Annotated in this window: 54 protein-coding genes (2 of these 54 only partly in view); 46 read left to right on the forward strand and 8 right to left on the reverse strand. The window is 48.4% G+C overall.

What is annotated here, in order from left to right:
- From ACE3MZ_RS08575 to ACE3MZ_RS08600, 6 genes are all read left to right on the forward strand, one after another.
- Positions 1 to 624 carry the end of a S9 family peptidase gene (locus tag ACE3MZ_RS08575; protein ID WP_411346023.1) on the forward strand. Its footprint begins 1,848 nt before the window's first position, so 624 of the gene's 2,472 nt are visible here — the last part of the coding sequence; its start codon lies off the left edge, out of view; it ends in the stop codon at positions 622 to 624.
- A gap of 344 nt (positions 625 to 968) precedes the next feature.
- Positions 969 to 1,274 (forward strand): antibiotic biosynthesis monooxygenase family protein, encoded by a 306-nt coding sequence (locus ACE3MZ_RS08580; RefSeq protein WP_411346024.1) that lies wholly within the window; start codon positions 969 to 971, stop codon positions 1,272 to 1,274.
- 27 nt (positions 1,275 to 1,301) lie between these two features.
- A complete protein-coding gene (locus ACE3MZ_RS08585) occupies positions 1,302 to 2,381 on the forward strand; it encodes a B12-binding domain-containing protein (protein ID WP_411346025.1) in 1,080 nt (359 codons plus the stop codon).
- Between the two features lie 31 nt (positions 2,382 to 2,412).
- A complete protein-coding gene (locus tag ACE3MZ_RS08590; RefSeq protein WP_411346026.1) occupies positions 2,413 to 4,167 on the forward strand; it encodes an ATP-binding protein in 1,755 nt (584 codons plus the stop codon).
- A 243-nt stretch (positions 4,168 to 4,410) separates the two neighbouring features.
- Positions 4,411 to 5,166, forward strand: coding sequence for a class I SAM-dependent methyltransferase (locus ACE3MZ_RS08595; protein ID WP_411346027.1), 756 nt, complete (start codon positions 4,411 to 4,413; stop codon positions 5,164 to 5,166).
- A gap of 37 nt (positions 5,167 to 5,203) precedes the next feature.
- On the forward strand, positions 5,204 to 5,647 hold the full coding sequence (locus tag ACE3MZ_RS08600) for a GNAT family N-acetyltransferase (protein ID WP_411346028.1): 444 nt from the start codon (positions 5,204 to 5,206) through the stop codon (positions 5,645 to 5,647).
- Positions 5,648 to 5,801: 154 nt separating this feature from the next.
- On the opposite strand, the gene ACE3MZ_RS08605 is transcribed toward ACE3MZ_RS08600, so the two are convergent.
- Positions 5,802 to 7,067 carry an MFS transporter gene (locus ACE3MZ_RS08605; RefSeq protein ID WP_411346029.1) on the reverse strand — a complete coding sequence of 422 codons (1,266 nt, stop codon included), beginning with the start codon at positions 7,065 to 7,067 and terminating at the stop codon, positions 5,802 to 5,804.
- Positions 7,068 to 7,340: 273 nt separating this feature from the next.
- Here ACE3MZ_RS08605 and ACE3MZ_RS08610 point away from each other — a divergent pair, with 273 nt between their 5' ends.
- The 15 genes from ACE3MZ_RS08610 to ACE3MZ_RS08680 all read left to right on the forward strand — a co-directional run bounded on the left by ACE3MZ_RS08610 (position 7,341) and on the right by ACE3MZ_RS08680 (position 26,503).
- Positions 7,341 to 8,066, forward strand: coding sequence for a TetR/AcrR family transcriptional regulator (locus tag ACE3MZ_RS08610; RefSeq protein WP_411346030.1), 726 nt, complete (start codon positions 7,341 to 7,343; stop codon positions 8,064 to 8,066).
- A gap of 316 nt (positions 8,067 to 8,382) precedes the next feature.
- The gene (locus tag ACE3MZ_RS08615) at positions 8,383 to 9,975 is read left to right on the forward strand and encodes a PucR family transcriptional regulator (protein WP_411346031.1); all 1,593 of its coding nucleotides are present in this window, start codon (positions 8,383 to 8,385) and stop codon (positions 9,973 to 9,975) included.
- Between the two features lie 363 nt (positions 9,976 to 10,338).
- Positions 10,339 to 10,854, forward strand: coding sequence for a 2-oxo-4-hydroxy-4-carboxy-5-ureidoimidazoline decarboxylase (gene uraD / locus ACE3MZ_RS08620; protein WP_411346032.1), 516 nt, complete (start codon positions 10,339 to 10,341; stop codon positions 10,852 to 10,854).
- Positions 10,851 to 11,201 (forward strand): hydroxyisourate hydrolase, encoded by a 351-nt coding sequence (uraH, locus tag ACE3MZ_RS08625; RefSeq protein ID WP_411346033.1) that lies wholly within the window; start codon positions 10,851 to 10,853, stop codon positions 11,199 to 11,201. The genes uraD and uraH overlap by 4 nt, the downstream gene beginning before the upstream one ends.
- Positions 11,202 to 11,279: 78 nt before the next feature.
- Positions 11,280 to 12,671 (forward strand): allantoinase AllB, encoded by a 1,392-nt coding sequence (gene allB / locus ACE3MZ_RS08630; RefSeq protein WP_411346034.1) that lies wholly within the window; start codon positions 11,280 to 11,282, stop codon positions 12,669 to 12,671.
- Positions 12,664 to 13,914 (forward strand): allantoate deiminase, encoded by a 1,251-nt coding sequence (gene allC, locus ACE3MZ_RS08635; RefSeq protein WP_411346035.1) that lies wholly within the window; start codon positions 12,664 to 12,666, stop codon positions 13,912 to 13,914. Before allB ends, allC begins: the two co-directional genes overlap by 8 nt.
- A 10-nt stretch (positions 13,915 to 13,924) precedes the next feature.
- Entirely contained in the window at positions 13,925 to 15,163 is a 1,239-nt protein-coding gene (locus ACE3MZ_RS08640) for a pyridoxal-phosphate-dependent aminotransferase family protein (protein WP_411346036.1), read from the forward strand.
- Positions 15,163 to 16,752, forward strand: coding sequence for a gamma-glutamyltransferase (ggt, locus tag ACE3MZ_RS08645; protein WP_411346738.1), 1,590 nt, complete (start codon positions 15,163 to 15,165; stop codon positions 16,750 to 16,752). The genes ACE3MZ_RS08640 and ggt overlap by 1 nt, the downstream gene beginning before the upstream one ends.
- A 279-nt stretch (positions 16,753 to 17,031) precedes the next feature.
- Positions 17,032 to 18,357 (forward strand): 5'-deoxyadenosine deaminase, encoded by a 1,326-nt coding sequence (locus ACE3MZ_RS08650; RefSeq protein WP_411346037.1) that lies wholly within the window; start codon positions 17,032 to 17,034, stop codon positions 18,355 to 18,357.
- 38 nt (positions 18,358 to 18,395) lie between these two features.
- Entirely contained in the window at positions 18,396 to 19,535 is a 1,140-nt protein-coding gene (locus tag ACE3MZ_RS08655; protein WP_411346038.1) for an XdhC family protein, read from the forward strand.
- Positions 19,501 to 20,274 carry an NTP transferase domain-containing protein gene (locus ACE3MZ_RS08660; protein ID WP_411346039.1) on the forward strand — a complete coding sequence of 258 codons (774 nt, stop codon included), beginning with the start codon at positions 19,501 to 19,503 and terminating at the stop codon, positions 20,272 to 20,274. The genes ACE3MZ_RS08655 and ACE3MZ_RS08660 overlap by 35 nt, the downstream gene beginning before the upstream one ends.
- A 358-nt stretch (positions 20,275 to 20,632) precedes the next feature.
- Positions 20,633 to 21,817 carry an FAD binding domain-containing protein gene (locus tag ACE3MZ_RS08665; protein WP_411346040.1) on the forward strand — a complete coding sequence of 395 codons (1,185 nt, stop codon included), beginning with the start codon at positions 20,633 to 20,635 and terminating at the stop codon, positions 21,815 to 21,817.
- A gap of 6 nt (positions 21,818 to 21,823) precedes the next feature.
- Positions 21,824 to 24,157 carry a xanthine dehydrogenase subunit D gene (pucD, locus tag ACE3MZ_RS08670; protein ID WP_411346041.1) on the forward strand — a complete coding sequence of 778 codons (2,334 nt, stop codon included), beginning with the start codon at positions 21,824 to 21,826 and terminating at the stop codon, positions 24,155 to 24,157.
- On the forward strand, positions 24,154 to 24,687 hold the full coding sequence (locus tag ACE3MZ_RS08675) for a (2Fe-2S)-binding protein (RefSeq protein ID WP_411346042.1): 534 nt from the start codon (positions 24,154 to 24,156) through the stop codon (positions 24,685 to 24,687). Before pucD ends, ACE3MZ_RS08675 begins: the two co-directional genes overlap by 4 nt.
- A 754-nt stretch (positions 24,688 to 25,441) precedes the next feature.
- A complete protein-coding gene (locus tag ACE3MZ_RS08680; protein ID WP_411346043.1) occupies positions 25,442 to 26,503 on the forward strand; it encodes a phosphotransferase in 1,062 nt (353 codons plus the stop codon).
- 32 nt (positions 26,504 to 26,535) lie between these two features.
- Here the strand turns inward: ACE3MZ_RS08680 and ACE3MZ_RS08685 are convergent, their stop codons facing one another.
- Entirely contained in the window at positions 26,536 to 27,207 is a 672-nt protein-coding gene (locus ACE3MZ_RS08685) for a tetratricopeptide repeat protein (RefSeq protein WP_411346044.1), read from the reverse strand.
- A gap of 297 nt (positions 27,208 to 27,504) precedes the next feature.
- Between ACE3MZ_RS08685 and ACE3MZ_RS08690 the strand changes: the two genes are divergently transcribed.
- The 3 genes from ACE3MZ_RS08690 (at position 27,505) to ACE3MZ_RS08700 (ending at position 31,722) form a co-directional block, all read left to right on the forward strand.
- Positions 27,505 to 29,040, forward strand: coding sequence for a tagaturonate reductase (locus tag ACE3MZ_RS08690; protein WP_411346045.1), 1,536 nt, complete (start codon positions 27,505 to 27,507; stop codon positions 29,038 to 29,040).
- Positions 29,037 to 30,545 carry a UxaA family hydrolase gene (locus tag ACE3MZ_RS08695; RefSeq protein ID WP_411346046.1) on the forward strand — a complete coding sequence of 503 codons (1,509 nt, stop codon included), beginning with the start codon at positions 29,037 to 29,039 and terminating at the stop codon, positions 30,543 to 30,545. Before ACE3MZ_RS08690 ends, ACE3MZ_RS08695 begins: the two co-directional genes overlap by 4 nt.
- 178 nt (positions 30,546 to 30,723) lie before the next feature.
- Positions 30,724 to 31,722 (forward strand): aldo/keto reductase, encoded by a 999-nt coding sequence (locus ACE3MZ_RS08700; RefSeq protein ID WP_411346047.1) that lies wholly within the window; start codon positions 30,724 to 30,726, stop codon positions 31,720 to 31,722.
- 186 nt (positions 31,723 to 31,908) lie between these two features.
- Here ACE3MZ_RS08700 and ACE3MZ_RS08705 read toward each other — a convergent pair whose 3' ends face one another.
- On the reverse strand, positions 31,909 to 33,936 hold the full coding sequence (locus tag ACE3MZ_RS08705; protein WP_411346048.1) for a beta-galactosidase: 2,028 nt from the start codon (positions 33,934 to 33,936) through the stop codon (positions 31,909 to 31,911).
- Between the two features lie 112 nt (positions 33,937 to 34,048).
- On the opposite strand from ACE3MZ_RS08705, the gene ACE3MZ_RS08710 reads away from it, so the two are divergent.
- The 8 genes from ACE3MZ_RS08710 (at position 34,049) to ACE3MZ_RS08745 (ending at position 40,986) form a co-directional block, all read left to right on the forward strand.
- Positions 34,049 to 34,882, forward strand: coding sequence for a helix-turn-helix domain-containing protein (locus ACE3MZ_RS08710; RefSeq protein WP_411346049.1), 834 nt, complete (start codon positions 34,049 to 34,051; stop codon positions 34,880 to 34,882).
- Positions 34,883 to 35,041: 159 nt separating this feature from the next.
- On the forward strand, positions 35,042 to 35,818 hold the full coding sequence (locus ACE3MZ_RS08715; RefSeq protein WP_411346050.1) for an alpha/beta hydrolase: 777 nt from the start codon (positions 35,042 to 35,044) through the stop codon (positions 35,816 to 35,818).
- A gap of 216 nt (positions 35,819 to 36,034) precedes the next feature.
- Positions 36,035 to 36,694, forward strand: a complete 660-nt coding sequence (locus tag ACE3MZ_RS08720; protein WP_411346051.1) for an SGNH/GDSL hydrolase family protein — start codon at positions 36,035 to 36,037, stop codon at positions 36,692 to 36,694.
- Between the two features lie 201 nt (positions 36,695 to 36,895).
- Positions 36,896 to 37,792, forward strand: coding sequence for an SMP-30/gluconolactonase/LRE family protein (locus ACE3MZ_RS08725; protein WP_411346052.1), 897 nt, complete (start codon positions 36,896 to 36,898; stop codon positions 37,790 to 37,792).
- Positions 37,793 to 38,084: 292 nt separating this feature from the next.
- Entirely contained in the window at positions 38,085 to 38,516 is a 432-nt protein-coding gene (locus tag ACE3MZ_RS08730) for an SMI1/KNR4 family protein (RefSeq protein WP_411346053.1), read from the forward strand.
- Between the two features lie 22 nt (positions 38,517 to 38,538).
- Complete coding sequence (locus ACE3MZ_RS08735) at positions 38,539 to 39,207, forward strand: SGNH/GDSL hydrolase family protein (RefSeq protein WP_411346054.1); 669 nt, start codon at positions 38,539 to 38,541, stop codon at positions 39,205 to 39,207.
- A 46-nt stretch (positions 39,208 to 39,253) separates the two neighbouring features.
- Positions 39,254 to 40,450, forward strand: coding sequence for an acyl-CoA dehydrogenase family protein (locus ACE3MZ_RS08740; protein ID WP_411346055.1), 1,197 nt, complete (start codon positions 39,254 to 39,256; stop codon positions 40,448 to 40,450).
- Positions 40,451 to 40,506: 56 nt separating this feature from the next.
- Positions 40,507 to 40,986: a hypothetical protein gene (locus ACE3MZ_RS08745; RefSeq protein ID WP_411346056.1), complete on the forward strand. Its 480-nt coding sequence runs from the start codon at positions 40,507 to 40,509 to the stop codon at positions 40,984 to 40,986.
- 218 nt (positions 40,987 to 41,204) lie between these two features.
- On the opposite strand, the gene ACE3MZ_RS08750 is transcribed toward ACE3MZ_RS08745, so the two are convergent.
- Entirely contained in the window at positions 41,205 to 41,381 is a 177-nt protein-coding gene (locus ACE3MZ_RS08750) for a YjfB family protein (RefSeq protein ID WP_411346057.1), read from the reverse strand.
- Between the two features lie 673 nt (positions 41,382 to 42,054).
- Here ACE3MZ_RS08750 and ACE3MZ_RS08755 point away from each other — a divergent pair.
- Positions 42,055 to 42,483, forward strand: a complete 429-nt coding sequence (locus ACE3MZ_RS08755; RefSeq protein ID WP_411346739.1) for a sporulation protein — start codon at positions 42,055 to 42,057, stop codon at positions 42,481 to 42,483.
- Between the two features lie 113 nt (positions 42,484 to 42,596).
- On the opposite strand, the gene ACE3MZ_RS08760 is transcribed toward ACE3MZ_RS08755, so the two are convergent.
- The gene (locus tag ACE3MZ_RS08760; protein ID WP_411346740.1) at positions 42,597 to 43,040 is read right to left on the reverse strand and encodes a VOC family protein; all 444 of its coding nucleotides are present in this window, start codon (positions 43,038 to 43,040) and stop codon (positions 42,597 to 42,599) included.
- 256 nt (positions 43,041 to 43,296) lie between these two features.
- Here ACE3MZ_RS08760 and ACE3MZ_RS08765 point away from each other — a divergent pair, with 256 nt between their 5' ends.
- Positions 43,297 to 44,241 (forward strand): helix-turn-helix transcriptional regulator, encoded by a 945-nt coding sequence (locus ACE3MZ_RS08765; protein ID WP_411346058.1) that lies wholly within the window; start codon positions 43,297 to 43,299, stop codon positions 44,239 to 44,241.
- Between the two features lie 330 nt (positions 44,242 to 44,571).
- Here the strand turns inward: ACE3MZ_RS08765 and ACE3MZ_RS08770 are convergent, their stop codons facing one another.
- Both ACE3MZ_RS08770 and ACE3MZ_RS08775 read right to left on the reverse strand, forming a co-directional pair.
- Positions 44,572 to 45,774 carry an MFS transporter gene (locus tag ACE3MZ_RS08770; RefSeq protein WP_411346059.1) on the reverse strand — a complete coding sequence of 401 codons (1,203 nt, stop codon included), beginning with the start codon at positions 45,772 to 45,774 and terminating at the stop codon, positions 44,572 to 44,574.
- Between the two features lie 145 nt (positions 45,775 to 45,919).
- A complete protein-coding gene (locus ACE3MZ_RS08775) occupies positions 45,920 to 46,519 on the reverse strand; it encodes a TetR/AcrR family transcriptional regulator (protein WP_411346060.1) in 600 nt (199 codons plus the stop codon).
- A gap of 176 nt (positions 46,520 to 46,695) precedes the next feature.
- Between ACE3MZ_RS08775 and rsmD the strand changes: the two genes are divergently transcribed.
- The 3 genes from rsmD (at position 46,696) to ACE3MZ_RS08790 (ending at position 49,084) form a co-directional block, all read left to right on the forward strand.
- A complete protein-coding gene (gene rsmD, locus ACE3MZ_RS08780) occupies positions 46,696 to 47,289 on the forward strand; it encodes a 16S rRNA (guanine(966)-N(2))-methyltransferase RsmD (protein ID WP_411346061.1) in 594 nt (197 codons plus the stop codon).
- A complete protein-coding gene (gene coaD / locus ACE3MZ_RS08785; protein ID WP_411346062.1) occupies positions 47,279 to 47,788 on the forward strand; it encodes a pantetheine-phosphate adenylyltransferase in 510 nt (169 codons plus the stop codon). Before rsmD ends, coaD begins: the two co-directional genes overlap by 11 nt.
- 264 nt (positions 47,789 to 48,052) lie before the next feature.
- Positions 48,053 to 49,084, forward strand: a complete 1,032-nt coding sequence (locus ACE3MZ_RS08790; protein ID WP_411346063.1) for a PDZ domain-containing protein — start codon at positions 48,053 to 48,055, stop codon at positions 49,082 to 49,084.
- A gap of 339 nt (positions 49,085 to 49,423) precedes the next feature.
- Here ACE3MZ_RS08790 and ACE3MZ_RS08795 read toward each other — a convergent pair whose 3' ends face one another.
- Complete coding sequence (locus ACE3MZ_RS08795; RefSeq protein ID WP_411346064.1) at positions 49,424 to 50,644, reverse strand: nucleotidyltransferase; 1,221 nt, start codon at positions 50,642 to 50,644, stop codon at positions 49,424 to 49,426.
- Positions 50,645 to 50,974: 330 nt separating this feature from the next.
- On the opposite strand from ACE3MZ_RS08795, the gene ACE3MZ_RS08800 reads away from it, so the two are divergent.
- The 9 genes from ACE3MZ_RS08800 to fabF all read left to right on the forward strand — a co-directional run.
- Positions 50,975 to 51,481, forward strand: a complete 507-nt coding sequence (locus tag ACE3MZ_RS08800) for a YceD family protein (RefSeq protein WP_411346065.1) — start codon at positions 50,975 to 50,977, stop codon at positions 51,479 to 51,481.
- Between the two features lie 66 nt (positions 51,482 to 51,547).
- Positions 51,548 to 51,721, forward strand: coding sequence for a 50S ribosomal protein L32 (gene rpmF / locus ACE3MZ_RS08805; protein ID WP_367056283.1), 174 nt, complete (start codon positions 51,548 to 51,550; stop codon positions 51,719 to 51,721).
- A 441-nt stretch (positions 51,722 to 52,162) separates the two neighbouring features.
- Positions 52,163 to 52,759, forward strand: a complete 597-nt coding sequence (fapR, locus tag ACE3MZ_RS08810) for a transcription factor FapR (protein WP_411346741.1) — start codon at positions 52,163 to 52,165, stop codon at positions 52,757 to 52,759.
- Positions 52,743 to 53,726 carry a phosphate acyltransferase PlsX gene (plsX, locus tag ACE3MZ_RS08815; protein ID WP_411346066.1) on the forward strand — a complete coding sequence of 328 codons (984 nt, stop codon included), beginning with the start codon at positions 52,743 to 52,745 and terminating at the stop codon, positions 53,724 to 53,726. The genes fapR and plsX overlap by 17 nt, the downstream gene beginning before the upstream one ends.
- A gap of 72 nt (positions 53,727 to 53,798) precedes the next feature.
- Positions 53,799 to 54,785, forward strand: a complete 987-nt coding sequence (locus ACE3MZ_RS08820) for a beta-ketoacyl-ACP synthase III (RefSeq protein WP_411346067.1) — start codon at positions 53,799 to 53,801, stop codon at positions 54,783 to 54,785.
- 33 nt (positions 54,786 to 54,818) lie between these two features.
- A complete protein-coding gene (fabD, locus tag ACE3MZ_RS08825; protein ID WP_411346068.1) occupies positions 54,819 to 55,745 on the forward strand; it encodes an ACP S-malonyltransferase in 927 nt (308 codons plus the stop codon).
- A 65-nt stretch (positions 55,746 to 55,810) separates the two neighbouring features.
- Entirely contained in the window at positions 55,811 to 56,560 is a 750-nt protein-coding gene (gene fabG, locus ACE3MZ_RS08830; protein ID WP_411346069.1) for a 3-oxoacyl-[acyl-carrier-protein] reductase, read from the forward strand.
- Positions 56,561 to 56,642: 82 nt separating this feature from the next.
- Positions 56,643 to 56,876 carry an acyl carrier protein gene (gene acpP / locus ACE3MZ_RS08835; RefSeq protein WP_411346070.1) on the forward strand — a complete coding sequence of 78 codons (234 nt, stop codon included), beginning with the start codon at positions 56,643 to 56,645 and terminating at the stop codon, positions 56,874 to 56,876.
- Between the two features lie 119 nt (positions 56,877 to 56,995).
- Positions 56,996 to 57,671 carry the 5' portion of a beta-ketoacyl-ACP synthase II gene (fabF, locus tag ACE3MZ_RS08840; RefSeq protein ID WP_411346071.1) on the forward strand. Its footprint extends 563 nt past the window's final position, so the window shows 676 of its 1,239 coding nt (coding positions 1–676); it begins with the start codon at positions 56,996 to 56,998; its stop codon lies off the right edge, out of view.

Genomic DNA, 57,671 nt, shown 5'->3' on the forward strand with positions numbered 1-57,671 from the left:
GAACAGGGAGAACAGATGTATACTGCCCTGCATCGCAACAATAAGCCAGTCCGTATGATCCGATATGCAGCTTCCAATCACGGGGTATTAAAATCAGGCAAACCTTCTTTCCGAGTCGATCTGTTGCAGCAGGTGAATGATTGGTTTCATCATTGGCTACAACCATCTGTGAAATTATCCATTCCTGTTGGATTATGGATAGAAAATGTATTGAGCAGCGATTGGGGGGCGGAGCAGTTAATCGACTGTATTCAGCGACAGGAGTGGCAAGCGTTATTGCCGCATGTGGCTGATGCACAGATGGACATGCAAGAGCGACTGGATACAGCGCTTGAACTGAACGAGCCGTGGGAAGACGCACTCCGTTACGGATTTTCGTTTACATTCATCCATGTGGGCGGGGTTCGTCGATTGCTGGCATTCGGGCTAGGATGGCGAGAGCACGAACAATATCACTGGGAACATAACCATCTGTACGGATTGAACTTGAATGCGGAACAAAAGAGCTGGTTGGAGCAACGAATCGGCTCACAATGGGAATTGGTGTTCGAGTCGTTTACACCTTATGGTAGCGCCGTTTATGAACTGCGATTGAAACATGAGCAAACGTTTTTGTGGATTTAACCTTGAATATTGGACTGAGAAGGTTTATAGTAGTGCGACACGGAAACAGAAAAAGCGCCCGACAATAGCTTGGTCTATGTGTTCGGGCGCTTTTTGTCTCGTTTGGGAGTTGCATATGTTGAACATTACAAATGCAATCCAATTTGAGTTTTTCGACAGCATTTGGTGTATAAAACTTGCTTAATAGGCTAATGTATGGGAAAATTTCACTAACACAATCCAATGTTGACTGCATACAGTTGACAATGATCGAACTCATATTTATACTTTCGGCAGCTCTGTTGCTGGAGAGATAGGTCTACTTTTCGATAAACGGAACAGTTGGATTGGAGGGAATTTACTTCGTGTATATCGTGCAATCCATTGTTCAGGTGCCGGAAACCAAAACGGAAGATGTGGTACAGATTTACCGTGGCCGGAGCAGATTGGTGGATCAGCAGCCGGGATTTGTATCTTTTCAACTTCTTCAGAGTGAAATTGCACCGGGTGAACTCATTGTACAAATAACCTGGCAGAGTAAAGAGCATTATCTTGCCTGGGTGAAAAGTGCTGACTTCCAGCGCATTCATACGTTGGAACGTCAATATCCGGACCAGGAGTTAGCAGATAGTAAGCCTACTGTGAAGCGTTATCTGGTACGTGCGGAGTAGACCCCGTTAGGACGGGAGGTGTCCGCGATGGCGTTACAGGAAAAAGGAACAGCAGGCGAACAATTAATTATACAAGCGGATCGATTGGCTGAGCAGGTAACGATGATGCAATATCTCAAACAGCCAGATCTGTATCAACGATTTGGAGCCAAGGGTAGAGACAGAACGAAACAGGATTCTTTGTACAGCCTCAGTTATTTGGCGGAAAGTGTACTGATGAGAAGCCCTGCGCTGTTCATGCACTATATCTCTTGGCTCAAGCTGCTTTTGAGTGGGTATCGGGTGACGCAGGAAGATCTGATCGTTAATCTGATGGCGATTCGTGGCGTGCTGCATGATCATTTTGAACACCGCGATAAGCAGCATGTGCTTCAGTATTTGGATATGGGGATTGATCATGTAGCTGCGGAACAGACCCAGATCTCTTATATATCGGAACTGGCACCGTATGGTGACAAGGCGGCAAGCTATCTGGAATGTCTGCTCGCTGCTGACCGTAAGCAGGCGTATGAAGGAATCGTTGCATTACTTGAACAACATGTACCGATCAAGGATGTGTACATGCATATTTTCCAAGCTGCGCAGTATGAAGTGGGACGCCTGTGGCAACTTGGACGAATCAATGTAGCGCAGGAGCATTATTGCACGGCTACAACCCAGAGTATCATGTCCCGACTGTACCCGTACTGGTTGGCTGCTCATCCAAAGGGCGGCACGCGAAGACTCGTCTCTGCTTGTGTTGGTAACGAGCAGCATGAGATGGGAATTCGAATGTTAACCGATTTTTTTGAAATGGAAGGCTGGGATACGTACTATCTGGGTGCGAATGTGCCCGATCACAGTTTGCTTCAATCCATTGTAAGCTATCGTGCTGATCTGATCGCTATTTCGGCAACGATGACATTCCATGTGCATCTGGTACAGGAATTGATCGCCACTATTCGCAGCAATGAGCATACTGCCGGCATCAAGATTATTGTCGGTGGATTGCCATTTAATATAGATCATCAGCTCTGGCAACAGGTTGGAGCTGACGGTTACGCGCCGGATGCGGATCAAGCGATTCAACTGGCTGATACTCTGGTACCTGCTGCGCGGCAGCAATAGCCAGCGTTCAGCAGAATATGGGGAAGGGAAGATGAAGGCAATGATGAATGCAGAGCATGAGATCATGGTTTTGCGCAAAACAATTGAAGATCTTTCCCACCAGATTATCCAGAGTAAGCACCAGGAAGAACAAGCGCTGTCCGAATTTTCAGCCATGAACAATGAACTGGTTAATTTACAGCGTTTGCTTGCCAAAAGTAATGCTGAATTGGAATCGGCTACGGAAGAGGCGGTGCAGGCGAATCAGGCACGCGCTCGTTTCATCGCTATTATGACTCACGAAATTCGCACGCCTATGAATGGCGTTATCGGGATGGCTGAGATTCTGTTATCGTCTGATCTCACAGAAGAGCAGAAGCGTTCGGTTATGCTGATTCAGGAATCAGCTGATCTGCTGCTAAATATGATTAACAATATGCTGGATCTGTCCAAGATGGAAGCTGGCAAAATGCAGTTACAAGAAGGCATCATCAATATGCGCTTGCTGCTGGATCATATTATTCGCCTGATTGAACCGAAAGCGAATGAAAATGAAAATGCCATTTCGGCGTTTATTGATTACCGTGTGGAGAGCGATTTGATTGGAGATGGCGGTCGTATTCGCCAGATTCTGCTGAATCTGATCAACAATGCCAATAAATTTACACGCAACGGTAAAATTGAAATCAGCATTCAACTCAAAGAAAATCGTGCAAATCTACAAGTTCTGCACATCGAGGTTTCAGATACCGGGATCGGTATTGCGCCGGACCAGCAGAACAATCTGTTCCAGCCTTATGCACAGGCGGAACATCCACAACATCATAATGTGGAAGGAACAGGACTTGGTCTGTCTATCTGCAAATCGCTGGTGGAACTGATGGAAGGGACTATTGATTTGAAAAGCGATACAGGAAAAGGATCGACCTTCTGGTTCGATATCCCATTGAAAAAAGGCTCAAAAGCAGTTGCCAGCTCAGCACCAGCTAGTGCTATTGGTGGTCAGGATGCACAACAGTATTCTTCAGCTTCACCACAGACTACTGTATCCACATCTGAGAGCAGAGCGACTGATCAGCATATTTTGATTGTTGAAGATAATCCGATCAATAGTCAGGTGATTCAACTCCAATTGAAGAAGATGGGCATGCGTAATATTCAGATGGCGGTGAACGGTCAGGAAGCATTGGACATTTTTCAACAGCAAGAGTATGCACTGGTGCTAATGGACAACCGGATGCCGATCATGGATGGTTTTCAGGCAACACGCAAAATCAGGGAGCTGGAACGGATGAACGTTCGTCATCCAGTGCCCATTATTGCGCTGACTGCCAATACGAGTCCAGAAGATCGTCAACGCTGTCTGGAAGTCGGAATGGATGATATTTTGACCAAACCGGTTAATCTGGAAAGTCTGACCAAAATCATGCATAAATGGCTGCCAGCGACTAGCATAACCGAAATGGTTTTGGATATGAAAGTGATTCAAGAGATTATTGAGCTGAATGACGAGGGTGACCCAGAAGTACTGCGTACACTGGTAGAGATGTTCCAAACGGAAACACCAGCCAAGCTGGAGCGATTGCAAACATTATGCATAGAGCAAAATGCGCAAGTATTGGCTGAAGCTGCACATGAACTCAAATCGGGTAGTCTCAGTATTGGCATCAATCATCTATCCCAGTTATTGTCTGAAATTGAACGCAAAGCGCTTAACGGTGATCTGAATGGTGTATCAGCGATTGTAGAATCACTGTTTCCCGCATATGAACGCGCGCGTCTGGAACTTCAACAATTGGTAACTTGAAACGATACCACAACATAGGATCTATATACCGGATACATGTGAACCTGTATGCATGAACATTGCATACAGGTTTTTTGTTTGCGTAATGGTAAGTAACTTGCTGCACATAGTGAGAAGAACATGCTGTCGCCAAGTGCTACTTCTGAAGTCAACGGTAGTTGTGTGCCAGATTGGGTAATGGATATCATACAAATTTGCAAGGTGGCATGATCCAGAGTAGCTGCCGAAAGGATGGAACAGAAGATGTGTGCATCATTTGATACAGCGAGAGAATCCGAAAACCAGTACCATCAACAATTTTATAAAGATAATAAGCTGTTTGAAGATGGCAGCTGGATGTCTCGTCCAACGCCGCTCGTGATGGAATTGCTGGAACGATTGCAGCAGTATACCCCTGCACCTCATGTGCTTGATCTTGCTTGTGGGGTTGGTCGCCATGCGATACCGGTTGCTCAGAAGCTGGAACATGGTGGTAAAGTGACAGGGGTAGATCTTTTGGAAGATGCCATTCAGCAGTTGCAGCAATATGCGGATGAATATCAAGTAGCAGATCGAATCGAAGGCGTTGTGAACGATGTGGAACATTACCATATTGAACAGCAGCAGTTTGACTATATGATCGCTACAGGCTGTCTGGAGCATCTGTCATCTGAGCAGGCACTGCGAGATACGTTGGAAAATATGCAGGAAGGTACGCGTACCGGGGGCATTCATTTTATCTCTATGACATCGTCGGTGCAACAACTGGATCAGCAGAGTGGAGCAGCGGAAGAAGGCAATATTGAGCTGAATCTGAGTACGGAGCGCCTGCTGGAGGTGCTGGATACAGCCTATGCAGATTGGAATATTCTTGCCCGCAAAGCAGTTGCACAGGCGATTGAGGAGAATAAGGATGAGAAAGAAATTGAGCTACAGGGCAACTGGGTTACCTTTGCTGCGAGCAAAGAACCGCTTCAACAGGAACCAGCATTGTTGCGACAAGTGGCACAAACAGAGTAAACTAGTCTGGTATGCCTGATAAACGGGAGGAACTGTTGTGCTTGAATTAGTAAATATTGAAATGGAAGATGAACAGCTGCGTGAATTGTTATCCTATGCTGTTTTTCCAGATGATGAAGTGCTGGATAACGTATTGGAGCAATATCGCAGCAATCCGCAGCAACGATTGTACCAATATATCGAAGATGACGAAGCGATTGGCATTATCGGTTGTGCAGATGATCAGGAGATGCCAGATGCGTTGCGAATTCGTCATATGGCGATTGCACCGGAAGAACGCGGACTGGGTTATGGACGAGGGATCATTCTGTTGCTGTTGGAAAAGGAAAAGCCTGCGCTGCTGATGGCGGAAACGGATGCGGAAGGTGTAGAATTTTACCGCAATATCGGATTTTCGGTGATGAGCACAGAGCTGGATGAAGAAACAGCAGATTCATTTCTTTGTGTGTTCCATGCGGACGAGGAAGCTGAAGAGGAATAATCTGACTCTGGCAAGCAACGTATAAACGGATGACCTAGATACATATGCTGATCTGGCTCAATTCGTTAGAAGCGTCATCTGAATGAAGCAACAAGACCGTCATACTTCGATATTGGCGGTCTGTTTGCTGTTATATTATGTTCTGTTCCATTCTCTATACTGTACCGCTATATATCCGTGTCCAACCCCAGTATAACAATGCTGCCAGACTATAACCAAAACCGAGCCAGCATACTCCATTCCATCCATACGCTGCATACACCCATGTTGACGTTAGCGCTCCCGTAGCACTGCCAATAGAATAAAAGATCATATAGCCGCCCGTTAATCGACTTCCCGCTTCAGGACGTGCAGCCAGAATCATGCTCTGGCTAGTTACATGTACCGCTTGAACTGCCAGATCGAGGATAACGATGCCAGCAATCAGCCACCAGACATGATCATACAATTGCCACATGAACAACCACGATAATACCAGCAGCGCCAGAGCGATACCGCTTGTCCGGTGCATCCAGCCACGATCTGCCCAGCGACCTGCGCGTGAAGCCGCTAGTGCCCCTGCCAATCCAGCAATACCAAGCATCCCAATTTCGCTATGTGACCATATAAAAGGTGCTGCACTAAGTGGAAAAACAAGCGTTGTCCACAACGTACTGAACGCAGCAAAGATCAACATAGCCAATACTGCACGATTTCGCAAAATAGGCAGGTCGCGAAACAGCTGCAATGTCGATAGCACGAGTTTGCCATATGATAGCTGAGCAGACGATGCAGAAACTGATCGTTCTTTTACCGGAAAATAGTAGTAGATCAAGATAGCGACAACAAGCAGCAGTATCGCTGAACATACATACACCGAACGCCAACCACTCCAATCGGTCAACAATCCGGCGATAACGCGCGCCAGCAAAATGCCAATCACAATACCACTTGTCACCACACCAACGGTACGCCCGCGCTGCGCTGGTGAGGATAACGATGCCGCTGCCGTTACGATGGTCTGAGCAACGACTGCCAGCCCACCGATCATGCCGATGCCGATCCAGAAGGTCAACGTTCCTGAAGCCATAGCGGTGCACAACAGACAGATTACCGACAACAGCATTTGTCCGGTTATGAGTAATCGTCGTGGTAACATATCGCCGAGCGGCACGAGCAAAAGTAAACCTAGCGCATAACAAAGCTGAGTGACAGTAATTATTGACCCGGATAGGGCGGCATCCATATGCAGATCAGCCGCAATTATATTAAGCATCGGATGAATATAATAAATATTAGCAACAGACAATCCACAAGCGACTGCAAATAACAGCATTAGCGGTGCCGGAAGACCGGGTGATGTAGGGTGAATAGGCGTAGTGGAATCCTGTGTGTAAGTAGTATGAGCAGAGCGAGTATGTATATCTGTTTGCCGAATCATCGTATAAACCTTCTTTCTGTACCGATTGGTATTTAATTGAATGTAACTATAATATGTCAAATAATAGATGTCAACAGGAAGCATATATTCCTTACACTTGTGTAGGTGTAGGTGTAGGTGTAGGTGTAGGTGTAGGTGTAGGTGTAGGTGTAGGTGTAAACACAGATATAAGTAATCTACTTACAGCCGATCAGCCAACGATGTATTGCATGACGCGTATCAACAGATTAGAATAAAATAAATTACTAATCGGTACAAAAAGAGGTGGAGACTATGGCGAGAAAACGCGAGTTTGACGAACAACAGGTGTTGGAGCAGGTGATGCAGCTGTTCTGGCAACAGGGATATGAAGCGACATCTATGAGCGATCTTACAGCAGCCACCGGTTTGCAAAAACCGAGTCTATACGCCGCATACGGTGACAAAAGATCGTTATTTGAACAAGCATTGCGTCGATATAATGAACAGCATTTAATACAGATACAGCAGCTTTTGCATACTGGCAAAACGGCAAAACAATCCTTTACCCAACTATTTCAACATGTACTGAACATGACTCTTGAAAATAAATACCAAAATGCAGTTCAAGATCAATATAAAGTTCATAGTACGAATGAGAATTATAGCGAACATAACAATGACAACAACGAACATTACAGTAAGGATGAAGAGCATAGTGACAATAAAGATTATGATAACGCTCAACGTATCCCCGACTATGGATGTTACTGTCTCAATACGCTGGTGGAGCTGGCTCCACATGATCAAACCTTTGCAGCCTTGACCCGTGAGCATCAAATGAAGCTGGCGGATGTATTTACAAAGCGCTTGCAGCAGGCGGTTGAGCAGGGAGAATATGCCCCAACGTATGATGCATCTGGCAATGCACAGATATTGCTGGTCAACATGATCGGTCTAACGGTATTGCTAAAAGCGAATCCTGATCCCGCATTTGTCCAGCATTCGGCAGCATTGTTACTATCTTCGTTGCTAGGCTGATTCGTTGCTATAACCTGCTATAACAACGCTCATCTATATTGCCAACAATGACCAAACAATATTCATCCATCACCTAATGCAAATAAAAATCCAATGCGTGCAAACTAGCAATATACGGCATACTTTTATCCAATTTGCAAGATAGTGCTTCCAACAAATTCTGTGTTATAATACATGACAACAATTTGAGTTTTGCGGCTGAAAGACTGCTTGTCACATCGATGTGGTCGATTGGAAACTGCATGCCATACTGTACTGTCATTTCTATACAAACAGAAGCTGTTCACAGAAAGAATTGGGGAGGAAGGGTGCTCGTATGCAATTGACTGTCAAAGAAGCGCTGGCTGTATATCCGTTATCGGAGGCGCGTCTTGTTGCGGGTGCCGGGGGGACTTCCCGGCTCATGAAGTCGGTAAATGTGATGGATGCACCGGATATTGCCGATTGGATCAAAAGTGGAGAAATGCTGTTTACGACCGCTTTTCTGATGAAGGATGATCAGGAGGAAGCGATCAAACTGATGCGGCGGTTAAATGAACGCGGTTGTGCCGGAATGGGTGTGAAGTTGGGGAGATTTTGGGATGTGATTCCGCAGGCGATTATCGAGGAAGCAGACCGTCTGCAATTTCCACTGTTGGAGCTGCCGTTTGAATTTACCTTTTCCGATCAGATGAATGCGTTGTTTCAGGTAGAGCATGAGCGCAGTACGAAGCTGCTGCAATCGGTACTGCACAAGCAAAAGCAGCTGATGCAGTTTGCCCTGAACAAAGACTCGCAAAGCAATGTGTTCTCAGCGTTGGAAGGAATTATAAAGTACCCGGTAGCGATTATCGGCTCGCGTGGTCATGTACTGTACAATAGCGGCGAAGGCAAGGAAGATGGATTGCTGCAAGGCTGGCCGTGGAAAATGGCGTTGACCCGGGTGAAATGGAATCAGGGTAGCTGTTATCGGGTTCCAGTGATGCAGCGAGATGAGCATTATGGCTTTTTGCTTGTGTTTACCGATACGGCGATTCAACTGCGCGAGGAAGAGGAATTGTTCCAGCAGGCAGCGGAAGTACTAGCTTTTCATATGGATACGACGTATCGGGAGCATATTAACCCGGGATTGCAGGATAAAATGCGTGCGTTGGTGGCGGAGCATCTGTCTCGCCGTATTTCGATTGTCGATCTGGCGCAGGGTGCGGAGAAGCTTGGTATTAGTCTGTTCAATGGGCCGTATCAATGTGTGCTGACCACACTAGAGCCGCAGGCATTTTCATCGGAAAAACGATTGGCTCAGATTCATCAGGAGCTGCAATACAATCCGTTGATGCAATTGTTCCCATCTCAGCATTTTCGGGTGGAAGAGGGTATATTGTCCATCTATACATGCCCGTCGGAACGCGATTATGGCGAGGAATTGTCTGCGTTTCTGATGAATCGTTTCGAGGATATGGCGGAGCTGGCAAGCGATGGCGGTAGTCCGCGCTTCTGGATTAGCAATATCAAGCTCAAGCCGGATTCCTTCCGCGAAGCGTATCAGGAGACAGTGGAGACGCGCAAGCTGGCTCGTCGATTCGGGATGTCGCATATGGCACTGCAATTCCATACGCTGGAATTTGCTTATGTGTTCCAGCATGTGCCGGAGCATATTATGGAGACATATTGTAACAAAGTGCTGGAGCCGCTTATGATCCGTGACAGCGATCCGAATCAGGTGCTGATGTCTACGCTGGAAGCTTTTGTTGAAAATGATGGGCTGATCAATGAAGCTGCCAAGCAGCTATATGTGCATCGCAATACGGTAACGTACCGGATGGACAAGATCGGCAGTTTGCTTCAAATGGATTTTAAAAAGACGAATGATCTGTTGAAGCTGAAAATGGTGTTCACGTTCCGTAAGTTTTTGAAGCATAAGCAGCAGTAAACCATATCCAAGTGATATACCCATGCAATCGCTCCTGATCAATCTGCTACATTGACAGAAGTTCATAGTGCTAGATGAAACACAGCTGTCCATATCTGTTATGGCAGCTGTGTTTTTGTATGTATGCACAAAGGCATGTTATGACGTAGACCAGTACACAAAGATACGCATATTGCCCTTGTCGCAGTGTATCCGCATCACACCGCTAATTTTACATACAAATAAACATCATAGCAGTAAGGCATAATTCACAAATCATAAGTACAATGTTATTTTATATAACAAAAAAATAGACCTCTGGTTGATATGTACAATAACCTGACGTACAATGACAAAAATAACAATTATAATGAGGCGATCAAAATGGCACAGCATACGCAACCATGGACGTCATGGACAAAAGAGCAATATATCGCACAATTTGGTGGACTATATGAACATTCGCCGTGGGTAGCAGAGCAGACTTGGGAACAGGCTCCGTTTACGAACTTACAGGATGTGTCAGATAAAATGAAAGCTGTCGTGGATGCAGCAGGAAAAGATAAGCAGTTGGAACTGCTGCGACAGCATCCAGATCTCGGTACACGTATCCAGATGACGGAGCATTCGCAATCCGAGCAAGCAGGTGCAGGACTCAACAATCTGACACCGGAGCAATATGAGAAGCTGTCACGTCTGAATCGCGAGTATACAGCGACATATCAGTTTCCTTTTATACTGGCGGTCAAAGGGCGCAATGCGCAGCAAATTCTCGACATCATGGAGCAGCGGAACGGGCAACCAGCGGAACAGGAGTTTGCGACCGCATTGGAGCAGGTACACATCATCGTCGGATTGCGGATGCGTGACTGGGCAGCGCAGCAGGGGCTTACAGTATGAGCGGCAAACTGACGACTCATGTGCTTGATCTCGGACAGGGCTGTCCCGCCGTTGGTGTACGAATGGAATTGTATCGGAATGGTGAAGCTCAGCCGCTACGAAGCGCTGTAACGAACAGTGACGGTCGGGTAGATCAGCCGTTGTTGAGTGGGGATGAACTGGTAGCAGGTACGTATGAATTACATTTTTACGCGGGCGATTATTATCGTCAATTAGGCGTACCGGCTGCGGAAGCTTCGATCTGGGATGTGATTCCACTTCGTTTTGTCATTCAGGATATCAATAGCAATTATCATATTCCGCTGCTTGTCTCGCCGGGCGGTTATAGTACATACCGCGGCAGCTAATATTGTTGTTCTGAAACATAGATAACTAGTATGGAGAAATGACTTCATCAGATGATTGAATCAGAGGAGGGAACCGCTGTGACGCAGGCGCTCGATTGTATCATTACAGGCGGAACGGTGGTACTGCCGGATCGTACGGAAAAGCTGGATATCGGCATTAGTGACGGAATCATCGTAGAGATTGCTCCTTCGCTGAAGGAACGACCATCGTCCCGTCTTATTCAGGCTGATGGACTGCACATATTGGCTGGTGTTGTGGACATTCATGTGCATTTTAATGAGCCGGGATTGGATGCTTGGGAAGGATTTGCGACTGGATCGGCAGCGCTCGCTGCGGGCGGAATTACAACGTATGTGGATATGCCGCTAAATGGCGTGCCGCCAACGACCAATGCAGAGCGGTTAATGCTGAAACAGCAAGCAGCCGATGGCAATTCGCATGTTGACTATGCGCTATGGGGCGGTCTGGTAGAAGGCAATACGGCAGAGCTGGAAGGTCTTGCACAGGGCGGTGTCCCGGGCTTCAAGGCATTTATGTCTGAACCTGGCGGTGATGGGGAAGACATCTTCACCCGTGCTGACGACCAGACACTGCTAGACGGTATGAAAGAATTAGCAAGGCTTGGTTATGTGCTGGCATTACATGCGGAGGATGAGCAGATCGTATCTGAGTTAGCTGCACAGGCGCAAGCGGAAGGACGTACTGGTGAATTGGATTATGCACATTCCCGCCCTATAGCTGCTGAAGTAAAAGCTGTACAACATGCGCTCCATCTGGCGCGGCAAACGGGCTGTGCCTTGCATTTTGTGCATATTAGTAGTAGGGAAGCGGTGGATGTTATTACTGCCGCCAAAGCAGAAGGTATGAATGTTACAGTAGAAACATGCCCTCATTATCTCGTACTGAATGAGCAGGATTTGCTAGATAAAGGCGTTGTCGCCAAATGCGCTCCGCCACTGCGTAATGCTGATGAGCAGGCGCAATTGTGGCAGGCGGTAGAGCAAGGCTTGATCGATATAATCGCTTCTGATCACTCACCGTGTCCGCCCGATATGAAGCAGCAAGCGAACTTTTTCAACGTATGGGGTGGTATCTCTGGCGCGCAGAGCACGTTACTGCTCATGCTGGAAGAAGGATTTCATCGCCGCGACATTGCGTTGCCCAAGCTGATGAATATGCTATCGGTTGCTCCGGCAGAGCGACTTGGACTCCATTATCGCAAAGGTCGCATTGCCACACGGTATGATGCCGATCTAGTGCTGGTAGATCTGAATCGCGGTGCTGTGCTAGAACAGGAGCATTTACTGGATAAACATCGTCAGAGCCCTTATATCGGATATGAATTTTCATCGACGGTTGTCGAGACGTTAGTACGCGGACAATCTGTCTATCGCGAACAAGACGGATTGATACCGGAAAAGATTGGACAATTCGTGGCGTATCAGCCGGGAGGTGTAACATATGGCTAAACAGACGGCAACGCTGCTGGAACAATATTGCGAACGACTGAATCCGATGCTGGAATGGCTCGCTCAGCATGGTGCTGATGCACAGGGCGGCGTCACACGCCTGTTGTATACACCGGAATGGGTGGACGCACAACAAGCACTTTCAGCTTATATGAAGGAACATGGACTGGATGCCTTTTATGATCAGGTGGGAAATCTGACCGGGCGACTGGAAGGAACACAGCCGGAATTACCAACAGTCGCAACCGGATCGCATATCGATACCGTTATTATGGGCGGTAAATACGACGGTGCTTATGGCGTTGTTGCCGGCGTGCTGGCGTTATCCTACTTGCGCGAAGCTTACGGGCAACCGAAGCGTACACTGGAAGTGTTGTCGCTTGCGGAAGAAGAAGGCAGTCGTTTTCCATTAACATACTGGGGATCGGGTAATATCGCTGGCAAGTATGATGTAAATGAATTGCCAAATGTACATGATCGCGATGGTGTATCGTTATCGCAGGCAATTCGTGAAGCCGGGTTTGGAGCGGAATCACCGTATGCTCTGGCACAACGTGAGCATGGTTCTTATATCGAATTGCATATTGAGCAGGGCTGTGTATTAGAACGTAGTCAACAGCAGATCGGTGTCGTAACTGGTATTGTCGGTCAACGCCGCATTGAGGTGCGTGTAACAGGTGAGAGCAATCATGCGGGAACGACACCGATGGGTTGGCGTAGCGATTCGCTTGCTTGTGCGGCGGAGATGATCACGATTGTTCGACGTACAGCGCTAGAAGTTGGCGATCCGCTCGTAGCGACGGTTGGTAATATTCAGCCGTTTCCGGGCGTGTCCAATGTGATCGCTGGGGAAACGATGTTCACGCTGGATATTCGTCATCTGGATAGCGTGGTGCTGGACGAATATACAGAGCAACTGCGCACTCAGTTGGTCAATATTGCTGCTCGTGATGGAATGACGCTGTTCTGGCAGGAGAATCTTCGTGCCGAACCGGTGCTGATGAATAGCGATATGATTGATGAGTTACAGCACATTTGTGAACAGGACGGCATTACTAGTCGTCAGATGCCGAGTGGAGCGGGACACGATGCCCAGATTTTCGGCAATGTCTGTCCGTCAGCAATGATCTTCGTACCGAGCCGGGATGGCATTAGCCACAACCCGCTGGAATATACAACACCGGATGATCTAATTCAAGGATTCCGCGTACTGACACAATGGTTATATCAAACTGCTTATTGAGGTGATCGTGATGAAACAATACAAAGAATTGTCCCCGCCGCCGCGCACGATTATGACGCCGGGACCGGTAGAAGTCGATCCGCGTGTACTGCGGGCGTTGTCTTATCCTATACTGGGTCAATTTGATCCTGCGTTTACCGGATTGATGAATGAAACGATGGAGATGCTGCGCGGACTGTTCGTAACGGACAACCAGTGGTGTTATCCGGTAGATGGTACGTCTCGCTCTGGTCTAGAAGCCGTCATGGTCAGTCTGGTGGAGCCGGGTGATCGAGTGTTGGTTCCGATCTATGGACGATTTGGTCATTTGCTAACCGAGATTGCTGAGCGTTGCGGTGCCGAAGTGATTACGTTGGAGACGGAATGGGGCACTGTATTTGAACCGGAACAGGTGAAAGCAGCCATTCGTGAGCATCGTCCAGCAATCGTAGCGATGGTACATGGCGAGACATCGACCGGCTGTATGCAGCCGCTGCGCGAGATTGGTCACTTTTGCCGTGAGATGGATGTACTGTTCGTTGTCGATGCAGTAGCGACCATCGGTGGGGTACCGGTATATGCGGATGATTGGAAGATTGATGCAGTCATTGGCGGCACACAGAAATGTCTGTCCGTCCCGTCAGGCATGGCGCCTATTACGTACAATGAGCGCGCCGAGCGCAAGATTCTGGCTCGGAAAAGTATCGAGCGCGGTCTACGTACACCGGGCGATGAGGTGAATACACGCCGCATTCACAGCAATTATTTTGATCTGGCACAGTTGCAGGACTACTGGAGTCCAGCACGACTGAATCATCATACAGAAGCGACATCCATGCTGTACGGATTGCGTGAAGGATTACGCATTTTGCATGACGAAGGCTTGGAAGCACGCTTTGTTCGTCATCGTCAAAATGGTGCCGCCATTGTTGCTGGTGTAAAAGCGATGGGTCTGCAACTGTTCGGCGGCGATGAGCATCGCTTGCCAGTTGTAACCTGCATCGAGATTCCAGCAGGCATTGATGGCGAAAGTGTACGTTCGATGCTGTTGGACGATTTTGGTATCGAGATTGCCAGCTCGTTTGGTCCGCTAAAAGGTCGAATCTGGCGGATCGGCAGCATGGGATACAGCAGCAGTCGGAAAAATGTACTGCATGTACTGGGCGCACTGGAAGCGGCACTCATCCATCATGGATTCAAGTTACCTGCCGGTGAAGGCGTTCAAGCTGCTCTACAAATCTACGCGAATAAGGAGGAAGTGCCGTGCTGATGAACATCATGCCGCAATCGCGCAAAGGGATGGTTGCCGCGCCTCATTATCTGGCAAGCCAGACGGGCGCATTTATATTGCAATCCGGTGGCAATGCTATTGATGCCGCTGTCGCCGTTAGCGCTGTGCTCGGCGTGGTTTATCCGCATATGACCGGAACCGGTGGCGATGCTTTCTTTTTAATTTATGATCAACAAACGGGTACGGTGAACGGCTATAACGGTAGCGGGCGTTCTGCTGCCGCAGCTACACCGTCTCATTATCTGGATAAAGGATTTACGTCCATTCCGCAGCGTGGTCCGCTTGCCGCAGTAACGGTACCCGGCATGGTGGACGCATGGGAAGCAGTGTGGGAACGATTTGGTAAGCTACCGTGGGAGCAGGTGATTGCACCAGCTGTCCGGTATGCAGAGGAAGGCTTTCCAGCATCGCCGAGTCTGGCACGCTGGACTATGCGTGATCTGGAATGGCTGAACGCAGACGATTATTTGCGTGAAACCTTTCTGCGTGATGGCGAACCACTGCAAGAAGGCGAAATGGTGTATCAGCCGCGACTGGCGGAGGTGCTGCGCGGCATTGTAACAGAAGGTCGAGATTATTTTTATACAGGTGCATTGGGGCAGCGTCTTGGACAGGCGGCAGAGCGTGATGGCAGTGTGCTGACGGCGGATGACTTTGCTGCTCATCGCGGAGAATGGGTAGAGCCGATCTCCACATCGTATCGCGGACATGAGGTGTACCAGATGCCGCCGAATACGCAGGGCTTCTCCCTGCTCATGATGCTCAATATGCTGGAGCATACAGATGTGTCGAATATCGCCCGCTTCTCGCCGGAATTTTATCATCTAATGGCAGAAACGGTGAAAAAGGCGTTCCGTGATCGCGACCGGTATTTGACCGATCCGAACTTCCGCGATATTCCGCTAGATCGTCTGCTCTCCAAGACGTATGCGTCGGAGCTGTGGCATGAGATGCAGTCCCGTCCGCAAGCTGCTGAGCATCTGTCGGCGGCGATGGGGCAGGATACAGCTTATGCGGCAATTGTAGACGAGGATGGTAATGCTGTTTCGTTTATCCAGAGTTTGTACTTTGACTTTGGTTCAGCATATGTGCCGGACGGGAGCGGAGTGATTTTGCAAAATCGTGGATCGTTCTTCTCGCTGGATGATCGGCTGCCCAATGTACTGGAGCCGCGCAAGCGTACCTTCCATACATTGATGCCGGGCATGGTACTAAAAAATGGCAAGCCGTATCTGCTACTCGGTACGCAAGGTGGGGAAGGTCAGCCGCAAACGCAGCTGTCCATTTTAACCGGTGTCATCGACTACGGACTCAATGTGCAGCAGGCAATTGCACTGCCGCGCTGGTTGTACGGTCGCACATGGGGCGATGTCAGCGATACGCTCAAAATTGAGAATCGCTCATATAGCGATATTTCGTCCAGACTGGAAGCTTATGGGCATAGCGTTGAGTCAGTGCGCGATTATGATGCACTGATGGGTGAGGCACAAGGGATTCATATCGCTGACAATGGCGTATTGAGCGGCGCTGCCGATCCACGTAGCGACGGGATTGCGATAGGCATTTGAGCCGTTTCATGAAGGCAATTAGGTTTGAACATATGGTTTGAAAGTATCCACATCATTGCAATGAGAAGCCGGACAGTGTTCGGGCAAAGAATCAGATGTTAGCGCATCTGCCTATTCTTTCCCGACTGTCCGGCTTTGCTGCAAATGTCGTCATGTTACTTTGCCGTTAGGTATATCGGTTGAGCGATAATATGACCGTGAGCAATGCAGAGTTACATGACAATCATTACAACGATACGTAAGCTCAGCAGCATGTACAGATCAGAGGGGGAAATGAAAGTGGGAAGCATCTTAATCCGTCAGGCACAAATTGTAACGATGAACGAAAGTGAAGAAGTATTGATCGGGGATGTACTCGTTGAACATAACAAAATTGTCAAAATTGCTCCGCATCTGGACGATGTGGCGGATCGCGAGATTGATGCACGCGGCAAGACGTTGTTGCCAGGCTTTATCCAAACGCACATTCATCTGTGCCAGACGATCTTCCGCGGTAGAGCAGATGATATGGAGCTGATGGACTGGCTGCGCAAGCGCATCTGGCCGCTGGAAGCTGCACATGATGAAGAATCGATCTATTATTCCGCATTGCTTGGCATCGGCGAACTGATCTCCAGCGGTACGACGACCATTTGCGATATGGAGACGGTCAATCATACAGACTCCGCTTTTCAGGCAATGGCGCAGAGCGGGCTGCGGGTCATTTCCGGTAAAGTCATGATGGATCATGGTGACGATGTGCCTCTTCCATTACAGGAAAATACCGAAGAATCGCTGCAAAAAAGTGTCGATTTGCTGGAAAAATGGAATGGCTTCGGTGGCGGACGTATTCAGTATGCGTTTTGCCCGCGTTTTGTCGTTTCCTGTACGGAAAAGCTGTTAACCGAAGTACGTGACTTGTCCGCGCAATATCATGTAAAAGTCCATACGCATGCTTCTGAAAATCGCGGTGAGATCGCGCTTGTGGAACAGGAACGCGGGATGCGCAATATCGTCTATCTGGATCATATCGGACTCGCGAATCCACGTCTGATTCTTGCCCACTGTGTCTGGCTCAGTGAGGAGGAGAAGCAAATTTTGCACAAGCGTGGTGTCAAAGTAACGCACTGCCCGGGTTCCAATATGAAGCTCTCTTCCGGTATCGCCGAGATTCCTGATCTGATGAACCGTCATATTCATGTCGGCATTGGGGCAGACGGCGCACCATGCAACAACAATCTGGATATGTTTCAGGAGATGCGTATGACTGCCTTAATCCAAAAGGTGCCGCATGGTCCAACTGTGATGGATGCGCGTACCGTACTGCGGATGGCAACGATGGGCGGTGCCGAAGTGCTAGGACTGGCAAAAGAAATCGGCAGCATCGAAGTGGGCAAAAAAGCCGATCTCGTTCTGCTCGATCTGGAAGATTATCATACATTCCCCTCGCATGATGTGGATGTATACTCGCGGGTCGTATATTCCGCTGGACGCAGCAACGTGGATACCGTGCTGATCGACGGACAGATCGTATTGCACAATCGTCAGGTGCGTACGATTGATCGCAGCATCGTCCTGCGCGAAGCTGATCGTTCGATCAAACGTCTGATTACTCGCATCGGCTAATAAAAGAGACAACGATAACAGGAAAGGGGTTGGAGACGATGGATATGAAAGACCTATGTACAGCGGCAATGAATGAGGAGCAACGCCATATCCGAACTGTTCTTGCAACGGTAGTACATGTGGAAGGGCATGCATACCGCAAGGAAGGCGTCTCCATGATCCTGACCGAGGACGGTCGCCATTACGGTACGATCAGTCCGGGCTGTTTGGAAGAAGATCTGTGTGCACGCGTGGAGCAAGCATGGAATCATGATGGTGTCTGCATGGTGGAGTATGATATGCGTCCCAAAGATGATCTGTCTTGGGGCGAAAATATCGGCTGTGGCGGACTGCTGCATATTTTACTAGAGCCAGTACGAGGCATATTGAGAGATACATTATTGTCTATGAATGATCATCTGGGACGCGGCGAAGTCGTGATGCTGACTCGCAGCTTTGACAGGAATGGTGTAGAGGTAAATTATCAGTTGCTGTCAGAGGGGCATAGCTTAAAAAATGGAGAACCTAACCGGAGTGAGCATGAATCGGAAGCAGTGGGATCTTCATTACCGTTACCTCCAGCCCCGCTAGTACTGGCACATGGGTATTCCAATACTGATTCTGATCCAAAGTCTAAAGGACAATCGGCACAGAGCGATCCTTCCACTGGTAACTATGTGTTTGTACGTACGTATCGTCCTAAGCCACGTTTGGTACTGATCGGCGCAGGTGATGACTCGCGTATGGTTAGCATGCTGGCACAATCGTCCGGATTTGATGTGGTCATTGGCGATTGGCGGGAGGCACTGTGTACGCCGGAGCGTTTTCCCGGAGCGCAGTGTGTGATCGGATTCCCGCAACGTTTGTTAGAGCAGATCAAGCCGGGACAGGGTGATTATCTGTTGCTGATGAGTCACAATTTTCCTCGTGAGCGAGAGTGGATCGAACTGCTAGAAGGTTGCCCCTATGCGTATCTCGGTATTATGGGTTCATCGGAACGAACACGCCGGTTATTCGAAGGATTGCCGAACTATCCGCATGTGCATTCGCCAGTCGGTTTGTCTATCGGTGCTGACGGACCAGACGAGATTGCAATCAGCATTGCTGCTGAGCTGATTGCTGTGAAGCGTGGTAAACAGAGTCGCAGCAAGGAGGTTACCGTTCATGAACATCGCCGCACTCGTGCTGGCAGCCGGTAACAGCAGTCGCATGGGCAGGGACAAACTTTCCCTGCCTTTGTCATTGCCCAGTCATTCTCCATCTGCTCTGGTCACGCCTGATGAGACAGAATCGCGCGATAGTTCCGATTCGTATTCTGAATCTCCTACCCGTTCCGACTCACATGCCGAACCCATTCCTATGCAAATGTCTACGTATTCCCATCCAGCACACCCAATCACTATCGGTGGTAACGTATTATCAGCAGTTATGGCAGCACAATCGTTGCAATCCGTTGTTGTTGTTCGTTCTCCACATTCGTCAGCAGCATGGGTCGCTGAATGTGATCAATGGCAGCAACAGAGCGACGGACGTTTGCAAACGATCGTTTGCGAACAGGCAGATCAAGGCATGTCATATTCGATTCGTACTGGTATGCGACAGATCGTTGCCTCGGGAGCTTCGCATGTATTGATTGTGCTGGCAGATCAGCCACTAATTGAAACCAAGCATCTGCAACAACTAACGCAGTATGCGCTAGATAATCCGCAACTGGATTATGTAGCGGCTTCATACAAAGAAACCGCAATGCCGCCGATTGTATTTTCACAATCCGTGTGGCAGCAGTTGACGCAATTGCAAGGTGATCAGGGAGCGCGCAAGTTATTGTCCTCAGATCAGTTGCATGGCGCTGTAATACCGATGCCAGCTCATATATTCTACGATGCCGATACACCGGAAGCACTAGCAACCATCCGCCGTCATCTGAGCGAGAACTAGATGCAGACGGAATGCCACTACATGAAGCGTACTGGAAATAAGTATAGTGATAGGGAAGGGAAGCTAATGGATAACATACGTTCGATTGAGTCGAACAATCGGACGTATGTTATTAAATATTACATATATTCTGATAGAAATCGAATTTCTATATCGATACAGAGAATACATACGTATAATTAGCAATAAAAAAGTAACAATCCATATCTTCATAAGCTCCAAAATAGGATATAAGAACAAAAACAATCACTCATATTTATATTTACCACAAAACAAAGTCAATTTAGTTGACATGAAAAACACTCTCCGATACTATAGGTTCAATATTCAAAAATCGGAGCTATACGGAGGTGTCATCATGAGCATACAGCAGAGTGAAAAAACGGTAGAGCAAGGACCTATCGTGTGGGAGCCGGAAGATGCAGAGGAAGCTGTACGTCTGAAGCGGCAGTATGGAGCGGAAGCCGTATTCGTTGCAGGTGGCACTTTGCTGCGGACACAATGGGAAAATGGAGTTGCTGCTTTTCCACAACATATGATTCGGCTGGATACCATTCCCGGTATCACTGACATTCAGGAGCACGCAGATAGCTTGCTGATCGGAGCGCTATCATCGCTAAAACAAGTTGGTATTCATAAACAGGTCGAGCAATATGCGGCTGTATTGTATAGCGCCTGCAAGCATATTGCTGCTCCATCGATCCGTCATCTGGCAACAATCGGCGGCAATATCGCTTCCGCGGTCGGCGATGCTCTGCCTGCGCTGCTGGTGCATCATGCTCGTCTGGTATGGGCAGATTCAGACCGAACCGACATTATATATGAACAGTCAGTCGTCGATTGGATGGATCAGCTACGGAAGGGACAGAAGAATGCACAGGCTGTCCTGCTCGGTATTCATTTTCCAAAAGAACCTGTAGATGCAGCGGCACATATTGCTATGGATCCGACGTCAGCGTCGCACGATCTGGGAGGACTCGCTACGGTCAACACGAAGTCTGATCAAGTGCAGTCTAATTATGATAAGCAGCACCATGCAGATAACGATACCCTTTTGAGACTGAAGCGCGATGATAGACATATTGTATCCGATGATATGCACACTCTATCTGATGAGAGACATATGCTATCTTCTGGCGGTATGAAGGATAGCGCAAGTGTACAGCTATGGAGCGATCAGCATGGAGAGACGTGGCGAGAGCTAGGATTTTTCCGCAAGCTTGGACGGCGTGAAGCTTTTACACCGTCACTCGTAACGGTAGCATTTCGGGCATGGATAGCGGAGGATGGACGTTTGCTGCATGTGCGTATAGCAGCAGGTGGCGGCTCTGGTCTTGGTATGCGACTGTACAATTGTGAGCAATGGCTGGAAGGGCAAATATACGATCCGTCGATTACGACGCAACTGGCGGAGCTGGTAACCGCAGAGTTTGTCAGCTATAGCGATCCGTTTGCGACAGATACGTACCGTCAGCGCAGCGCTGGCAATCTGTTGGCAGCAGGATTGTGGGAAAGTATTCAAGCAATGGGGAAAAGGGGGTGACCGTTCATGCTGCTTACTCGTGAGAATAGTGGAGAACGCTGGCGCAAACGCCGAGATGGTAAGGAAAAAGTGACTGGCGAGCTACGTTATCTGACCGACATGACCGCTGAACATATGCTGTACGGACGCGTCCTACGCAGCGAGCATCCACATGCACGTATTGCAGCGCTGGATACATCGGCAGCGGAACAGTATCCGGGTGTCGTTGCTGTCATTACGCATCATGACGTGCCGGGCTTGAATCGTTTTGGCATCGCTACACCGGATCAGCCTGCGCTATGTGAAGACCGGGTGCGTTATATCGGCGATGCGATTGCAGCGGTGGCAGCGGAATCAGCGGATATTGCCGAGTATGCTTTATCCCTGATCGCTGTTGAATACGAAGTGCTAGAGACGCTCACCGATCCGCTACGCGCTTTGGAAGATTCGGCACCGCGTTTACATCCGCAGGGCAATGTACTGCACCGCACCGCTGTCAAATATGGCGATACCGATACTACATTGAAGCGCTGCGCTTATGTGGTCAAACAAGAATACAGCACACCGCGCCAGATGCACGCTTATATGGAAACGGAAGGTGGTCTGTTCATCCCGGAAGCGGATGGCAGATTGACTGTCTACGCGCCAACTCAGCACGGGTATAAAGATCGGATGCAGATTGCCCGCATTCTGGATTGGGAGGAAGAGCGCATTCGTGTCATTTCCAGTCCAATCGGTGGTTCATTTGGCGGCAAGGATGAGCTGAATGTACAACCATATGGTTCATTGCTTGCACTGAAAAGTGGTCGTCCAGTCAAAATGCACAATTCGCGCAAGGAATCGGTACGTGCAGGCTTGAAGCGCCATCCGATGAAGATTGAGATGGAAACAGGCATGGACGAACATGGTCATGTACTGGCACATCGGGTGCGCATCGTTGCTGATACTGGCGCGTATGCCACATTGGGAGCGCCAGTGCTAAATTTTGCAACTGAGCATTGCATGGGACCTTATCGCATTGAGCATATTGATGTGGAGGGTGTATCTGTATATACGAATAATGGCGTTTCTGGTGAATTTCGCGGCTTTGGCGGCAATCAGGCGATCTTTGCAATGGAAGGTCAGATGGATCGATTGGCAGAGCTGATTCAGATGGACCCATGGGAATTTCGATTGTTGAACCGTCGTCACTCTACCGATCCCGGACCACTGCAACAGCAAATCTGGGAAACGAATGGATTGGAGCAGGTGATGGAGACTCTGGAGCATTCCAAGCTGTGGCAACGCCGTAGTCAAATACAATCGCACAATGAACAGCAGCCACCATGGATCAAGCGCGGAATTGGGGCAGCACTGGCGATGCATGGAGCTGGACTAGGGTATGGTATTGATGATCCGGCAGGTGGACGATTATGCCTGAATGCACATGGGCAGATCGAAGTTGCTTTTAGTTACGAAGAATTTGGACAAGGCTTGATTGCGACGATGGAGATGATGCTGATTGATCTGTTTCAGTGTCATCCGTCCGATATTCATATCGTCATTGGTGATACGGATAAGGTGCCGCATAGCGGTTCCAGTACAGCATCTCGCTCCACTACGATGGCATGGATGGCGTTACAGCGTTTGAAGGTGCCATTTCTGGAAAGTATCTTGCACAAAGCACATCATCTTACTGGCATTCCCCTAGAGCAATTAACGACCGGTCCGCAGGGAATCTGGCAGCAAGCCGCAGGGCATGTGTCTGCGAAGTATAAAGGTGTAGCTTTATCGCCAGATGCACAATTTGTGCTGAATTATCGTGATATCGTAGCGGCAAGCGAAGCAGAAGAATTGATGTTTGATACGGAATTTTCGTATCCGACTACACCGGATGAAGTGGTGGGTGGGCATTTTCTGTATACGTATGCAGCGGTGGCTGCCGAAGTGGAAGTGAATACGCTGACTGGTAATGTCAAGCTGCTGGATACGTATCATACGGTCGCTGCTGGTCCGGTTATCAATCCGATGGGCTTTATCGGGCAGATCGAAGGCGGTAGCGTGATGGCACTTGGATTTACCTTAACCGAGGATGCGCTGATGCACGATGGACATTATATGACGAAAAATATGGATACGTACATCATCCCGACGATTCAGGATATGCACCGTTCACTAGAAGTAGAAGTCATTGAGGATTTGCCGGATAACGATCCATTCGGTCCACGCGGGATCGGCGAGATTGGCTCGGTTGCACTAGCGCCGGCAATGACATCAGCCATTCGGCAGGCGGTGGGTATCTGGGTCAATCATTTGCCGGTACCGCGCGATCAATTGATCCAACCGGTCAGTATGCGGCAGCAGGAAGGAGTTAGCACATGACGAGAACAACGGATAGTAATTGGACAGCAGTCATTAATGGAGAAACACGACAATTGGCGGTGAATCCGTCGCGTCGTCTGCTAGACATTCTGCGTGCCGATCTGAATCTGACTGGTACGAAAGTGTCCTGCGAGATCGGGCGCTGTGGTGCCTGTATGGTACTGATCGACGGCGAGCCGGTTAACTCCTGTTTGACGATGGCATATCAGTGCAGCGGAACAGAGATAACGACCATTGAAGGATTGCATGGACAATCGCCGCAGGAACTGCATCCGGTACAGGAGGCTTTTCTGGAGGAGGGCGGATTTCAATGTGGCTACTGCACACCCGGCATGATTATTTCGACTACAGCATTATTGAATCGCTGTCCGAACCCGGATGAGCATCAAGTAAAAGAAGGATTGTGCGGCAATCTGTGCCGCTGTACCGGATACGGCGGCATTCTACGTGCAGTAGAGAGCGCAGCTGACAAATGCAGTCGTCAGGCAGTATCCCCAGCAACGAGTCCCCTGCCGTCTGTACACAAATGAGTGCAGCTACTGCATATATATCATCTGCCTGCCAGATACATTGTACCTGCTAGATAGATTCGGCGGTATGAAACGCATCTATTCGTGATGTTTGATCATGGAATAGAGGAAAATAATCTACACACTACAATACAAGCACCGGGAAGCACTTCTGACGATGGAACGATCAACTTGTCAATCCATAGTCCGAATAATGCATCCAACGGTGCTTTTTTGTTCGTGCTTTATCGTTTGGCAGCTTGTACGTATGGAGACGCACATAGAGAGATTGTTATGAACATAGTATCCTATATTTCGCTTATTTCCTTGATCTTTTCTACTTCACTACGAAAAAGTGTTCACAGCCGCCTGTTCGTGTTATCATATAGCTTTGGTGCCGACTGATTTTTCTGTTTAACGTATCGACAGCCACAATCAGTACGAGGGCGCATGACCGGATTTTGCATGCAAGGCAGGAAGCGGCGGTGCTTTCGGCGAATACGTACCGGAACAGGCTGAATAGCCGCGTGAAGGCAAAGGGGAACGTCCTTTTGATTGGAATATTCATATAGGACGTACAATGAACGATACAGATTGGACAGACAATCTGTTACCATACAAGCGGCTGGGGGAGCACGAGCAGGCTGCTGGAACCATGGCATATGATTGAAATCTGACCTGTCACCTCACCGGATGGCGCAGGCAGTACCTCGCTATGCCGGCATTTCCCTTCCCTATATCCGCGCAACATGAAAGGCAACAAGGAGGGGAATCTTTGGAACGCGAAGCAATGAATGATATGGAACAACTGGCAGATCACTATTTCCCGTCTGGGAATTGGCATATGGTAGAAGGCAAAGGCGGAATGAACAACACGACTATGTTTATTGATCATGCCTCACAGCGTTATGTGCTGCGCCGCTATGAAACGCATCGTGAACCAGATAAGGTACGCTATGAGCACGAAGTGTTGTTTATGCTACCGGAAGTGTTGACCGATCTGGCGATTCCGAAGCCTGTTCGCGATCAGCATGGTGATACGATCTATGTAACGGAAGCAATACCGCAGCGTGGTGAAGAAGGCGGTCGTCTGGCAGCATTATTTCATTATATGGATGGCAGTAACCCAGAGCTGGTAACGGATGAGCAGCTTTTCCAATTTGGACGTACCGCAGGACGATTGTCAGCGGCGTTGGCGCAGATTGATATTGATCTGCATCCGGTATATCCGCCGTATTATCGCCTTGGTCAATCGTATCCATTATGTAGCCCGGGGAGATTGGAAGCATTTTGCGCCAATCCGCCGGAGGACTTTGCTGGTATTCGTGAGACGCTGAATCGGATTGGTGAGCGTCTGGGCGAGCAACTCGTACGGATTGCACGGCTTGCTTCTTTGCCGCATCAGTTGATTCATGGTGATCTTAATGCATCGAATATGCTGCAAGCGGAGGATGGACAGATTACGGCGATTCTTGACTTTGAGTTTGTTACCCGTGATCTGCGTGCGATGGAGCCAGCGGTATGTCTATCCGATATGTTAACCAGTATGGAATGGAGCGCTGGCGATGAACGTCGCTGCACTGCTTTTCTAAAAGGATACGCTTCGGTCGTTAAGCTGACGGAAGCAGAGGCGGTACGATTGCCGCTACTTATTTTACTGCGGCGGATGGATGTATTTATGCATTTCCTGAGCCGATATTTTGAAGGTATCGATCAGGCGGATGTAGTCATTTCGCAGGCGAAGCGACTGGATGAAGGCTTGAATTGGTACAAACAAAGCGGCCCCCTGCTCAAAGCAGTCAGCCGCCAGATTTTTGGATATGAGGATACAAACTAATGTAGCAAGCTTGAACAGTTATCGAACATATACTATACCAGACTGCGTAGCCAGCTGCGGATTGCCCATCCGCGCTCGCTGCGTTTTTTGTATTTTGGCAGCGAACGGTAGACGTTGACCGCTTCACGGAACGATTGCTTGGCTTGCTGCTGATGACCAAGTGCGCGCTCCAGTTGACCGAGCATATAGTAGGCACGGCATGAGGACGATTGAATCTCGCGGAATCGTTCTAGTACTTGCAGTGCCTTTTGCTGATCGTGACGGGCATAATGACCTGCCAGCCGCAGATAAGGCTCGCCATATTTTACCCGTGGATTCCATTCCAATGCTTTTAAAATATATTGCTCTCCTGTTGCTGGCTCTCCGGTATGCAGCAGTGTTGTGCCGAGATCATCCCAATATTCAGCAGAATCCTCATAAGCATGACCAATCTGCTCCAGCCATTGCCGCGCTTCACCATAACGACGACGCTCCAGCAGCAGACGCGCAAGATCGTACCGCGCCGACATATCGCTCGGACTGTTAGCTGCCTGCCGGCGCAAGGCACGAATCCGACTCATACGCTTGAGTGGCTTCACAAAGCTTGGGAAAATACCGACAAACCGGCGATCCAGCACATAGATGATGGCAAGCATTACAAGCAGCGCCAGAAATGGATTGCCCAACAGCCACCACAATATTGAAAAAATGAAAATTTTACTCATGATACGCCTCCATTGTAACATTCACTTTCGTTTACGTTCTAGTTTGATTGCATTCGTACAAGCGTGCTCCTTCCTGATAAAGCTACAACATAACAAGCCTGATGATGAAACGTTCCCATTCTCCAATCTTCCATTTCTAAATTATGTAGTTTTTTTACACCATTTTAGTCTAAATGATGTTACAATATGTGGCAAGAAATGCTTTTGTAATAAAATGTTCACGTTAACATTAAATAAAATCACATTTATCCTTGCGAATATGAGAATGCTTTATTTTGAATCGACGGAGGTTTATCCATGACAACAAGCAAAACACAGCCGCTATTGCGTCCGCATCTGACCAGTGAGAATGAGCGGCGTCAGCATGAAGTAATTCGACAGCAACCACTGAAAATATTGCAGATCGGCGATGGCAATTTTCTGCGCGGGTTTGTCGATTGGATGATTCACGAAATGAATGCCAGCGGCAAATACCATGGCAGTGTCGTACTCACACCTGCCACCCCGCGCGGCGCACATCGACTGGAGAAAATGGCGAATCAGGAAGGGCTGTATACGCTGCTACAGCAAGGATTGCAGCACGGCAAAAAAGTGGAACAGCGCCAGCTGATCTCTGTATTCCGCGATTATGTGAATCCGTATGGAGAGTGGGAGCGCTTTTTACAGCTGGCAGAATTGGAATCGCTGGATGTGATCGTGTCCAATACGACGGAATCTGGACTTGCCTATGTCGAGCTGGACTATGTACCTGGGGAGCCGATTGTGAATTTTCCGGCGCGATTGGCGGTCTTTTTACACCGACGATTTGAGACGTTTGGTGCTGATCCGAAGCGAGGATTGATGATTCTGCCGTGTGAACTGGTGGAGAACAATGGTGATCTGCTCAAAACTTATGTGCTGCGCTATGCCAGAGCATTTGGCTTTGGTGACGACTTCTGCGAGTGGGTAGAGCAGCATCAGCTCTTCTTGAACAATCTGGTAGATCGGATTGTGACCGGGATGCCAGAGCCAGGCGAATACGCACGTCTGACGAACAGCTGGGGATATGAGGATCAGTTTCTGACGTCAGCGGAGCCGTATTATATCTGGGTCATTCAGGGCGATTCATCATTCGATCGACGTCTACCGTTAGTGCGATCCGGTCTACATGTCAAATGGGTGCCTGATCTCGCACCATATCGTCAACGTAAAGTGCATATTCTGAATGGTGCACATACGCTGATGATGCCAGTTGGTCTGTTATATGGCAAAAGCACCGTGCGTCAATTGATGGAAGACGAGCAGCTGGGCAATTGGGTCAAGCAGAGCATCGCCGACGAAGTGATTCCATCACTGGGATTGCCACCGGAAGAACTACAACGTTATGCGGACGAGACGTTTGAGCGCTTTTACAATCCGTACCTGGAGCATCGGTTGCTGGATATCGCGATGAATAGCTTGAGCAAATGGCAGGCACGTTTGTTGCCAGTACTGAAAGCGTATACAGCTAAACAGCAGCAGTTGCCGCAGCAGCTAGTTCGCAGTCTATCGGCATTACTATTGCTGTACAAGGTAGAGCCTGTAGAGCAAGGCGAACAGCTATGTTTTCGCAGCTTAACAATGGATGGTCAGCCGTTGGAGATTCGCGATAACGCCGAATGGCTGCAACGATTATATTCCCACTGGCAGCAGAGTGGTACGTCAGCAGGGCAGGATGGTCAGGTGGATTACGAGCGGGCAGTCGTACAGATTTTGAGCGATACGACGATTTGGCAGGAGGATTTGACACAGATTCCGGGTCTGGCGGAACAGGTTACATTCAATTTGAATCATATGGGGGCGCAATGGTCATGAATACGATGATTCGCGATTATATTACTATTCAAAAGCAGGATGATGTAGTGATCGCACTACGAGATATGGAGCCGGGCGATACGCTATTGCTGGATGGCGGACAGGTGCTAACGGTAATGGACCCAGTGCCACGTGGTCACAAAGTAGCTGTGCATCACATTCCGTCTGGGCAGGATGTGATCAAATACGGCTTCTCCATCGGCAAAGCAACGAGCGATATTCAACCGGGGCAATGGATTCACAGCCACAATCTGCATACGGGATTGTCCGGTACACTGGATTATGAATACCAACCCGATCATAGCTGGCAGCCGCGTAGCATTCCTGCGCATTTGCAGCAATTTGATGGTTATTTGCGACCGAATGGCGAAGCAGGGATTCGCAACGAAATCTGGATCATCAATACGGTCGGCTGCATTAACAAAATTTGCGAAGCGCTTGCTCGTACCGCTCATATGGAGATGGCTGGTCGTGTAGACGGTGTGTATCATTTTCCACATCCATTCGGTTGCTCACAATTGGGCGATGATCTGGAATATACGCGTCAACTGCTCACCTCGCTCGTGCTGCATCCTAACGCTGCTGGTGTACTGGTCATCGGTCTCGGTTGTGAAAATAACCAGATCGAACAATTTGCTGCTGGCATTCCAGCGGAATATGCTGGCAAAATCCGCTATCTAAAAGCACAGGAGGAAGACGACGAGATCGAAGCAGGCATGGTCTATCTGGAAGAATTGGTATCTCAGGCAGAGCAGGAGCAGCGTCAACCATTGCCATTATCCAAGCTGAAGATCGGTCTGAAATGCGGTGGCTCAGATGGACTGTCTGGTATTACTGCCAATCCGTTAGTTGGTCAGGTTGCCGATCTGCTCGTCTCCGCAGGCGGAACTGCTATACTGACTGAGGTGCCAGAGATGTTCGGTGCAGAGACGATTCTGATGAATCGCTCATCAGACGATCATATTTTCGGACAAATGGTAGAGCTGATCAACGGGTTCAAGCAGTATTTTGTGAATCACGGGCAAAATATTTATGAGAACCCATCACCCGGTAACAAGGCTGGTGGCATCACTACACTGGAAGAAAAGTCACTTGGCTGCACACAAAAGGGTGGTCATTCGCAAGTGGTCGATGTGCTGCGCTATGGTCAGCGTGTGCATCGTCCGGGACTCAATATTGTGGAAGCGCCGGGTAATGATCTCGTATCGGTTACTGCTCTATCCGCAGCAGGTGCACATATCGTACTGTTCACAACCGGACGTGGTACCCCATTTGGCGGTCCAGTGCCAACTGTGAAGATTGCCACACAATCCGATCTCGCCAATCGCAAAAAGCATTGGATCGACTATAATGCCGGACAGTTGTTAGAAGGGCGTGAGATGGAACAGGTCGCACTGGATCTGCTGGAACAGATCGTGGAACTAGCTTCCGGTCGTCGTCAGACGAATAGCGAGCGTCATGGCTTCCGCGAAATTGCGATTTTTAAAGACGGCGTCATATTGTAAAATTTAAGAGTTCATTTTAAAATATGGAAGTGAAGGCAGAAGATATGAACAGAGGCGGAAATGGAAAATAATGCTCTGTCTCTGTTCGGCAATCCATGATCCATGACTAGCTACGCAAGGAATAAAGCGAAATTCGCAAGTAGAATCTCACAGGAAACGAACCGAAGGGAGCAGATGCATGTCGGTTGAAGCAATGATGAGACGGCGTCCACTGGGCAGAACTGGGTTGAAGATTGCACCGCTTAGTCTTGGTGCGGCTCCGCTCGGACAAGTATATGGACAGGTGGATGAGCAGCAGGGAATCAGAATGGTACATCAAGCATTGGATCAAGGCATGAATCTGATCGATACTTCGCCATATTACGGCATCACTCGCTCGGAGCAGATGCTGGGACAAGCGCTGGATGGTGTTGCGCGCGACCGTTATATACTGTGTACCAAAGCAGGACGCTACGGTGATCAGGAATTTGACTTTTCCCGTGAGCGGATTCTCAGTAGTGTGCATGAAAGCTTGCAACGTCTCGGCACCGATTACGCTGATATTGTACTGCTACATGATATTGAATTTGGCGACCTGCGTACCGTACTAGATGAAGGCATTCCGGCATTGCAACAGCTAAAACAGCAAGGAACGATCCGCTATTATGGTGTGTCGTGCCTACCACTGGACGGATATCGTATCGTGCTAGAGCATACGGATCTGGATGTGATTTTGTCGTATTGTCATTACACGCTGAATGATTCCACACTGGTAGACTTGTTGCCGATGTTGGAACAGCGTGGGGTAGGCATTATGAATGCCGCTCCGCTATCGATGGGTCTGCTATCTGATCAAGGACCAGCATCGTGGCATCCTGCTTCTTCACAGATGCGCCAATTGAGTTTGCAGGCGGCAGTTCTCTGTGCAGAGCATGGTACTAGTTTGCCAAAGCTGGCTGTGCAATATGCGTTGTCCAATCCAGCGCTGACAACGACGATTGTCGGCACATCCAGTGTGGAAGAACTGACTGCCAATCTGACCTACGCGTCGGAACCTATCAACGAAGTATTATTAACGAAGGTGCTGAATTTACTACGACCGATTCAAGGTCAAAGTTGGGCGACAGGGCATTGGACAGAAGAAGTGTTGAATGGCAGTCACTCGTTACGATGGGAAGGCAGTCCATTTCACAAATAAGCCTTATAAATGAATTGTATGAAGAAAAGGGATATGAGAATCCCGCACTCGACATCATTTCGATAAATGTCACGAAATCATGCTTTATTTGCGCAAATTCGACAAAAATAGCGATACGTAAAATGTGTTTTTCTACATTTACGTATCGCTATTTTCATGTTACAATAAGTGTAGTGATGGATGGCATTATTTTACAGCTAAAATAACCGTTCCATGACCTGGGATTTCGATGGAAGAATCCACTGGCTGATCATCCAACATATTGACGGTTGTTAGGGAGTTCAACTCCACAGTAGCTGCTTCAGCGTTGTGATTCAGCAGGAAGATGAATGCCTGTCCTTCCTTGATTCGACGTCCAGCTTCCACGCCCACCGGTGTATCCAATACTGGCTGAATGTGCTTCTGTTCTGACAGATGTTCCATCAGACCAGCGACAAAGGATGCTTCGCCATCAGAAGCGATATACCATGCTTCACCTTGACCAAATGTGTTGCGCGTCAGCACTGGCATGCCTTTATAAAAGTCATCGCCGTACTCTGCCAACACGTCAGCGCCTTCGGTGTGCAGCAGATCGCATAGCATGCCGCAGGAATAGCTACCTTGTAGCGAACCGAGCTGATCCTTCATTACGATGGAATTGTGCATCGTCGGTAGAAGTGCATCAATCTCTTCGACCCAGATGCCCAGCAGCTTGCGTAGCTCGCCCGGATAGCCGCCAAGTGTCACGAGATCGTTCTCGTTGACAATACCGCTAAAGAAGGTGGTGACAAAGGTGCCGCCCTGTTCCGTAAATTGCTCCAGCTTGGCTGCAAGTCCCGGCTTGACCATGTACAGCACAGGCGCGATAACCAGTTCATACCGGCTCAGATCGGCATCAACGCCGATAATATCTACCTGCACATTGCGGTTATAAAACGCTTGATAATACTTATGAATTTGCTCGACATAATTTAGGGCAACGGTCGGGCCGCTGGACTTCTCAACCGCCCACCAGTTTTCCCAGTCGAACAGAATCGCCACTTTGGCTTCGATACGCGAATCCAGCAGTTGTTCGCCGAGATGTTGCAACTCGTGACCAAGTGAACTTGTTTCGCGAAACACGCGGGTATTGCCATGTCCGACATGTTCAATGACAGCGCCGTGGAATTTCTCACATGCTCCGACTGAGCGACGCAGCTGGAAGAACATGACCGTATCGGCGCCATGGGCAACGGCTTGATAACTCCACAATCTCATCACGCCCGGACGCTTGAGTGAGTTGTACGGCTGCCAGTTTTGCTGGCTTGGCGTCTGCTCCATCAGCATGAATGGCTCGCCGTTCTTAATGCCGCGCATCAGATCATGTGCAAGTGCTGTGAAGCTGATCGGCGTGTTCAGACCCGGATAGTTATCCCAAGAGACGATGTCCATATACTTAGCCCATTTGAAATAATCGAGCGGCTTGTAAAAGCCCATTAGATTGGTCGTAATCAGCGCATCTGGAATGAGAGAGCGAATTGCATCGTATTCCAGACGATAACAGTCCAACATGCTGTCGGAATTGAAGCGGGCATAATCTAGTGAAATCCCTTGAAAGCTGGAATTGTTATCGCCCCATTCCTCACTACGATTGTCTGGTACGACAATCTCGTCCCAATCGTAAAAGGTATGACCCCAGAAGCCGGTATTCCATGCTTGATTGACCGCTTCGATCGTACCGTAACGCTGCTTCAGCCAGACGCGGAATGCTTTCTCGCAATTGTCGCAGTAGCATTCGCCGCCGTATTCGTTGGAAATATGCCAGACGATGACTGCCGGATGTTCGCGGTAGCGCTCCGCCAGACGACGGGCGATCTCTACCGAATATTTACGATACGTCGGGCTGTTCGGACAGGAATTGTGACGCCCGCCGAATTTGCGCTTGCGTCCATCTTTGTCGGTACGCAGTACATCGGGATAACGAGTCGCCATCCATGCTGGATGTGCACCGGTACTAGTTGCGAGACAGGTGAAGATACCGTTTTCATAAAGGCTATCAATCATCTCGTCCAGCCACTCAAACTGGTATGTAAGCTCATCCGGCTGATTACGTGCCCATGAGAATACGTTTAACGTTGCAATGTCGATTCCGGCCTGCTGAAACAGTTCCAAGTCTTCAAGATGAGTCTGGTGATCCCATTGCTCGGGGTTGTAGTCGCCGCCATAAAAGATTTTGGGAAGTTTGCTGCTGATCAATGTTGTCACTCCTTGTATAAGAATAATTCTATGTTAAACGATAATAAAACCTTGTAAAATATAAGATAATGCTTCTATGATATAAAAATACGGATATAGGATGTGAATGTTCATGTACGTAACCAACCCGCATCGCCGCTTTTTTAGCGAGTTGAAGGACCTGCAACTGCCGATTCATATGGAGAGCATTGGCGAGAACAACGATCAAGAGGCGATCGATCGTCCAGACGGTTATCCATGTTATCATTGGCTGCAAACGGTACATGGTGAAGGCGAATTTGCATTTGGTGGTGCACGGTATAATGTACGTGCTGGTTCGGGGGTATTGCTGGCTCCGCGCGACGCGCATAGCTATCGTCCGATCAGTGGTGTCTGGGAGACGACGTATGTGACATTCGGCGGTCCGCAATCACTGGCGCTGCTATCCACATTCGGTTTATCCCATTCTGCATATTATGAGTGGGATCGGGATTGCGAACTGGAGTTTTTTGCTGACAATTTGTTAGGTCAAATTCGCAGCAATCGCGATCTGTCCGGTCTGGATACGAGTGCTGATCTGTATCGTTTTCTGACATTACTCAAAAAGCATGGTCGTGTGAACAACCTGCCATCGTTGTCGCATACGGTAGAACGTCTGGCGCCACTGATGAGCTTTATGGAAGCACATTATGACGATCCGAATATCGGACTGGAAGATATGGCGCTACAAGTCGGCGTAAGTGCGCGTCATCTGAATACGCTGTTCCGTCAAACATTTGGCATGACTGCGTATGCCTACTTTATTCTGCTACGTCTACGCAAAGCCAAAGAACTGATGACTCTCTATCCGCGTATGACGATCAAGGAAGTATCCGGTCAAGTCGGATTCCGCGATTCCAGTCACTTTGTCGCGACATTTCGTCGTTTGGAAGGAGTAACACCGGAGCAGTTCCGCAATCTCTATTGACGGTTGCTGCTTCCGTCTTATCCGCCTTCTGCACATTTATTATTGAATCCATTCTCTAAAGCGCTTACAATGTAAACGTTTGGAGAATACGGCTGCCCCGGCTCCTATGTCGGGGCTTGTCCTGTTGTACAGAAATTGAGGAGTGGAGGTATACATATAATGGAGAACATCTGGATTCATGATTCATCTGTCGTGGATGATCAAGGGGAACGTCCGTATTTGGAGCCGTATCTGGTGCCAGATGCACGCAGTGCCGTAATTGTGCTGCCGGGTGGAGGGTATGAATTTCGCGCTGATCATGAAGGCGAACCGGTTGCCAAATGGCTGAATGACAACCAGATCTCGGCATTTGTGCTGCAATATCGGTTATCACCACGTCATCGCAGTACCCCGCTGGAAGATGGTCAAGCAGCGATTCGGCATGTGCGCGCGAATGCTGCTGAATATGGGCTAGATCCTTCACGTATCGGGATTCTTGGCTTTTCCGCAGGGGGACATCTGGCGGCGATGACAGGAACGGTATTTGCCAATCGCGAGACAGAGTTGCTAAATGGACTGCATCGCGAGATTAGTTCGCGTCCCGATCTGATGATCCTGTGCTATCCGGTCATTACGATGAACGATTACGGTCATGAAGGATCACGATTGTCATTGATCGGTTCAGATGCACCGCTGGAGATCGTTACCGGTGCAAGTGCAGAGCAGCAGGTTACGCCATTGACACCGCCGACCTTTATCTGGCACGCATCTGACGATGATCTGGTGCCGGTACAGAACAGTCTGCGCATGGCAATGGCATTGGAAGAACATGGTGTGCCGTTTGAACTGCATGTGTACGAGCATGGCGGTCATGGAGCAGGTCTGGCATTGGATCATCCCGTAATGGGCGATTGGACAAAGCGCTGTATCGCATGGCTGCATCGGCAAGACTGGTAGGCATTCAAGCATCTGCATATCCAAGAAGATCATATGCCAATGATGAAATGACACCATAGCGTAAAACATGGATGACCAAAGTGATGGATTGTTGAAATGAATAAAAGTTCCAAATGAATAAACTTCAAAATGAATCGTGATCTATCATTTCAATACAATACAAACAACACGCTGCTTCATTCCGAAGCGGTGATATACCCAAAGGAGCTGGAAGAGATGAAAATTGAGAAAAATGACGTACTGTTAATGATTGGTGATTCCGTTACAGACTGTGGACGTGCTCGTCCGGTTGGCGAACATTGGGCGATTGGAGACGGTTATGTCGGTCTTGTGGATGCTTTGCTGTTAACAGCATACCCGGACTACAATTTGCGCGTACTGAATACCGGTACAAGTGGCGACAGAGTGCGCGATCTGGCAGCGCGCTGGGAAGAGGACGTGTTTGCACATTCCCCTGACTGGGTATCCATTATGATCGGTATTAACGATGTATGGCGGCAATTTGACCGTCCTGCCAATCCTTCGGAGCATGTATATCTGGAAGAATACGAGCAAACGTTGCGCAGACTGGTAGAACAAACTGTACCGAAAGTCAAAGGGCTGGTATTGCTCACACCATACTATCTGAGCACTACAGTAGAAGATCCGATGCGTGCCACGATGGATGTATACGGTGAAGCTGTCAAACGTATTGGCGCTGAAACTGGTGTACCGGTTGTAGATACGCAGGCTGCATTTGACACAGTTGGTCAGCACATTTACCCTGCATCTCTGTCGCACGGTTGGGATCATGTACACCCAAATACAAAAGGGCATATGATTCTGGCACGCGCCTTTTTGAAAGCTGTCGACTACGACTGGAACCGCGGTCAATAAATATATGCGCTGAATCACAATAGCAAATTCATTCACTACATGCGCTGGGTGACGATCAGAGATTCATCTATTGCATGTGCTGGATTATGATCAGAGATTCATCAAGCATTATGTAACGTAAATGGTGTTGCCGCCAGTCATTTGCAAAATCAAATCACATACGTACGATTCATATACGATCTATTATCAGGGAGGAATGGCATGAAGACATATCAAGCGGAACTTGTACTCGATGCACGCGCCAAGCTAGGCGAAGGTCCATCTTGGGATGCTCAGAGCGGCAAGCTGCTGTGGGTTGATATCGAAGGCTTTATGTTGCATCAATACGATCCTGTTACAGGCAATGACGATGTATTGGATGTCGGAGAACATATCGGCGCGGTCGTGCCGTATATTCCCGGCGAAGTCATTGCTGCACTGGAAAGTGGATTGTACCGGATTGAACTGGCTTCTGGCACCAAAGCGCTCATTCATGATCCTGAAGAAGGACGACCGGGCAATCGATTCAACGATGGCAAATGCGATCCCAACGGTCGGCTGCTGGCAGGCACGATGAGTCTGCATGGTGAGGACAAGCAAGGAGCGTTCTACAGTATGGATCAGCAGGGTAATGTGCGCCTGCTGCTGGACGAGGTATCCACATCCAATGGATTGGCATGGAGCAGCGATGGTCGCACGTTATATTATATTGATACGCCGACATTGACGATCACTGCATTTGAATATGATCTGGATAGTGGTGATATTGCGGATGGGCGTGCTGTCGTGCAGCTGGACGATAGCGAGGGATTCCCCGACGGTATGACGATTGATGCTGAAGGGATGCTGTGGGTTGCCCGCTGGGGTGGAAATCGGGTGACACGGATCAATCCGTCAAATGGCGAGATCATCGGTGAAGTAAACGTACCAGCATCCTGTGTAACCTCATGCGTGTTTGGCGGTCCAGAGCTGGATACGCTGTACATCACAACGGCACGCGGAGACGGCAATCCCGATGAGCCACATGCTGGTAGCTTGTTCCAGGTGAAGGCTGATGTACGCGGGACAGCAACGATACCCTACAATCAAGGTCAACAGGCATCATGGTCTGATCAGTAATGTGTTTCATTCGTAACATGTTTCAGTGTGAATGAAATACAATGGTTGCTGACATGAGTGTTGATCTGAGAACATTCGGCAGGCAACTTCATTGCAATCATTTTCAGCGATGTTTTTATAAATGAGATAGAATTTCACACAATGATGACCGCAGGGCTGAATTTTCAGTGCTGCGGTTTCTGTATGTGCTAGTATTGCCATGAGGCATACCGAAGCTGATATAATAAGCATACTAAGTGTTAATACGCTGTAGAGAACCGCAAGTACATAGCAAAAGGAGAGTCGTTTTATTATGATCTTTACTGTAGAGCAATGTGAGCAAGCATTAACCGAACATGATCTGGATACGCTGGAACAGCAGCTAGGAAAAGTATTCCCGCCCGCTTATCGTGAGCACTTTTTACAATATAACGGAGGCTATTTATCGGAAGAATGGATGGAGCGAGGACGGCTTGGCTTTGGCGGCTTTAATGAGATTCGATATGGGAAAGTGCCGGCTGAACAATTGTATGCCGATCTGCTGGAATGTTTTCCAGAGCTAGAATATTTGTTTCCATTTGCATATGATCAAGGAGGGAATAGCTTTTTGATCTCCCTGCGGGAAGGCACGGATTATGGTGAGATTTATATCTGGATGATGGATGAAAAGGAATTGGCGCCAGTTGCTGATTCATTTGAGCACTTCTGGTGGCGATTGAAGACGGAAATTGATGATTCGGAATAATGCAAAGAAAAGAGGAAGACCGATGAGTAAAGATTTTTATGTAGGTAAAAAAGCAGCCTTTCTTGGCGATAGCATTACGTTTGGTTATGGTTTACAAGCTGGAGAACGCGCATTTCCAGAACTAGTCGGAGATCTGTTAGGGCTGGCGCGGGTCGACAATCATGGCATTTCAGGCAGTAGTGTCGCTAGCGGTGGATATGAGCCGATGTGCAAGCGTCTGGATCAGCTGGATGCTGATGTTGATATTTTATTTTTCATGGGAGGACGTAATGACTTCTCTATGGGTACCAGCGTCTTTGGTAATATAAATACTGATCCGCAACAAAAGAATACATTTTATGGAGCTTTGAAATACATTGCAGAGACTTTGATTACCCTTTATCCGAGTAAACTGATCGTTTTTGTAACTCCACCGCACGGCTCTAGCGATGAAGTACCAGAGCATTTGCCTAATCAGGTTACAGGAAACGTATATGGCGATTATGCAGAAGCGATTCGCGAAGTGGCGGCGCATTATTCGCTGCCTTGCTGTGATCTGTGGAACATCGCAGGGATTCAGCCTTTATTGCCTGTGCATCGTCAGATGTACTTTACAGGCGAAGATGGCATACCGGATGGATTGCATCCGAATCAGGCAGGTCATCAACGATTGGCGGAACGTTTGAGTGGATTTTTAAAAACACTGGTTTAATAATGGGTATAAACAAGAGTGGATAGGGATGAGGGAGGAAGACAAGATGACTGGAAAAGCAATTGATACATTTATTCGCAATGAACGCGAAGCCTACTTGGCAGCCTGGGCAGATCAGCTGGCGGCAAAATTTGCACAACGCGCTGCCAAGCACGATGCAGAAGGTTCATTTCCATTTGAGAACTTTGAGGATCTCAAACAAGCAGGTTATCCCAAATTAACGGTCAGCCGTGATTATGGTGGTGAGGGATTGTCGCTATATGAGTGGCTGATCGTACAGGAGCGTCTTGCACGCGGCGACGGTTCCACCGCGCTCAGTGCAGGCTGGCATGGTCATATGATGCTGCATTTCCGTGAAGCAGGCGATTGGCCGGAGCCGACCTTTTCTGAATTTTGCCGTGATGTGGTATCGCATGGCAATATGATCAACAAATTCGCCAGTGAACGGGCAACCGGTAGCCCGACACGCGGCGGTCGCCCAGAGACAACAGCAGTACGCACAGAAGGCGGCTGGATTCTCAATGGTCGCAAAACGTACAGCACACTGAGTCCGCTGCTGACCGATTGTATCGTTAGTGCTGGCATCGACGGACAACCGGAGCTGGGTGATTTTCTTATTCGTTCACGCGAGGGAATTACTGTGGACGAGACGTGGAATGCGCTCGGCATGCGGGCAACAGGCAGTCATGATGTCGTACTGCAAGATGTATTTGTACCGGATCGGCAATTGTTGACGACGTATATTCCCGGTGTATCCAAAAAAGTCAACGATGACGGCGATGGCACGATGCTGCATATTCCGGCATGTTATCTCGGCATCGCTTATGCTGCACGCGATTTTGCATTACAATATGCTGCTAATTATACGCCGAACAGTCTGAACGAGCCGATTGCGACGTTGCCGCATATTCGTCAGTGGATCGGTCAGATTGAGAGCGAACTTCGTCTGGCACGAACACTGCTGTACGATGTAGCCGACCGCTGGGATCGTGAACCAGAACAGCGCCGTAATCTGCGCCCGGATGTCGGACTGGTCAAATACAATGCCGTACATCTGGCGAATCAAGTCGTGGACAAGGCGATGAAGATCGTTGGCGGTGCCGCTCTGTCGAAAGATCTGCCGCTCGAACGACTGTACCGCGATGTGCGTGCTGGTCTGCATAATCCGCCAATGGAAGATGCGGTCATCCAAACGATGGCACGTACAGCATTAGCTGAACTGAATTTGGGTAATCAATCATAAGCCAATCGCAGCTAGATGTATAGAATCATCCAATCCATGTACGGAAGGTGATGCATATGCCACAATATTTACAGAACTGGTCGGAATTGAATACGGATGAGCGTTTGCAGACATTACTGCGTATCGATTCTTCGCTACCATCAGAAGAGATAGAACAGCTGCTGAGTACTGCACAAGATACCCAGAACGATGATATTTTGCGGATTGAGATTTGGAAAGTACTTGGTCTGTACAGCGATGAACAGTATAAATCAACCATTCGCAAGGCGATACATGCGCATTGGCAGCATGAGCAGGACGAAGAATACGTACAGATTGCGATGCTGGAAGCGCTAAGTGCACTTGGTGCGGATCAGCAGGATATTCAGCTAGCATCATCCATTTCGCAGCAGGATGAATATATTCTCGTACGCTCGGCGGCATTTGCGCTGCTGCGTCATCATCGTCATATCCCCCACGCCAAACAGGCGCTGGAGCAGCTGCAAAACGATCCTGATTTTGGTCAATCGGCAACACAGGCGTTACAAGAACAATAAGTGCACCAAGTTCCCTTTTACCAGCGCACTAACGTAGCAGTCGTCAATCAGATCAGCGTAGCAGTTACCACTATACAAACGAAACAGCCCCACTCCTGCGAGTAGGGCTGTTTCGTTTGTTCCCGATCTACGAGGCACATCACAATAGATGCTGTCTGTCACACCATCCAAGAAGAGGGCAGAAGCAGCTTCTATCATCACGTCGGTCATCGCACTGCTTAAGCGCGAAGATCCAATGAGCCTCCCAGTGTCGGATGAGGAGCCTGTTTAATCATGTCGGCCATCTGCTGACCTTGCTGCTCCGCCATGTCTTTGGACAGGGACAATACTTTAAGACCGACTGCCTGCGACACGGAACTCTGGCTGAGCGCTGTGGACAAAGAAGCGATATCCATGAGTGCATTCCTCCTTTCCTGCCTTTGAACAGGGCATACGATTGTTATCGGCAACCCTCTCGTAAATGATTAACCGCTCATCCGTCAAATACGATCAATATATTTTAAAAAAATCGTCTTTTTAAGCAAATTTTTAGGTAAACATCAGCTTCATTTCAGCTAGCCCGGTTAAGATACGTACATACCCCTTTTGAATATAAATATTGCCTACACCCCGCCCCTATCCCAGGCGGGGTCCTTTTTTGTGTACAGCTTCTGTTGCAGTTGTTGGATAGCTATTGAGAAGGGGATATACGTTCCAAATAGGGGAAGATGTGCAGCATGGATCATATAAAAATTGTATGTAATTTCCATGTTAAATGTGAAGAAGTAGCTATAACTTTTTGGAAACGATAGTAGTAGTAAGCGTTCAATCGTATCGTAAAACGGAAGGATTATTCCTTTTCGAGCAGAAATATATATTGCGATTTCTGCGTCTTTCCTTATTTTTATACACTTTTTAACACCAAAAGTTGGACATTTTTACATAAAAAGATTTAAATTTGAAATTCCATCGTTTAAAATGGGAACAGATTCCAGATGGAGTGCAGCAGAATGTACGATCATGACTTTTGCATCCGTTTGTGCCGCTTGGAACAATTCTTATAGAGAGCGAGCTGATCATGTGCAACGAATGAAGAAAATGGTAATGATGGTGATGATGCTGGTCGTGTTTATCACAACACCAGCGCTGTTGCAGGGGACGAATGATGTACATAAGGCAAGTGCGGCTGCGGCGTATGATTATACGTTGAATTTTCCATCTACGCGTTATCCAGAAACTGCGGATCATATCCGCGATGCGATCGCAGATGGACATTCCGCCATTTGCACGATTGACCGTCCGGGTGCCGATGCGCGTCGTGCCGATTCGTTAAAAGGCATACCGACCAAATCCGGGTATGATCGCGATGAATGGCCAATGGCGATGTGCTTGGAAGGTGGAACAGGCGCAGATATTCGCTATGTTACGCCTTCAGATAATCGTGGTGCTGGTTCGTGGGTCGGTAATCAGCTGGATGATTATCCAGATGGTACACGCGTTAAATTTATCGTGCAATAACAGTGATATAGCAGCATACCGTAGGCAATTCCTATCCAAACACACCTGTGAACGCAGTTGCGGTCGCAGGTGTGTTTTGCTGAATAGGGTAATGTAATGAAACGAGAATAGAACTAGAAATCATGCCGGGTAACAGTAAACTGAAATACCACACCAAACGGATCGCGCACAATGGCATATCCACTGCTGAACACATTCGGCGCAAATGGTACAATAATCGTACAGCGTTCATCGCTGATCAGCCGATGATACAATTGCTCCATATCCTCATGCTGCTTGGACTGCAAACAAAGGGAAAAGTGATTGCCGTCCAGCCACGGGCGAGTATTGTCCATTGCTTCTTCGGCAATCATCCATTTGCCGCTGCCAAGCTGTAAGACGGAGTGCGCCACATACTGCTCCTGCCCCGGTTGTACGGGAAATGCACGATCCATCTTTGCCAGCTGTTCATACGTTACATGCAGCAATACATTCGCACCCAGCACCTGTTGGTAAAAGTCGATCGCGTCTGCCGCCTTGCCATTGAGCGATAAAAAAGGGATAATTTCTGCGTTCATCATGATTGCCTCCTTCATAATAGATGAATCCGACTACACACTCTACGATACAGCTAAAAGGTGTCAAAATATGAAACCTTTAAATGAAATCATCATAGAAATAGTTACAGAGCAATATTGTTACACCAACTCCGCCTGTGTTATGTCGGGTCAACGCATGAATAATCACAAAAGCAAGACAAACAAGGCACCATCCATGCAACATATCTCTACATAGTTAACAGTAGATCCATCATGAACAGTAGAAAGGAACAGGATGATGAGAAAATCGGAACGGCTGCAATGGATGCAGCGATATGTTCATCGTCGTCAGCGTTTCACGCTACGGCAGTTAATGGAAGAATTCAGCATTTCGCGCAGTACCGCGCTACGGGATATAGAGTCATTGGAAGAAATCGGGTTGCCGATCTATGCGGAGCATGGACGACATGGTGGATACAGACTGCTTGATACTGCGACACTACCACCTGTCTCCTTTACTGCCAATGAAGTGCTGGCGTTATATTTTTCGATGCAAGCGCTACAAAGCTTTTCGGGTGATGCGTTTGGCGTATCATTTCATTCAATCCACGCCCGATTTCTGGATATTGTTACACCGCATCAACGGCAACAAATTGAGCAGTTTCACAATCGAATTTCGTTTTATCATGGAGAGCAGGCGAGAACAGGGGAGTATTTGGAGCAAATGTTGCTGGCGGCGGTGAAGCAGCAGATTGTACACATCGATTACAGCTCGGCGCGAGGGACAGGGCAACGCCGCATTCAGCCGTTTGCCGTATATGTAATGCAAGGGTATTGGTATTGTCAGTCGTATGATCTGGATAAGGAGGCGTATCGCGTATTTCGCTGTGACCGCATTACGGGGGTGATGTTGTCAGATGAGGCGCCACGGGAGCAATTGAGCCACTTTGATCTACATAATGCGCGCAGTCTGCGGCAGCCATCTGTCAGAGCGGTGCAATTTCAATGTGCAGTGGATGAGCTTAGTGAAAGTGATCTGCAAGCACGATTATTGCCTTCTATGACCCTGATAGGCAAAGGGCATGATGGTTGGCACGTACAAGGTAGCTACGAACCGGAGGAGCAGGAATTTATCCTGTCGTATTTGAGCGGATTTGGCACCAAATTGAAGCAGGTTGAGCCGCCGCAGCTTCGAGAGCAATTGAAGCAGTATTATCAGCGTTTGCTGGAGCAATTGTAAATATGGAGCTTGCAAGGCGGTAACAGGTAAGATCACCATATACAAGCACAAAACATGCAAGAACAGCATAGGTAGAAATACAATATACAGGAGCAGACTGTTCAGAAGTAGAACCTTTAGAAGCAAAATATTGAATCATATAACTTTGTAGAAGTAGAACACTCAACAGTAGAGTATGAATACATGTATAGTGTAAAAAACGGCGAGCGCATTCCCCATTATGTAAGGGATATGCACTCGCCGTTGTGTTTATCTCATATGGATTGCATATAGTATCATTTCAACTTGTTCCAATTTCAATATAAAACGATAACGCTAATGTACCGTCCTTTATTTTGCAGAAGAAAAGATAGGTCGATCTGGCTTCACTCGCAAGGACAACAGGAAGCAGAGACACAGAATCAGCGTCGCCATCATATACGGATAATTGATGTTCCAATCAAACAGCGCACCTGCTACAATCGGTCCGGCGATATTACCGAGACTTGTATACGCGGAGTTGAGACCGGCAACATACCCTTGCTCATCGCCAGCAATTTGCGACAGCTGCGTACCGATCGCAGGACGCAAGATGTCCATCGCAAGAAATACCGCAAAAGTTACCACGAAGATCAGGAAGTACGTATGCACAAACAGCGTCAGTAAAATAAATACCGCAGATGCCAGCAAACAGATAATAATCAGCTTTTGCCCACCAAATCGGTTCATCATCCAACCGAAGATCGTCGCCTGTACGACTGCTCCGGCAATCGAGCCAAAGGTAATGATGATCGCAATATCCCGAGCGGTAAAGCCGAATTTATGATCGACAAACAAGGAGAATACCGTTTCATAATTCGCCAATCCGAAGGCAGCTACAAACACGATGATCAGGCTGAGAAAGTACGGCTTACGGTAAGAATACAGCAATTGCCGAATCAGACTTTCCCCACTATTATTCTGCGCTGCCAATTGAGCACGACGTTCTGGCAACAGCGATTCAGGTAGTAGTACGAGCGTAACGATAGCAGCAATCAGCCCGGCAATCGCTGCCGCGTAAAAAGGAACCCGAATGCCATATTCTGCCAGCAATCCGCCGATACCCGGACCGATAATAAAGCCGGTCGTAATCGCCGCATTGATAAAGCCCATTGCCGAACCACGTTCTTCATTGGACGTCATATCCGCCGCATACGCCATTACCGATGGCATAATCAGCGCCGCCCCCAACCCGCCAATTGCCCGCGAGATAAATAGCAGTGTCGGCGCATAAGCGATAGCAAACAGCCATTCGGATATGGCGAAGATCAACATCCCGGCAATGATCAGCTTTTTACGTCCAATTCGGTCGGATAATCGTCCGCTGAAGGGAGAGAAGATCAACTGACTGATCGAGAAAGCCGCAACCATAAAGCCTAGAATGCTACCGCCAATATGCAGTTCATTCATATAGGTTGGCATAATGGGCACGACGAGTCCAATACCAGTAAACACGAGAAAAATATTAAACATGAGCAGCAATAGTGCCGCCCGATTACGCATAAGAAGTGACATGATTTCCTCCGAGGTATAAGCTGCGCATGATTATGGCAGCCGATTCAAAGCTGTATTTGCAAATAATATCTTACATACTGAACATTCGGTCTATATTATGATGAAACAATACCAGAACGTCCAAACCGGCATTCATATACTATGCCTATACTTCCGTTCTGGCAATTCCGTACAAAAAGGTCTGTACCGCAAAGCGATAATGCTCCAGCACTGTTTCCGCGGACTGCTTACGGCACACTTGATTGAGTCCAGCAAGCAGACATTCCAGCACCACCGCTTTTTTATCGACATCGCCGATATGAAATTCGCCGCTATCGATGCCTTCCTGAATGAGCTGACGGTTGAATTGCAAATGTTCCTCTATCATGGATTCCATTTTTTCCGCAACTTCACCCTTGTGCTCATCATTGCTAAAAAATTCATCTGCCGCGCGAGTTAACGGATGATTGAGATCCTCCTGCACAATTTGCTGTGCCAGACCGTAGATTTTGGCAGTCACGGTCGGATAACCGGGCAACGACTCATGCCATTTTTCATACCATTCGCGATCCCATTCATTCAGCAGATACAGAAACAGACCTTCTTTGCTTTTGAAATGGTAATAAATATTGCCTTTACTGCTGTCCGTGGCAGCTACAATATCCTCGATCGAAGTCGCTTTATAGCCCTTTTGTACAAATAGACTGCGAGCGGCATCGCTAATTTTTTTGCGGGTCAGTTCACTCTGAACCTGCTTTTTATTCACCTTATCACCCCGATACTGAACGTTTGTTCAGTATTGTAGCAAAGATCGCTGAGAAAAGGCAAGCACAAAGGTATATCATTTTGCAACAGAGGTGGAATATGATACGATAGCGTCGTATATTTGCGTGCGGACATATACCTTGTCCGAGAACATAATAGAACGGGTGAATGAGTAGAATGAGAGTCATTTCTGGCAGTGCAAAAGGAAGACCATTGAAGGCGGTACCAGGCAACAGTACACGTCCTACAACAGATAAAGTGAAAGAATCGCTATTTAGCATTATCGGTCCGTATTTTGACGGCGGGCATGTATTGGATTTGTTTGCAGGCACTGGTGGACTGGGGATCGAGGCGCTGAGCCGCGGCATGGAGCACGGTGTATTTATTGATATGGAGCATAAAAGTATTGAAGTCGTGAAGAGTAATTTGCAGGCAGCTGCTTTGATTGATCAAGCCGAAGTATATCGCAATGAAGCTGGTCGTGCATTGAAAGTACTAGCAAAGCGCGAATCGTCCTTTGATCTTGTCTTTCTGGACCCACCGTATCGGATGAAAAACGGCATTGCCTTGATGCAGGAAATGCATGAACGCGGACTGCTGCGCGACGATGCGACGATTGTATTGGAATTTGAGAGCGGTCATGATTATCCGACGGAAGAAGAGCATTTTGTCGGCGTTCGCCAAGCGGTGTATGGCGATACTACGATCCATGTATATCGATATGAATCTGAGCCGCAATCTGAACAGGAGGAGTCTAACGATGAGCAGTAATTCCGGCAGTACGAGACGCATCGCTGTATATCCCGGTAGCTTCGATCCAGTTACGATGGGACATTTGGATATTATTCACCGGGCAGCGCTCCAATTTGACACACTGGTCGTAGCTGTACTGAACAATGTTAGCAAAAAACCACTGTTCACCGTTGAAGAGCGAGTGGAGCAGCTCAAGCAGGTGACTGCTGATCTGCCCAATGTGGAGATTGATAGCTTCCGCGATCTGCTGGCAAATTATATCCGCCAGCGTGATGCCCATACGATTGTACGTGGTATTCGTTCAGTAACTGATTTTGAATACGAATTGCAAATGGCATCGATTAATCGCGAATTGAATCCAGATGCGGATACGATCTTTATGATGACCAATCCGCGGTATTCGTACCTCAGTTCCAGTATGGTCAAGGAGATTGCGCGCTTTCATGGTTCGGTGTCTGATTTTGTACCGCCATTGATTGAGCACGAACTACGCATCAAATTTAATACGGCAGAATAAGATAGAGTATCTCGGAATACAGTTTGATCTATATTCTGGTTGTGATGGATTGTTTTTAGTTCAGAGTAGAAGTGGATTTACAGCTTCCGGCATGGCATAATAAACGGGCAGAATATTCAGCGTAGCAGAGAGTTCTGCCCATTATATTAGAACGCTTGCAGCACGTCCGGACAGAGATACTATATCCGGTTTGGCGAAGGTACGACTGTAGCGATGGTCGTATGCACTACTTCGTCAGGCAGCAGAGCCGAAGGAGAGAACAGCATGTCCGGCAGACCGTTGACTTCCCCGTTTTCGTCCAAACGAATATGGGCTTATTTGATTTGTTTGCTTATTCTGGTGTACGTGCTTGTCTATATGCCGACACCTTATGTGATCAATGCGCCGGGCACTGCCAATGAGCTGAAGCCGATCGTAAGCGTATCGGATGGCGATGCTGATGAGAAGGGTACTTTTATGTTAACGACCGTCTCGGTTAGTTATGCGAATATGGCGATGCTGATCGGCAGTGTGTTCGATTCAAATGAGGAGATAGGACCGAAGCCTGCACAGAGTGACCGCAAGGAATACGCAGCTGAGCAGCTGTATTATATGAACAGCTCGCAGTCCAACGCGATTGCCGCCGCTTATACCAAAGCAAAGATTCCTTATAAAGTAGAGCCGCAATACGTGTTCGTGGTGAACGTACCGGAAGGCAATACATGGATTCATGCAGGCGACAAATTCGTGCAGGTGGATGGGCAAAATATCGCTTCTTTTGAACAATTGGAACGCGTATTGAACAGCAAAAAAGCCGGAGATGTGGTCAAAACAGTCATTGACCGCGCAGGCACAACCGTCAACCAGAATATCACGTTAACCCAGTTCCAAAATGCAGATGGTAAAACTCGTGTCGGCTTCGGCGTATCCATCGGTGAAGTGCAGAAGATTATCCCCGATGATCCCGCGCATGAAGTGAAATTTGCCAATACAAGTATCGGTGGTCCATCTGCCGGGCTGATGTTTACACTGGAAATTTACAATCAACTGACTTCAGGTGATCTGACCAGAGGGTATCGCGTTGCCGGAACGGGAACGATTGATGCTAACGGTCAAGTAGGCATGATCGGCGGTGTACAGCACAAAGTCGTAGCTGCTCAGAACAACGGCGCGACCATCTTCCTGGTGCCGCAAGGCAATTACAATGATGCCAAAGCTCAACTGGATAAAATGCACTCAACGCTAAAGCTAATTCCCGTGAACACGCTGGATGATGCATTACAAGCATTAAGCGAGTTACCTGCCAAATCATCATAGATGATACATCAAGAGATGATACATCAAGTCAAACTCATCGACATACAAAAGGAATAGAGGAAGTAGAACAAAGAAAATACTCGCTCCCTCATTGATAAGCAATGAGGGAGCGAGTATTTTCTTTGTTTGTATGCTTACGTACTTTCACAAAAGTTAACATTGTACCTCGTAGATATTGATTTTGCTAGCTCGAATGTTGATGTCGTCCTCGCCAATGTTCATTTCACCTTGCCGAATGATGATTGTCCCTCTTGAATGCGGGTCTTCTTCACTATCAACATCAACAAATAAATGCTCGACTACAAATTGTGATTCTCCGCCGCAAATGGTCACCCGTTGCTATACTCGCACAGGCGGATGATAATAATCCGAATATAGATCTTTTATCTGCTGAGGCTGAAACCCGGCTGCCTGCATAACAGTCGCGCGAATATCCAGCTCCATCTGTATATGCTTCATATCAACCGCACGCATAACAATCGGCAAAGAAGAGGTTTGCTTCATTCTTTTTAACAGCTCCTGCCCGGTTGCCGTAAAGCCAAGCACGCGCAAATATGCAGGTCCCTGTGAGAGCATAGACTCATGCAAAAGATCACGGCGATGTCCAAGCAACAGGTGAGCCAGCAAACGCTGCAAGCGTGCGTATGTATAACGTTTCGTTTTCAAAGAACTGACCAATTGATGAACAGAACTCTCCGGCAAGGATGGAAGCAGCTTTTTCAGGCGATATTCAATGCCTTCATTCATATCGTAATACTGCTCTAATTCGCTAACTGTAGAAGTTGTGAGAATTTGCAGCAATGGCATCCACAGCTGATTCATATGTACAGGTCCACGTCCGGCATTGCTCTCACGCTGGATAATGTCCATCACGGCAGGTGGAACGTACTGAGCTACCTTTTCCGGTTCATTAAGCAGCATTTGCCGAATGGCGGTAGCGCTGGCAATACGGTCATGCGACGGCTGCATATCATGATACCCGGATTGCTCGCGCTGAATAGTGAGCGGAGCGATATTGCTTTGTAGTCGTCGCAAAGCGATCATATATTGCAATCCAAGCGTATTGTTCGGCTGACCAAGCAAGGCGGCGCTTTCTGCTGATAGCAGGTCAGATGCAGTCGCAGCGCGCCCCAGTGCCGCTGGATAACTCATTCCCTGATCGAGATAGTGTCGGATGGATTGTTGCAACTGCGGCGATTCGTCAGTTAGCAGATCCGCCAGTGGACGCAATGCCTCCAGCGAGCCGGATTCGCTACCGAACACCAGACTGTCCGTAATGCCTGTAGCGTGAAGCATCGCCACAGCTCCATAAGCAAACCATTCGGCAGGCTGTACAGCATACGCGGACGGAAGCTCCAGCACAAGGTCACAGCCCGCAGACAATGCCATTTCTGAACGCGCCCATTTGCTGAATACGGCAGGCTCGCCGCGTTGGGTGAAACCGCCGCTCATCACCGCAATGATGGCGTCGCAGCCACTCACCTGTCGCGTACGCTCCAGATGTAGCTGATGCCCGTAATGCAGCGGATTGTATTCCACGATCACGCCAGTAACTTTCATAAGGGACAATCTCCTTTTCGTGCCAGATATATGGTAAAATAAAAGGTATGTGCACAAGCGCAATCATGCCTATTACAGAATTCGATCTGCTCGTCGCTCTATTATAACGCATGATCCTTTGCAAGGGTGGTTACCCCCATTTTGGACGGGAACGTACCGACCGGTTTTGACCTACTCTTTTTGCCCCCAAATGCGAAAAAAGCTAGAAAAACCGCCAGCCCGCGCCAGTAAAGGGAAACACCCTGACAGGCACAAAAATATCTAAAACTTTGATTGACAAAAACAACAATTCGTCGGTATAATAATTTTTGTTTGTTTGGAGTGATGTATATGCAATTCCAATTTCGAAAAATGGCGCAAAGCGATCAGCCGATAGAGTTTCACGAGACGCTTGATACCGGATTTCTAAAATCCGATCGTAATGACATTCTTTCTGCGGAGCCAATGCAGGTTGACCTGCACGCGAAGTACAGAGTGGATCAGGTTGTTGAAGTGAACGCAACGTTGAAGCTTGACCTGCAGGTGGCATGTGCCCGATGCCTGACCCCCGTTAATCTGAATCGAGCATTCAGCGTTCATGAGGAGTTTCGGCACGGTGAAGAACCGGAGAACGTAGCGGAAGAAGACGATACCGTGTTCGTGAACAGCGACACTGTTGATCTTCGACCTTATCTGGAAGAAGCTGCTTTAGTGGATTTGCCGGCAGTGGTTCTGTGCAAGGACGATTGCAAAGGACTTTGCCCGACATGTGGAGTCAACCTGAACGAACAGGATTGTGATTGCGATAACCGACCGATTGATCCTCGGTTGGCAGGGCTCAAAGATTTATTCAAATGATTTGATAACCCTGAGTCAAACCAGGGTGTTAAATGGCACTCAATTAGATGAAGGAGGTGTTTAACGATGGCAGTACCTCAACGGAGAACTTCCAAGACACGTCGTGACAAACGTCGTACACACTTTAAATTGGCAGTACCAGGTATGGTGAAATGCGAAAACTGTGGCGAACTCAAATTGTCCCACCGCGTATGTAAAGTATGCGGAACGTACAAACAAAGAGAAATCGTACAACAGTAATCGTTGGAAAAGGCAGCGCCTCGTCGCTTGATGAGGCGCTGTTTTTTTATGGATTTTGAGCGGTACAGACGCGCCATACACGTAGCGCTTGAACGATATATATACTCTCTAGCATTCTGACCAGATCCATGCGCAAGAAGCCCGTCAGACCGCCATCTGACACCAAAATTACATAATAAGGCGGCACTGCCCCTTTTCTTTTGTGAAAATATGCTTTATACTACATTCTTAGTACCAGGTTCTAAAACTAACATTTAAACGTGATCTACTCCAATATCCGGTGTAGCAGTTCTACGCTGCTTGTATGCCGGACCTTTGATGCGCACAATGATATAGAGCAGATAGATGCAATAAATAGATGCCTGAACAACAGTACGGACGTCCGCATAGCCGGACAACACCATCATGAAAGTGGGGGGAGGCTTCGTGACCATCGAACGATTGCCCAAGCGCCAGCGTCAGCAGCAGCTTGTGAAGATGATAGAGGATAACCCGTTTGTAACCGATCAGGAATTGACCCGTCAGCTAAAAGTCAGTATTCAGACGATTCGTTTGGACCGGATGGAGCTGGGGATTCCTGAGCTGCGTGAACGAATGAAGCTGATGGCTGAGCGATCCTACGATCAGGTCCGATCCCTGCCGCTGGATGAAGTTATCGGTGAGATTGTCGATTTGCAATTGGATCGAAGTGGAATTTCGATCTTTGAGATTCGGGATGAACATGTATTTTCACGTACGCATATCGCCCGTGGTCATCATATTTTTGCCCAGGCGAACTCGCTGGCAGTGGCGGTTATCAACGATGCGATTGCTTTGACTGCTTCGGCGGATCTGCGGTTCGTACGACCAGTCAACCTCGGTGAGAAGTGTATCGCCAAAGCCTATGTGCAGTCCAACCCGGCGCGCAAAGGCAAAGCGAAAGTGGAAGTGCTAACTTACGTTGGCGAAGAAATGGTATTTCAAGGCAACTTTGTGATTTACCGATCAGACGGGGGAGAACACGATGAAGGAGGACTTGATCATGCGAATCGCGATTGATGCGATGGGGGGAGATCATGCTCCAGACAGCAATGTCTTAGGCGGATTAGAAGCAGCCAAGGAATGGAAGGATGCGGAGATTATTCTCGTAGGGGACGAGGAACGGATGAAGGCATTGCTGCCGGAGATTCCATCCAACCTGAAGCTGGTACATGCTTCTGAAGTGATTGAGCCCGATGACGAACCAGTCAAATCGGTACGGCGTAAAAAGGATGCCTCTATGGTCGTTGCTGGTCGAATGGTTAAGGACGGACTGGCAGATGCGATGATCTCGGCAGGAAATACGGGCGCTCTCATGACGACCGGGTTACTCGTCGTTGGACGTATCAAGGGGATTGAACGTCCGGCGCTTGCTCCGATCATTCCAACGATTGACGGAAAAGGCGTACTAGCGCTTGATCTGGGCGCCAATATGGACGCGAAGCCGGAACATCTGGCACAATATGCATTGATGGGTAGCATTTACCGCGAGAAGGTTCAGGGAGTGTCCAATCCGCGTGTAGGTCTACTCAATGTCGGCACCGAAGCCAAAAAGGGCAACGAGCTCGTCAAAGAAGCCTTCCCACTGTTAGAGGCACAGCCGATCAACTTTGTCGGCAATGTGGAATCGCGGGATGTGCTTAACGGCGTGTGCGATGTGCTCGTCTGCGACGGCTTTGCCGGTAATATTTTGTTAAAAGCAATGGAAGGAACGGCAAGTACGATCTTTTCCTTGCTCAAGCAGCAATTTTCCAAATCATTAAAAACCAAGCTGGCAGCAGCGCTGGTGATGCCGGAGCTGCGCGGATTGCGCGATTCGTTTGACTACAAAGAACATGGCGGCGCACCATTGCTCGGTCTGAATGGGCTTGTACTGAAAGGGCACGGTTCTTCCGACGCAAGTGCGATCAAACACGCTGTACGTCAGGCACGGATTGCCATTAGCAACAATTTGGTATCCAGTATTTCGCAGGAAGTAACAGAGTAATGTAATATGCATCATCACAGATCCTTACCAGTCTGATAAGGAAATTCGTATCGATAGAAAAGAGTGACAACGATGAGTGTTTTGCCAATCGGAATTATCGGCACAGGCAAATACGTGCCGGAAAAAATATTGAGCAATGCCGACCTGGAGAAAATGGTCGACACGAACGATGAATGGATCGTCAGCCGTACCGGTATTCGCGAGCGTCATATCGCCGCTCCAGACCAGGCGACATCCGACCTTGCGTATGAAGCGGCAATCAAAGCGATTGAAACCGCGGGGTTGACTGCTGCCGATCTCGATCTGATCGTCGTAGCAACCATTACGCCGGATATGTCCTTCCCATCTACCGCTTGCATTTTGCAGGACAAACTAGGTGCCAAAAAAGCAGCTGCCTTCGATCTGTCTGCTGCTTGCTCCGGTTTTGTCTATGCACTCGGTGCAGCGACAAGCATGCTGCAAATGGGCATGTACAAAAACGCACTGGTAATCGGTGCGGATACACTGTCCCGCATTACCGACTATACGGACCGCAACACTTGCGTATTGTTCGGCGATGGTGCTGGTGCAGTAGTCATCGGTGAAGTTGGCGAAGGTCGCGGCTTTAAAGCATTTGATCTCGGTGCCGAAGGCGCTGGTGGCGAACTGCTGAAACTGCCTGCTGGCGGCTCTAGAACACCGGCTTCTGCCGACACGCTGGAAGCGAAGCAGCACTTTATCCAAATGAGCGGTCGCGAAGTATTCAAATTCGCAGTGAAAGTGATGAACAAAGCAACGGAGGATGTGCTGAACAAAGCAGGCATTTCCAAAGACGATATCGACCTGTTTATTCCGCATCAGGCAAATGTGCGTATTATCAACTCGGCGATGGAACGTTTGAATTTGACCGAAGACCGGGTTATGATCAATGTGCAAAAGTATGCGAACACATCCGCTGCTTCTATTCCGCTGGCACTTGTTGAAGCGGTAGAAGAAGGACGCATCCAAGAAGGCGACAAAGTGGTTATGGTCGGCTTCGGCGGTGGTCTCACATGGGGCGCATCTGTTATCATCTGGTAATTACGGCAACTGCAATTCAGGAGGTTATTCCGAATGGGTAAAATAGCATTTGTATTCCCTGGACAGGGCGCGCAAAAAGCCGGGATGGCAAAAGACGTCTACGACGCATCCCCGGCAGCAGCGCAGTATTTTGATCAAGCGGACGACGTGCTTGGCTTTGCAATTAGCAAGCTGGCATTTGAAGGTCCAGAAGACGAACTAAAACAAACAGCCAATACACAACCTGCACTGCTGACCGCCAGCATCACCCTGCTGGAAGCACTCAAAGAGCGCAACATCCAGCCAGATTATGTAGCGGGTCATAGCTTGGGCGAGTATAGCGCGCTAGTAGCTGCGGGTGCACTCTCGTTTGCAGACGCGGTTGCGGTTGTACGTGCACGCGGACAGTTTATGGAACAAGCGGTTCCTGCTGGTCAGGGCGCAATGGCTGCTGTACTCGGTGCAGAGCGCGAAGCGTTAACTCAGCTGTGTGCCTCTGTTACAGCGGATGGTCATGCGGTAGAATTGGCTAACGTCAACTGCCCCGGACAGATCGTTGTTTCCGGTACACAGGCTGGTGTGGAAGCCGTATCTGCCCGTGTCAAAGAAATCGGCGGCAAACGTGCGATTGCGCTGGAAGTGAGTGGACCGTTCCACTCTTCTCTGATGGAGCCTGCGGCTCAGCGTCTTGCCGAGCGTTTGCAGGATGTTACGTTCCACAATGCAGCCGTACCGGTTGTTGCCAATGTGAATGCAGAGGCAGTATCCAGTGGCGACCAGATTGGCGAGCTGCTGGTGAAACAGGTATACTCTCCTGTATTATGGGAAGACAGCGTGCGTTATATGGTAGAGCAGGGCGTCGATACATTTATCGAGATTGGTCCCGGGAACGTGCTTACTGGTCTGATCAAAAAGATCGACAAAAATGTACGTCTGTTCAATATCAACAGCCTCGAAAGTTTGGAAGCACTGGAAGTATAATGACTGTTCATGTTTGGCAACAGCCATACGTGCAATGAACTTGGTGAAAAGGAGGTGCGTATGATATGAGTAAACCGTTGGAGGGGCAAGTTGCCCTCGTAACAGGCGCTTCGCGCGGCATCGGTCGCAGCATCGCGCTGGCACTAGCATCTGCTGGAGCTGACGTAGCTGTCAATTATGCAGGCAGTGAAGCTGCCGCTCAGGAAACCGTCAAGCAAATTGAGGAACTGGGCGTCAAAGCGATTGCGATCCAAGCAAACGTAGGTATCGTTTCCGAAGCAGACAACCTGGTTAAACAGGTAAGTGAAGCGTTCGGTAAGATCGATATTCTGATTAACAACGCTGGCATCACGCGGGACAATCTGATCATGCGAATGAAAGAGGAAGAGTTTGATCAGGTGATCGAAACGAATCTGAAAGGCGTGTTCAACTGTCTCAAAGCGGTCACGCGTCCGATGATGAAGCAACGTTACGGTCGCATCGTCAACATTTCGTCCGTAGTCGGTGTACTCGGGAATCCGGGTCAAGCCAACTATGTCGCTGCCAAAGCAGGCGTTATTGGTCTGACGAAGGCATCGGCACAGGAGCTAGCTTCGCGTGGCATCACAGTCAACTGTGTAGCACCTGGTTTTATCGCTACCGATATGACGGATGAGCTAAACGAAGAGCAGCGTGGTCGTATTCTCGGTCAGATTCCGCTTGCCCGTCTTGGCAATCCGGATGAAGTCGCTCAGGTGGTATCATTCTTGGTGTCGCCAGCTGCTTCTTACATGACGGGGCAAACGTTACACGTTGATGGCGGCATGTACATGTAAGATTCAGGATGTGCTTACAGATGCCTGTATGGATTTTTAAGTATAATTTCCGTATAATAACTTGGAAGAGGAGGTGAAACGGATGTCCGATGTTTTGGAACGTGTAAAACGCATCGTCATTGACCGCTTAGGTGCTGACGAAGCTGATATTAAATTGGAATCTTCTTTCAAAGACGACCTTGGCGCAGATTCCCTTGATGTAGTGGAACTCGTTATGGAACTTGAAGAAGAATTTGATATTGAAATTTCTGATGAAGACGCGGAGAAAATTACGACCGTAGGTGAAGTTGTGAACTACATACAATCTCATACCTAAGGCTCAAAAGTCCCGTTACCTGCAAATTGATTTTGCGGGTCGGGACTTCTCCTCATTCATGGCGTCTCTTGGATCTGAATACAAAATATACACATGCAGTCGATATGAGGTGAATGTGTTTGAAGCATAGAGTGGTAATTACAGGTCTCGGAGTCACAACAGCTCTGGGCAAAGACAAAGATACATTCTGGAACAATCTGATGGCAGGTAAGTCTGGAATCACTCCAGTAGAGGGATTCGATGTTAGTAACTACACGACCCGCATTGCTGGTCAGGTACATGACTTTAATCCCGAAGATTATCTGGAACGCAAAGAAGCACGGAAGCTGGATCGGTTTGTTCAATTTGCAGTCGCTGCTACAGCGGAAGCACTGAAGGACAGCAAACTGAATGTACGCGAAGATACAGATACGGAACGAGTTGGTGTTATTATCGGCTCCGGTATCGGCGGTCTAGGTACATTTGAAGATCAGCACAGCGTATTGCTGGAAAAAGGTCCAAAACGCGTAAGTCCGTTCTTTATTCCGATGATGATTGCCAATATGGCTTCTGGTCAAGTGTCCATCATTCACGGAGCAAAAGGTCCAAACGTAGCACCGGTAACGGCATGCGCGAGCGGTAGCCATGCGATTGGCGATGCGTTCAAGTATATTCAATCCGGCGAAGCGGATGTGATGATCACAGGCGGTGCCGAAGCGACGATTCGTCCAACCGGTATGGCGGGCTTCTGCTCCATGCGAGCGATGTCCACACGCAATGATGACTACACAACAGCAAGCCGTCCATTTGATACTG

This window comes from Paenibacillus sp. WLX1005 (assembly GCF_046603685.1).
Lineage (GTDB): Bacteria > Bacillota > Bacilli > Paenibacillales > Paenibacillaceae > Saccharibacillus.

Bases quoted from the DNA above. Each gene is read 5' to 3' on its own strand.
- ACE3MZ_RS08725 (WP_411346052.1), top strand. From the start codon at position 36,896: ATGAAGACATATCAAGCGGAACTTGTACTCGATGCACGCGCCAAGCTA.
- acpP (WP_411346070.1), top strand. From the start codon at position 56,643: ATGTCCGATGTTTTGGAACGTGTAAAACGCATCGTCATTGACCGCTTA.
- ACE3MZ_RS08590 (WP_411346026.1), top strand. From the start codon at position 2,413: ATGAAGGCAATGATGAATGCAGAGCATGAGATCATGGTTTTGCGCAAA.
- rsmD (WP_411346061.1), top strand. From the start codon at position 46,696: ATGAGAGTCATTTCTGGCAGTGCAAAAGGAAGACCATTGAAGGCGGTA.
- allC (WP_411346035.1), top strand. From the start codon at position 12,664: ATGGCTAAACAGACGGCAACGCTGCTGGAACAATATTGCGAACGACTG.
- ACE3MZ_RS08710 (WP_411346049.1), top strand. From the start codon at position 34,049: ATGTACGTAACCAACCCGCATCGCCGCTTTTTTAGCGAGTTGAAGGAC.
- ACE3MZ_RS08640 (WP_411346036.1), top strand. From the start codon at position 13,925: ATGAAACAATACAAAGAATTGTCCCCGCCGCCGCGCACGATTATGACG.
- ACE3MZ_RS08740 (WP_411346055.1), top strand. From the start codon at position 39,254: ATGACTGGAAAAGCAATTGATACATTTATTCGCAATGAACGCGAAGCC.
- ACE3MZ_RS08695 (WP_411346046.1), top strand. From the start codon at position 29,037: ATGAATACGATGATTCGCGATTATATTACTATTCAAAAGCAGGATGAT.
- ACE3MZ_RS08765 (WP_411346058.1), top strand. From the start codon at position 43,297: ATGATGAGAAAATCGGAACGGCTGCAATGGATGCAGCGATATGTTCAT.
- fabG (WP_411346069.1), top strand. From the start codon at position 55,811: ATGAGTAAACCGTTGGAGGGGCAAGTTGCCCTCGTAACAGGCGCTTCG.
- ACE3MZ_RS08665 (WP_411346040.1), top strand. From the start codon at position 20,633: ATGAGCATACAGCAGAGTGAAAAAACGGTAGAGCAAGGACCTATCGTG.
- pucD (WP_411346041.1), top strand. From the start codon at position 21,824: ATGCTGCTTACTCGTGAGAATAGTGGAGAACGCTGGCGCAAACGCCGA.
- ACE3MZ_RS08685 (WP_411346044.1), bottom strand. From the start codon at position 27,207: ATGAGTAAAATTTTCATTTTTTCAATATTGTGGTGGCTGTTGGGCAAT.
- ggt (WP_411346738.1), top strand. From the start codon at position 15,163: ATGAACATCATGCCGCAATCGCGCAAAGGGATGGTTGCCGCGCCTCAT.
- ACE3MZ_RS08755 (WP_411346739.1), top strand. From the start codon at position 42,055: ATGAAGAAAATGGTAATGATGGTGATGATGCTGGTCGTGTTTATCACA.
- ACE3MZ_RS08770 (WP_411346059.1), bottom strand. From the start codon at position 45,774: ATGTCACTTCTTATGCGTAATCGGGCGGCACTATTGCTGCTCATGTTT.
- ACE3MZ_RS08795 (WP_411346064.1), bottom strand. From the start codon at position 50,644: ATGAAAGTTACTGGCGTGATCGTGGAATACAATCCGCTGCATTACGGG.
- uraH (WP_411346033.1), top strand. From the start codon at position 10,851: ATGAGCGGCAAACTGACGACTCATGTGCTTGATCTCGGACAGGGCTGT.
- ACE3MZ_RS08760 (WP_411346740.1), bottom strand. From the start codon at position 43,040: ATGAACGCAGAAATTATCCCTTTTTTATCGCTCAATGGCAAGGCGGCA.
- ACE3MZ_RS08800 (WP_411346065.1), top strand. From the start codon at position 50,975: ATGCAATTCCAATTTCGAAAAATGGCGCAAAGCGATCAGCCGATAGAG.
- ACE3MZ_RS08610 (WP_411346030.1), top strand. From the start codon at position 7,341: ATGGCGAGAAAACGCGAGTTTGACGAACAACAGGTGTTGGAGCAGGTG.
- ACE3MZ_RS08820 (WP_411346067.1), top strand. From the start codon at position 53,799: ATGAGTGTTTTGCCAATCGGAATTATCGGCACAGGCAAATACGTGCCG.
- plsX (WP_411346066.1), top strand. From the start codon at position 52,743: ATGCGAATCGCGATTGATGCGATGGGGGGAGATCATGCTCCAGACAGC.
- ACE3MZ_RS08735 (WP_411346054.1), top strand. From the start codon at position 38,539: ATGAGTAAAGATTTTTATGTAGGTAAAAAAGCAGCCTTTCTTGGCGAT.
- ACE3MZ_RS08790 (WP_411346063.1), top strand. From the start codon at position 48,053: ATGTCCGGCAGACCGTTGACTTCCCCGTTTTCGTCCAAACGAATATGG.
- fabD (WP_411346068.1), top strand. From the start codon at position 54,819: ATGGGTAAAATAGCATTTGTATTCCCTGGACAGGGCGCGCAAAAAGCC.
- ACE3MZ_RS08700 (WP_411346047.1), top strand. From the start codon at position 30,724: ATGTCGGTTGAAGCAATGATGAGACGGCGTCCACTGGGCAGAACTGGG.
- ACE3MZ_RS08745 (WP_411346056.1), top strand. From the start codon at position 40,507: ATGCCACAATATTTACAGAACTGGTCGGAATTGAATACGGATGAGCGT.
- ACE3MZ_RS08675 (WP_411346042.1), top strand. From the start codon at position 24,154: ATGACGAGAACAACGGATAGTAATTGGACAGCAGTCATTAATGGAGAA.
- rpmF (WP_367056283.1), top strand. From the start codon at position 51,548: ATGGCAGTACCTCAACGGAGAACTTCCAAGACACGTCGTGACAAACGT.
- ACE3MZ_RS08750 (WP_411346057.1), bottom strand. From the start codon at position 41,381: ATGGATATCGCTTCTTTGTCCACAGCGCTCAGCCAGAGTTCCGTGTCG.
- ACE3MZ_RS08605 (WP_411346029.1), bottom strand. From the start codon at position 7,067: ATGATTCGGCAAACAGATATACATACTCGCTCTGCTCATACTACTTAC.
- ACE3MZ_RS08715 (WP_411346050.1), top strand. From the start codon at position 35,042: ATGGAGAACATCTGGATTCATGATTCATCTGTCGTGGATGATCAAGGG.
- ACE3MZ_RS08720 (WP_411346051.1), top strand. From the start codon at position 36,035: ATGAAAATTGAGAAAAATGACGTACTGTTAATGATTGGTGATTCCGTT.
- ACE3MZ_RS08660 (WP_411346039.1), top strand. From the start codon at position 19,501: ATGAACATCGCCGCACTCGTGCTGGCAGCCGGTAACAGCAGTCGCATG.
- ACE3MZ_RS08730 (WP_411346053.1), top strand. From the start codon at position 38,085: ATGATCTTTACTGTAGAGCAATGTGAGCAAGCATTAACCGAACATGAT.
- ACE3MZ_RS08615 (WP_411346031.1), top strand. From the start codon at position 8,383: ATGCAATTGACTGTCAAAGAAGCGCTGGCTGTATATCCGTTATCGGAG.
- ACE3MZ_RS08690 (WP_411346045.1), top strand. From the start codon at position 27,505: ATGACAACAAGCAAAACACAGCCGCTATTGCGTCCGCATCTGACCAGT.
- ACE3MZ_RS08655 (WP_411346038.1), top strand. From the start codon at position 18,396: ATGGATATGAAAGACCTATGTACAGCGGCAATGAATGAGGAGCAACGC.
- ACE3MZ_RS08595 (WP_411346027.1), top strand. From the start codon at position 4,411: ATGTGTGCATCATTTGATACAGCGAGAGAATCCGAAAACCAGTACCAT.
- ACE3MZ_RS08585 (WP_411346025.1), top strand. From the start codon at position 1,302: ATGGCGTTACAGGAAAAAGGAACAGCAGGCGAACAATTAATTATACAA.
- uraD (WP_411346032.1), top strand. From the start codon at position 10,339: ATGGCACAGCATACGCAACCATGGACGTCATGGACAAAAGAGCAATAT.
- coaD (WP_411346062.1), top strand. From the start codon at position 47,279: ATGAGCAGTAATTCCGGCAGTACGAGACGCATCGCTGTATATCCCGGT.